Annotated in this window: 51 protein-coding genes, 1 pseudogene and 1 riboswitch (1 of these 53 cut by a window edge); of the genes and pseudogenes, 16 read left to right on the forward strand and 36 right to left on the reverse strand. The window is 63.5% G+C overall.

All coding sequences use genetic code 11. The features are described 5' to 3' along the window. The 4 genes from CGZ66_RS26395 to CGZ66_RS26410 form a co-directional block, all read left to right on the forward strand. Positions 1-2,467 carry the 3' portion of a helicase-related protein gene (locus CGZ66_RS26395; RefSeq protein ID WP_095089459.1) on the forward strand. The gene continues 929 nt to the left of window position 1, outside the view, so the window shows 2,467 of its 3,396 coding nt (coding positions 930-3,396); its start codon lies beyond the left edge, outside the window; the stop codon is at positions 2,465-2,467. Between the two features lie 17 nt (positions 2,468-2,484). Continuing rightward, positions 2,485-2,883, forward strand: a complete 399-nt coding sequence (locus tag CGZ66_RS26400) for an RNA-binding S4 domain-containing protein (protein ID WP_095089461.1) — start codon at positions 2,485-2,487, stop codon at positions 2,881-2,883. A gap of 235 nt (positions 2,884-3,118) precedes the next feature. Beyond that, entirely contained in the window at positions 3,119-3,457 is a 339-nt protein-coding gene (gene fdxA / locus CGZ66_RS26405) for a ferredoxin FdxA (RefSeq protein ID WP_095089463.1), read from the forward strand. Positions 3,458-3,827: 370 nt separating this feature from the next. Further along, a complete protein-coding gene (locus CGZ66_RS26410; RefSeq protein ID WP_006327799.1) occupies positions 3,828-4,409 on the forward strand; it encodes a CarD family transcriptional regulator in 582 nt (193 codons plus the stop codon). Positions 4,410-4,495: 86 nt separating this feature from the next. Here CGZ66_RS26410 and CGZ66_RS26415 read toward each other — a convergent pair whose 3' ends face one another. The 3 genes from CGZ66_RS26415 to CGZ66_RS26425 all read right to left on the reverse strand — a co-directional run bounded on the left by CGZ66_RS26415 (position 4,496) and on the right by CGZ66_RS26425 (position 6,856). Further along, entirely contained in the window at positions 4,496-5,269 is a 774-nt protein-coding gene (locus tag CGZ66_RS26415; RefSeq protein WP_095089465.1) for an amino acid ABC transporter ATP-binding protein, read from the reverse strand. Next, a complete protein-coding gene (locus CGZ66_RS26420) occupies positions 5,266-5,946 on the reverse strand; it encodes an amino acid ABC transporter permease (protein WP_095089467.1) in 681 nt (226 codons plus the stop codon). The genes CGZ66_RS26415 and CGZ66_RS26420 overlap by 4 nt, the downstream gene beginning before the upstream one ends. A 136-nt stretch (positions 5,947-6,082) precedes the next feature. Further along, positions 6,083-6,856 carry an amino acid ABC transporter substrate-binding protein gene (locus CGZ66_RS26425; RefSeq protein ID WP_095089469.1) on the reverse strand — a complete coding sequence of 258 codons (774 nt, stop codon included), beginning with the start codon at positions 6,854-6,856 and terminating at the stop codon, positions 6,083-6,085. Between the two features lie 329 nt (positions 6,857-7,185). On the opposite strand from CGZ66_RS26425, the gene CGZ66_RS26430 reads away from it, so the two are divergent. Further along, complete coding sequence (locus tag CGZ66_RS26430) at positions 7,186-8,049, forward strand: RNA polymerase factor sigma-32 (RefSeq protein ID WP_095089471.1); 864 nt, start codon at positions 7,186-7,188, stop codon at positions 8,047-8,049. A gap of 15 nt (positions 8,050-8,064) precedes the next feature. Here CGZ66_RS26430 and CGZ66_RS26435 read toward each other — a convergent pair whose 3' ends face one another. The 4 genes from CGZ66_RS26435 to thiB all read right to left on the reverse strand — a co-directional run bounded on the left by CGZ66_RS26435 (position 8,065) and on the right by thiB (position 13,451). Continuing rightward, a complete protein-coding gene (locus CGZ66_RS26435) occupies positions 8,065-9,534 on the reverse strand; it encodes a M48 family metalloprotease (protein ID WP_095089473.1) in 1,470 nt (489 codons plus the stop codon). A gap of 260 nt (positions 9,535-9,794) precedes the next feature. Further along, a complete protein-coding gene (gene thiQ / locus CGZ66_RS26440) occupies positions 9,795-10,577 on the reverse strand; it encodes a thiamine ABC transporter ATP-binding protein (RefSeq protein ID WP_095089475.1) in 783 nt (260 codons plus the stop codon). After that, positions 10,570-12,195 carry a thiamine/thiamine pyrophosphate ABC transporter permease gene (gene thiP, locus CGZ66_RS26445; protein WP_095089477.1) on the reverse strand — a complete coding sequence of 542 codons (1,626 nt, stop codon included), beginning with the start codon at positions 12,193-12,195 and terminating at the stop codon, positions 10,570-10,572. Before thiP ends, thiQ begins: the two co-directional genes overlap by 8 nt. 257 nt (positions 12,196-12,452) lie before the next feature. Further along, positions 12,453-13,451, reverse strand: coding sequence for a thiamine ABC transporter substrate binding subunit (gene thiB / locus CGZ66_RS26450; protein ID WP_095089479.1), 999 nt, complete (start codon positions 13,449-13,451; stop codon positions 12,453-12,455). Positions 13,452-13,494: 43 nt separating this feature from the next. Further along, a riboswitch (TPP riboswitch) is annotated at positions 13,495-13,609 on the reverse strand. An 88-nt stretch (positions 13,610-13,697) separates the two neighbouring features. Here thiB and CGZ66_RS26455 point away from each other — a divergent pair. From CGZ66_RS26455 to CGZ66_RS40920, 5 genes are all read left to right on the forward strand, one after another. After that, positions 13,698-14,342, forward strand: coding sequence for a thiamine diphosphokinase (locus CGZ66_RS26455; protein WP_095089481.1), 645 nt, complete (start codon positions 13,698-13,700; stop codon positions 14,340-14,342). A 1-nt stretch (position 14,343) separates the two neighbouring features. After that, a complete protein-coding gene (locus CGZ66_RS26460) occupies positions 14,344-16,164 on the forward strand; it encodes an ABC-F family ATP-binding cassette domain-containing protein (RefSeq protein ID WP_095089483.1) in 1,821 nt (606 codons plus the stop codon). A 94-nt stretch (positions 16,165-16,258) separates the two neighbouring features. Further along, positions 16,259-16,501: a type II toxin-antitoxin system CcdA family antitoxin gene (locus CGZ66_RS26465; protein ID WP_095089486.1), complete on the forward strand. Its 243-nt coding sequence runs from the start codon at positions 16,259-16,261 to the stop codon at positions 16,499-16,501. Continuing rightward, positions 16,501-16,695: a CcdB family protein gene (locus CGZ66_RS26470; protein ID WP_167392251.1), complete on the forward strand. Its 195-nt coding sequence runs from the start codon at positions 16,501-16,503 to the stop codon at positions 16,693-16,695. Before CGZ66_RS26465 ends, CGZ66_RS26470 begins: the two co-directional genes overlap by 1 nt. Before the next feature lie 8 nt (positions 16,696-16,703). Continuing rightward, positions 16,704-16,799, forward strand: coding sequence for a CcdB family protein (locus CGZ66_RS40920; RefSeq protein ID WP_245331222.1), 96 nt, complete (start codon positions 16,704-16,706; stop codon positions 16,797-16,799). 29 nt (positions 16,800-16,828) lie between these two features. Here CGZ66_RS40920 and CGZ66_RS26475 read toward each other — a convergent pair whose 3' ends face one another. Both CGZ66_RS26475 and CGZ66_RS26480 read right to left on the reverse strand, forming a co-directional pair. Further along, complete coding sequence (locus CGZ66_RS26475; RefSeq protein ID WP_095089488.1) at positions 16,829-18,544, reverse strand: hypothetical protein; 1,716 nt, start codon at positions 18,542-18,544, stop codon at positions 16,829-16,831. 74 nt (positions 18,545-18,618) lie between these two features. Then, positions 18,619-19,917: an adenylosuccinate synthase gene (locus CGZ66_RS26480; protein WP_095089490.1), complete on the reverse strand. Its 1,299-nt coding sequence runs from the start codon at positions 19,915-19,917 to the stop codon at positions 18,619-18,621. Between the two features lie 212 nt (positions 19,918-20,129). Between CGZ66_RS26480 and CGZ66_RS26485 the strand changes: the two genes are divergently transcribed. Beyond that, on the forward strand, positions 20,130-21,038 hold the full coding sequence (locus CGZ66_RS26485) for a DMT family transporter (protein WP_095089492.1): 909 nt from the start codon (positions 20,130-20,132) through the stop codon (positions 21,036-21,038). Positions 21,039-21,095: 57 nt separating this feature from the next. Here CGZ66_RS26485 and serA read toward each other — a convergent pair whose 3' ends face one another. The 5 genes from serA to glmM form a co-directional block, all read right to left on the reverse strand. Continuing rightward, positions 21,096-22,694, reverse strand: a complete 1,599-nt coding sequence (gene serA / locus CGZ66_RS26490) for a phosphoglycerate dehydrogenase (protein ID WP_095089638.1) — start codon at positions 22,692-22,694, stop codon at positions 21,096-21,098. Between the two features lie 143 nt (positions 22,695-22,837). Next, positions 22,838-24,013, reverse strand: coding sequence for a phosphoserine transaminase (locus tag CGZ66_RS26495; RefSeq protein ID WP_095089494.1), 1,176 nt, complete (start codon positions 24,011-24,013; stop codon positions 22,838-22,840). Positions 24,014-24,216: 203 nt separating this feature from the next. Further along, positions 24,217-24,987 (reverse strand): outer membrane protein, encoded by a 771-nt coding sequence (locus tag CGZ66_RS26500; RefSeq protein WP_095089496.1) that lies wholly within the window; start codon positions 24,985-24,987, stop codon positions 24,217-24,219. Between the two features lie 298 nt (positions 24,988-25,285). Further along, the gene (locus CGZ66_RS26505) at positions 25,286-26,113 is read right to left on the reverse strand and encodes an outer membrane protein (protein ID WP_095089640.1); all 828 of its coding nucleotides are present in this window, start codon (positions 26,111-26,113) and stop codon (positions 25,286-25,288) included. A 275-nt stretch (positions 26,114-26,388) separates the two neighbouring features. Beyond that, a complete protein-coding gene (glmM, locus tag CGZ66_RS26510; RefSeq protein ID WP_095089497.1) occupies positions 26,389-27,741 on the reverse strand; it encodes a phosphoglucosamine mutase in 1,353 nt (450 codons plus the stop codon). Positions 27,742-28,109: 368 nt separating this feature from the next. Between glmM and CGZ66_RS26515 the strand changes: the two genes are divergently transcribed. Continuing rightward, a complete protein-coding gene (locus CGZ66_RS26515; RefSeq protein ID WP_095089499.1) occupies positions 28,110-28,949 on the forward strand; it encodes a hypothetical protein in 840 nt (279 codons plus the stop codon). 76 nt (positions 28,950-29,025) lie between these two features. On the opposite strand, the gene CGZ66_RS26520 is transcribed toward CGZ66_RS26515, so the two are convergent. The 3 genes and pseudogenes from CGZ66_RS26520 to CGZ66_RS26525 form a co-directional block, all read right to left on the reverse strand. Beyond that, on the reverse strand, positions 29,026-29,601 hold the full coding sequence (locus CGZ66_RS26520; protein ID WP_245331223.1) for an imine reductase family protein: 576 nt from the start codon (positions 29,599-29,601) through the stop codon (positions 29,026-29,028). A 154-nt stretch (positions 29,602-29,755) separates the two neighbouring features. Next, positions 29,756-29,896, reverse strand: a pseudogene (locus CGZ66_RS40925) (NAD(P)-binding domain-containing protein); the annotation flags it as partial. Positions 29,897-29,928: 32 nt separating this feature from the next. Next, entirely contained in the window at positions 29,929-30,693 is a 765-nt protein-coding gene (locus CGZ66_RS26525) for an SDR family oxidoreductase (protein WP_095089501.1), read from the reverse strand. Between the two features lie 184 nt (positions 30,694-30,877). On the opposite strand from CGZ66_RS26525, the gene CGZ66_RS26530 reads away from it, so the two are divergent. Beyond that, on the forward strand, positions 30,878-31,246 hold the full coding sequence (locus CGZ66_RS26530; protein ID WP_095089503.1) for a winged helix-turn-helix transcriptional regulator: 369 nt from the start codon (positions 30,878-30,880) through the stop codon (positions 31,244-31,246). A gap of 70 nt (positions 31,247-31,316) precedes the next feature. Here the strand turns inward: CGZ66_RS26530 and ftsH are convergent, their stop codons facing one another. The 9 genes from ftsH to ybgC form a co-directional block, all read right to left on the reverse strand. Next, a complete protein-coding gene (gene ftsH / locus CGZ66_RS26535; RefSeq protein WP_095089505.1) occupies positions 31,317-33,245 on the reverse strand; it encodes an ATP-dependent zinc metalloprotease FtsH in 1,929 nt (642 codons plus the stop codon). 124 nt (positions 33,246-33,369) lie between these two features. Next, positions 33,370-34,743 carry a tRNA lysidine(34) synthetase TilS gene (gene tilS / locus CGZ66_RS26540; protein WP_095089507.1) on the reverse strand — a complete coding sequence of 458 codons (1,374 nt, stop codon included), beginning with the start codon at positions 34,741-34,743 and terminating at the stop codon, positions 33,370-33,372. Between the two features lie 58 nt (positions 34,744-34,801). Further along, positions 34,802-35,872, reverse strand: coding sequence for a tol-pal system protein YbgF (ybgF, locus tag CGZ66_RS26545; RefSeq protein ID WP_095089509.1), 1,071 nt, complete (start codon positions 35,870-35,872; stop codon positions 34,802-34,804). Positions 35,873-36,096: 224 nt separating this feature from the next. Further along, positions 36,097-36,603, reverse strand: coding sequence for a peptidoglycan-associated lipoprotein Pal (gene pal, locus CGZ66_RS26550; RefSeq protein WP_095089511.1), 507 nt, complete (start codon positions 36,601-36,603; stop codon positions 36,097-36,099). Positions 36,604-36,857: 254 nt separating this feature from the next. Continuing rightward, the gene (gene tolB, locus CGZ66_RS26555; protein ID WP_245331229.1) at positions 36,858-38,141 is read right to left on the reverse strand and encodes a Tol-Pal system beta propeller repeat protein TolB; all 1,284 of its coding nucleotides are present in this window, start codon (positions 38,139-38,141) and stop codon (positions 36,858-36,860) included. Between the two features lie 66 nt (positions 38,142-38,207). Further along, positions 38,208-39,365, reverse strand: coding sequence for a TonB family protein (locus CGZ66_RS26560; protein ID WP_095089515.1), 1,158 nt, complete (start codon positions 39,363-39,365; stop codon positions 38,208-38,210). Positions 39,366-39,372: 7 nt separating this feature from the next. Beyond that, positions 39,373-39,825, reverse strand: a complete 453-nt coding sequence (gene tolR / locus CGZ66_RS26565) for a protein TolR (protein ID WP_095089517.1) — start codon at positions 39,823-39,825, stop codon at positions 39,373-39,375. Between the two features lie 10 nt (positions 39,826-39,835). Continuing rightward, entirely contained in the window at positions 39,836-40,546 is a 711-nt protein-coding gene (gene tolQ, locus CGZ66_RS26570) for a protein TolQ (protein ID WP_095089519.1), read from the reverse strand. 388 nt (positions 40,547-40,934) lie between these two features. After that, positions 40,935-41,405: a tol-pal system-associated acyl-CoA thioesterase gene (ybgC, locus tag CGZ66_RS26575; protein WP_095089521.1), complete on the reverse strand. Its 471-nt coding sequence runs from the start codon at positions 41,403-41,405 to the stop codon at positions 40,935-40,937. A gap of 57 nt (positions 41,406-41,462) precedes the next feature. Here ybgC and CGZ66_RS26580 point away from each other — a divergent pair, with 57 nt between their 5' ends. Beyond that, the gene (locus CGZ66_RS26580; RefSeq protein ID WP_095089523.1) at positions 41,463-42,713 is read left to right on the forward strand and encodes a glycoside hydrolase family 5 protein; all 1,251 of its coding nucleotides are present in this window, start codon (positions 41,463-41,465) and stop codon (positions 42,711-42,713) included. Positions 42,714-42,717: 4 nt separating this feature from the next. On the opposite strand, the gene CGZ66_RS26585 is transcribed toward CGZ66_RS26580, so the two are convergent. The 8 genes from CGZ66_RS26585 to CGZ66_RS26620 all read right to left on the reverse strand — a co-directional run bounded on the left by CGZ66_RS26585 (position 42,718) and on the right by CGZ66_RS26620 (position 48,232). Beyond that, positions 42,718-43,614, reverse strand: a complete 897-nt coding sequence (locus tag CGZ66_RS26585; protein ID WP_095089525.1) for a metallophosphoesterase — start codon at positions 43,612-43,614, stop codon at positions 42,718-42,720. A gap of 149 nt (positions 43,615-43,763) precedes the next feature. Continuing rightward, positions 43,764-44,801, reverse strand: a complete 1,038-nt coding sequence (ruvB, locus tag CGZ66_RS26590; protein WP_095089527.1) for a Holliday junction branch migration DNA helicase RuvB — start codon at positions 44,799-44,801, stop codon at positions 43,764-43,766. A 43-nt stretch (positions 44,802-44,844) separates the two neighbouring features. Beyond that, positions 44,845-45,465, reverse strand: coding sequence for a Holliday junction branch migration protein RuvA (gene ruvA / locus CGZ66_RS26595; RefSeq protein WP_095089529.1), 621 nt, complete (start codon positions 45,463-45,465; stop codon positions 44,845-44,847). Between the two features lie 27 nt (positions 45,466-45,492). After that, on the reverse strand, positions 45,493-45,912 hold the full coding sequence (locus CGZ66_RS26600; protein ID WP_095089531.1) for a type II toxin-antitoxin system VapC family toxin: 420 nt from the start codon (positions 45,910-45,912) through the stop codon (positions 45,493-45,495). Next, a complete protein-coding gene (locus CGZ66_RS26605) occupies positions 45,890-46,159 on the reverse strand; it encodes an AbrB/MazE/SpoVT family DNA-binding domain-containing protein (protein ID WP_095089533.1) in 270 nt (89 codons plus the stop codon). Before CGZ66_RS26605 ends, CGZ66_RS26600 begins: the two co-directional genes overlap by 23 nt. A 56-nt stretch (positions 46,160-46,215) precedes the next feature. Continuing rightward, entirely contained in the window at positions 46,216-46,725 is a 510-nt protein-coding gene (gene ruvC / locus CGZ66_RS26610; protein ID WP_095089535.1) for a crossover junction endodeoxyribonuclease RuvC, read from the reverse strand. 74 nt (positions 46,726-46,799) lie between these two features. Next, on the reverse strand, positions 46,800-47,333 hold the full coding sequence (gene rcdA / locus CGZ66_RS26615) for a protease adaptor protein RcdA (protein ID WP_095089536.1): 534 nt from the start codon (positions 47,331-47,333) through the stop codon (positions 46,800-46,802). A gap of 518 nt (positions 47,334-47,851) precedes the next feature. Beyond that, a complete protein-coding gene (locus CGZ66_RS26620) occupies positions 47,852-48,232 on the reverse strand; it encodes a hypothetical protein (protein ID WP_095089538.1) in 381 nt (126 codons plus the stop codon). A 329-nt stretch (positions 48,233-48,561) separates the two neighbouring features. On the opposite strand from CGZ66_RS26620, the gene CGZ66_RS26625 reads away from it, so the two are divergent. Beyond that, positions 48,562-49,113 carry a DUF2269 family protein gene (locus CGZ66_RS26625; RefSeq protein WP_095089540.1) on the forward strand — a complete coding sequence of 184 codons (552 nt, stop codon included), beginning with the start codon at positions 48,562-48,564 and terminating at the stop codon, positions 49,111-49,113. 40 nt (positions 49,114-49,153) lie between these two features. On the opposite strand, the gene CGZ66_RS26630 is transcribed toward CGZ66_RS26625, so the two are convergent. Further along, positions 49,154-49,924 carry a sulfite exporter TauE/SafE family protein gene (locus CGZ66_RS26630; protein ID WP_095089541.1) on the reverse strand — a complete coding sequence of 257 codons (771 nt, stop codon included), beginning with the start codon at positions 49,922-49,924 and terminating at the stop codon, positions 49,154-49,156. Between the two features lie 112 nt (positions 49,925-50,036). Beyond that, positions 50,037-50,516: an Lrp/AsnC family transcriptional regulator gene (locus tag CGZ66_RS26635; RefSeq protein WP_095089543.1), complete on the reverse strand. Its 480-nt coding sequence runs from the start codon at positions 50,514-50,516 to the stop codon at positions 50,037-50,039. 132 nt (positions 50,517-50,648) lie between these two features. On the opposite strand from CGZ66_RS26635, the gene CGZ66_RS26640 reads away from it, so the two are divergent. Continuing rightward, the coding region (locus tag CGZ66_RS26640; protein ID WP_095089642.1) for a DMT family transporter at positions 50,649-51,280 on the forward strand (632 nt) is incomplete at its 3' end.

Consider the following 51,280-nt stretch of genomic DNA (forward strand, 5'->3'; position numbering starts at 1 on the left):
GCAGTGGCGCACCGCGCATTTCGACTTCGCCAGCCTCGACGCGCTGAAACGCTCGATCGAGACCAACGCCCCGGTCGAGGGGCTGACGCGGGCACTGCCTGCCGTCGATGCGCAGGCGCTCGAGCACCTGTCGCGCGACGAGGACATCCGCGCACTCGCCACCAATGCCAAACGCGTGGCGCTGCTGTGGGAAGCCTGCGCGCTGCCCGACTACCGCAAGATCGCGCCGGCCCAGCATGCCGACCTCATTGCTTCGATCTATACGGACCTTGCCCGGCATGGCCATGTCGATGAAAATTACATGGCCGAGCAGGTGCGCCGCGCCGACACCACAGAAGGCGACATCGACACGCTGTCGCATCGCATTGCCCAGATCCGCACCTGGACATTCGTGTCGAACCGGCCCGGCTGGCTGGCCGATCAGGCACACTGGCAGGAAAAGACGCGCGAAATCGAAGACAGATTGTCGGATGCGCTGCATGAGCGGTTGACGAAACGCTTCGTAGACCGCAGGACTTCCGTCCTCATGCGGCGCCTTAGAGAAAATACCATGCCTGAAGCCGAAATTAGTCCTACCGGAACCGTCCTTGTCGAAGGCCATCATGTCGGCGAGTTGCAAGGGTTCCGCTTCACCGCCGACCAGACCGCCGGCGGCGAAGACGCCAAGGCTGTGCGCACCGCCGCCCAGAAGGCGCTGGCCGCCGAATTCGAAGCGCGCGCCGAACGCTTCGGTGCTAGCGCCAATGGCGACATCGCACTTGGCTCGGATGGCACGCTGCGCTGGATCGGCGCGCCGATCGGCACGTTGGTTGCCGGCGAAGACACGCTCAAGCCGCGCCTCGTGCTGCTGGCCGACGAACAGTTGACCGGCCCGGCGCGCGACAAGGTCGCGGCGCGTGCCGAACGTTTCGTCAATTTCCAGATCGAGTTGCTGCTGAAGCCGCTGATCGACCTGAAGAACGCCGATCAGATTGCCGGCATCGGCCGCGGTATCGCCTTCCAGCTGGTCGAGAATTTCGGCCTCATCAACCGCCGCGACATTGCCGAAGAGATGAAGTCGCTCGACCAGGAGGGCCGTGCAGCCCTTCGACGGCTCGGCGTGCGCTTCGGCGCCTACCATGTCTTCGTGCCGGCGCTGATCAAGCCGGCGCCAGCCGGACTGGTGACGCTGCTGTGGGCGCTGAAGAACGACGGCAAGGACAAGCCGGGCTTTGGCGACGTGGTCCATGCACTCGCCTCCGGCCGCACCTCGGTGGTCATCGATCCCACTTTCGACAAGACCTTCTACAAGCTTGCCGGCTACCGCAATCTCGGCCGCCGCGCGGTGCGCATCGACATTCTGGAGCGGCTGGCGGATTTGATCCGCCCGGCGACCAACTGGAAGCCTGGTCTCGGCCAACGGCCGGACGGCGCCTATGACGGCCAGTCCTTCATGGTGACGCCGCCGATGATGTCGATCCTGGGCGCCACCGCCGACGACATGGAAGAGATCCTGAAAGGTCTCGGCTACCGTGCCGAGCCGAAGCCGGCCGTCGAGGTCAAGGCGCGGCTCGAGGCGCAGGACAATGCCGCGCGCGAAGCGGCGGCGGCGAAGGCCGCGGCTGAAGAGGCCGCACGGGCCGAGCAGGCCAAGGCAGCGGAAGCCGCGGCGGTCGACGCGGCTGCGGAGGCGCCGGTCGAAGGTTCGGAGCCGGCTGCCGCTGTCGAGGCCACGGCCGAAATTCCTGTCGAACCCATAGCGGAAGCGGCGGCCGAGCCGGTCGCGGAAGAACAACCCGAAGCGCCGGCCGAAGCCACGGAAGAAGCAGCAACGGAGGCCGTCGTCGAAGTGGTCGCCGAACCCGTGCTGGCTGCCGAGCCAGAGACGGAAGCCGAACCTGTCGCGACCGCATCGGCCGAGCCAGTTTCCGAAACTGCGCCCGCGGCGGAAGTGACGTCGGACGAGCCTGTCGTGGTGGCCGATGCAGCCGCCAGCGAGCCCGCTCCGGAAGCCGAGGCGCCAAAGCCGATCCTGTTGTGGCGTCAGGGCCGTTTCGAACAGCGCCCCCGCCATCCCGGCCGCAACAATCGCTCGCGCAACGGACAGGCGCGCGGCCGAAGCGATGCACCGGCCGATGCTGCCGGAGCACCGGCCCCAGCGACGCCTGGAGAACGTCCTGCTCACGAGGGGCGACGCGACGGCACCGGCAAGCCGCGCTTCGACCGCTCGAAGTTCAAGCCCAAGCCGCAGGGCGAGGGCGAGCAGCGTCGTGAAGGCCGCCCACAGGGCGAGCGCCCCGACCGCCGCGAAGGTCGGCCCGACTGGAAGGGCGGCAGGCCGGATGGCAAGGGTGGCGGCCCCGATCGAGGCAAGGGCGGCGGAAAGCCGACCTTTCAGCCGAAGCCGCGCGAGGAGCGCCCGGTGCGCTTCGATCCGGACTCGCCCTTCGCCAAGCTCGCCGCTTTGCGCGACCAGCTGAAGAAGTAGACTCAGGGCTCGCGTCGATGGTTGCCCCAACGGCTGCCCGAGACCGCCAGCGCATCGACAAATGGCTGTTCTTCTCGCGCGCCGTGAAATCGCGCTCGCTGGCGGCGAAACTTGTGGTCGCCGGCCGGGTTCGCATCAATCGCGACAAAGCAGCGCAGGCCTCCGATCTGGTCAAGCCCGGAGACGTCCTGACCATCACACTTGATCGTCGGATCTTCGTCTGGAAGGTGCTGACCGCCGGCGTGCGGCGTGGTCCGGCCGAGGAGGCACGCACGCTGTACGAGGATATCTCGCCGCCGCCCGCGCCGACGGGCGAAGCCCCTCCCGATGCAATTCCGGCGCTGCGCGAGGCCGGCAGCGGCCGCCCGACGAAGAAGGAACGCCGCCAGACCGACCGGTTGCTTGGCGATGACTGATGTGTCGGCCAAAAAAGTGCGCGACGATTTTGGGGCAACGAGACGCACAAAACGAAGCCTGAACCCGGCGAACGAGGCACTTCGCAGGACATGACCGATCCCTGCTGGGCCTGCTGTCTGGAATTCCATTTCGGAAACGCTGATGCCACAAGGCATGGCTGCCCTTGCAAGCGGCGGGCAAAGGCGTTACCTCACGGAAAAAGCCCAACAAAATGGGACGTCCCGGAGCCGACCGATGACCTATGTCGTGACCGACAATTGCATCAAATGCAAATATATGGACTGCATCGAGGTCTGTCCGGTCGATTGTTTCTACGAAGGCGAGAACATGCTCGTCATCCATCCCGACGAGTGCATCGACTGCGGCGTCTGCGAGCCGGAATGCCCGGCCGACGCGATCAAGCCCGACACTGAGTCAGGGCTCGACAAATGGTTGCAGATCAACACCGAATACGCCGAGAAATGGCCCAATATCACCGCCAAGAAGGAACCTCCGGCCGACGCCAAATCCTTCGACGGCGAGGCCGGTAAGTTCGAGAAATACTTCTCGGCCGAGCCCGGCGAAGGCGATTGACAACAGGTCCGCAAAGGCTGGTATTACGTTGGGTAAGAGACAGGTCACATAAAGCGCCTTGACAGGCGGCGCTTAACTGTGGCCTTCGCTTATGCAGCAAAACCTTGATTCTTCCGACTTTTTGTGTTACATCAGCCAAACATGCCGGTGACACAACGTCGATTTATGGCGCAGACGCCCCAAATCACTGAAAGGTGAAAATCTCATTCCGGACCAGAGCGATCTGGGCCAGGCGGTCGCACTATTGCGGTTTGCCGGTCCCGGCTTTTCCGGATGGGTTCATCTGTTGTGCGGCTAACGATCGGTTTCCCCGATCGCGCGAGTTCGGGCCGGCAGGACGCCGGTACCACAACAAGGAGTTCAGGGCGCAATGGCAACGATAACCCCGCAGAAGAAGTCCACCGCTGCGCGTCACGGTTTCAAGACCGGCGAGTACATTGTCTATCCGGCGCATGGCGTCGGCCAGATCGTCTCGATCGACGAGCAGGAAGTCGCTGGGCACAAGCTGGAACTGTTCGTCATCGACTTCCAGAAGGACAAGATGCGTCTGAAGGTGCCGGTCGCCAAGGCGACCTCCATCGGCATGCGCAAGCTGTCGGAAGAGGATTATGTCGAGCGCGCGCTGAAAGTCGTGCAGGGCCGCGCCCGCGTCAAGCGCACCATGTGGTCGCGCCGCGCCCAGGAGTATGATGCGAAGATCAATTCCGGCGACCTGATCTCGATCTCGGAAGTTGTGCGCGACCTCTACCGCGCCGACAACCAGCCCGAGCAGTCTTATTCCGAACGCCAGCTCTACGAGGCGGCACTCGACCGCATGGCCCGCGAGATCGCGGCCGTCAACCGGATGTCGGAAACCGAAGCCGTGCGCCTGATCGAGGTCAACCTCAACAAGGGCCCTAAGCGGGGCGCCAAGGCCGACAATGAGGAAGCCGAGCAGGAAGAAGCTGCCTGAACTTTTTTCACCTTTGAATCCATGAAAAACCCGGCCTCGCGCCGGGTTTTTTGTTTCTGGGACGATAGGCTGAAGCGTGTAGCCGCCTACCCCTCGCCGCCGCCTTCCCTCTCCGCCTCTTGCTTCAGCGTCGCAATGAAACGCCTCGTCCGCTGGTGTTCCGGATTGCCGAACAGCAGGGCCGCCGGACCTTTCTCGACGATGACGCCGGCATCGAGGAAGACCACCTCCTGGGCGATCTTGGAGGCGAGGCGCAGATCATGCGTCGCCATCACCATGGTCGTCCCTTCGCTGGCAAGCTTGCCGAGCACGTCGACCACCTCTTGCGCCAGTTCCGGGTCGAGCGCCGAGGTCGGCTCGTCGCACAGCAACACTTTCGGCGACGGGGCGAGCGCGCGGGCGATCGCCACGCGCTGCTGCTGGCCGCCCGACAGGGTTGCCGGCCAAGCGTCGGCCTTGTGTGCCATGCCGACCTTTTCCAGCAAAGCGAGCGCCCGCTCGCGCGCCCGCTCCGTTGGCCATTTCAGCACCGTCACCAGGCCCTCCATGACATTCTCGATCGCGGTGCGATGCGGAAACAGCTGGAAATTCTGGAACACCATGCCGGTTTGCAGGCGCAGGCGCTGGATATCCCTGGCCGGAACCTTGACGCCGGGGCGGAATTCGAGCGTCTCGTCACCGATCCGCACCGTGCCGGATGTCGGGATCTCCAGCAGGTTGATGCAGCGCAGCAGCGTGCTCTTGCCGCCGCCCGAAGGGCCGACCAGCGCCGTCACACTGCCTTCGGCGATGGTGACCGTCACGCCCTTCAGCACGAGATTGTCGCCGAAGCGCTTTTCGATGTTGGTGAGGCCGATCATGAGCGCGCCTCCAGGAAGCCGCCATAGCGGTTGAGTCGTTCTTCCAGCCGCGTCTGCAAGGCCGACAGCACCGAGCTCATCGCCAGATAGAGGATCGCCGCCTCGACATAGAGGATCAGCGGCTCATAGGTTGTGGCGACGATGCGCTGCGCGGCCTGGAACATCTCCGGAACGGTGATGGCGGCGGCCAGCGACGTATCCTTGACCAGCGAGATGAAGGTGTTGGAGAGCGGCGGCACCGCGACCCGTCCGGCCTGCGGCAGTATGGTGCGCCGCATCGCTTGGCTCCAAGTCATACCTATCGAATAGGCGGCTTCCCACTGGCCTTTCGGCACCGAGCCTATAGCGGCGCGGATGATTTCCGACGTGTAGGCGCCGATGTTGAGCGTGAAGCCGATCAACGCGGCGGTGAAGGCGTCAAGCAGGATGCCGACCGACGGCAGGCCGTAGAAGATCAGGAACAGCTGCACCAACAGCGGCGTGCCGCGGAAGATCCAGACATAGAAGCGCACAAGCGCGACCAGCGGCTTCGGGCCGAACAGCCGGGCAAGCGCTGCACCGAGGCCGACCGTCAAGCCGAGAACGAAGGACAGCAGTGTCAACGGCACGGTGAAGATCAGGGCCGCCCACAAGAGCGAAGGCAGCGACTCCAGCATCAGTTGCAGCCAGTGCGGCACGTAAGACCCTCCAGATGGTCGAGGCGGCTTGATCAGGCGCGAATGCGCTCGACATATCACGACAAAAGCGGCGGACCGTCAAAGACGGCTCGCCGCTTGATATCTCATAGGCCGGTGACCGGCCTCGCCGCGTAGACTACTTCGAAACGTCCTGGCCGAAATAGGTGTCGGCGATCTTCTTGTAGGTGCCGTCGGCCTTGATGTCGGCCAGCGCCTTGTTGATCGCCGCAACCAGTTCCGGATCGCCCTTGCGCACGATGACGCCGGAATAGTCGGCGTTTTCCTCTTGCGCGGCGATCTTCACATTGGCGTCGGGCTTGTGCTTCTTGAAGTCGAGGAACGACAGGCTGTCATTGATGGTGGCGTCGGCACGGCCGGTCAGAAGCAGCTGGATCGACTGGTCGAAGCCGTCGGTGCCGACGAGTTCGGCGCCGTTGGTCTCTGCGAGCTTGCCAAAATTCGAGGTAAGCGACTGCGCCGACTTCTTGCCCTTGAGATCGGCGAAGGTCTTGATGTCGGTGTTGTCGCCGCGCACGATCAGTACCGCCTTGGAGGCGATGTAGGGATCGGAGAAGTCATATTTGGCCTTGCGCGCGTCGGTGATGCCGACTTCGTTGATGACGGTATCATAGCGATTGGCGTCGAGACCGGCGATCAGCCCGTCCCACTTGCCTTCGAGGAACTCGGCCTTGACGCCGAGCTTGTCGGCGATGGCCTTGGCGATTTCGACGTCGAAGCCGACCAGCGCGCCCGAAGTGTCATGATAGGTGAACGGCGCATAGGTGCCTTCCGTACCGACCTTGATGACGCCCGCCTGCTTGATCTGGTCGAGATTGGCGCCGGCATGGCCCGACGTGACAGCCAGAGCCTGCAGCGTTCCGGCGACGATAAGCGACTTGAGCCATTTCATTTTTCTGTGATCCCGTCCTTGGCCGGCTGTCCGGCATGTTGTGAGGGTTGGAAACTGACAGATACAAGTCGAAAAAATAAGGAACAGGATTTCAAAAACAGCCAACTTCTGAAATCAGATTCTCGAAATAGTGCTTTTTGGCCGCAATCGACAGGGTCGCCGATCATCGCCGAGATCCCTCAGGCAACAAATCCAGCCGCCAACGGCTACGGAACCATTTTCCTGCATGGCACGTTCTGGATTTCTAGGGCACGACGCTGCGATTTCAACCCGGGCGCCCCTGCCAAGTTTGCAAAGTCATCCGCATCGCCAGAGCCAGGGAGCGCCTCATGATGGAAGACACTGCAGGACGGATCATGGTCCGCGCGGCAATGAGGGCTCCCTACCTCGAACGTGAAGAAGAGCACCGGCTCGCATTGCTCTGGAAACAAGACAACGACCAGAACGCGCTGCACAGCATCACGGTTGCGCATATGCGGCTGGTCATTTCCATGGCTTCCAAATTCCGCCACTACGGTCTGCCGCTCGGCGATCTGATCCAGGAAGGGCATGTCGGCCTGCTTGAAGCGGCCGCCCGCTTCGAGCCTGAACGCGAGGTGCGATTTTCGACTTACGCGACGTGGTGGATCCGCGCCTCGATGCAGGACTACATCCTGCGCAACTGGTCGATCGTGCGCGGCGGCACCAGCTCGGCGCAGAAGGCACTTTTCTTCAACCTGCGCCGCTTGCGCGCGCGGCTGGCCAACGGCACCGAACCGCTGTCCAACGCAACGCTCTATCGCGAGGTTTCGGAGGCGCTCGGCGTCTCCGAGGCCGACGTTGCGATGATGGATTCGCGGCTGTCGGCACCCGACTCCTCGCTCAACATGCCGGTTGCCGATGACGCGGGTTCGAACGAGCGCATGGATTTCCTCGTCTCGGACGATCCCCTGCCCGACGAGGTCGTCGGTGACACGATCGATGTCGAGCGCCGCTCCGTGTGGTTGAAAGCGGCGCTCGCCGCCCTCAACGCCCGCGAACTCCGGATCATCGAGGAGCGCCGGTTGAGCGACGAAGGTGCAACGCTGGAAGCGCTTGGCGAGACGCTTGGCATCTCCAAGGAACGCGTCCGCCAGATCGAGGCGCGCGCCATGGAAAAGCTCAAGGTGGCGCTGGTGAAGCAGAATCCGGAGTTTCTGGCGACTGCCGCCTGACCCGCGGCAGGCGTCTTACTTGTCGGTGACGATCTTGACCTTGTCGCCGGCCGAGACCGCGGCACCCGGCGACAGCGCGTTCAGCACGCGGAACAGGTCGAGCTTGCGGTCGACACCAACCATCTGGGCGGAAAGCGAGCCCATCGTCTGCCCGGGTTGAACGGTGACGACGCGGATATGCAGCGGCTTCAGCGCCGCCTTTTCCGCGGCACTGAGGATACGGAACGATCCGCTCACCGAACGCGCCACCGCATCCAGCGAGGTGCTGGCCGACGGCGCTGCGGTCAGCAGCCGGTAGACCTGGCCGCCGGCGCGGATCACGGCAATGTCGAACTGCCAGCCCTCGGCGCCGGCATGCGCGGTCGCCGCCTCGTTGCCGTTGATCGTTTCCTGCTTGACGGTGCTGTCGTCCAGCCCAGCCACCCAGCCGCTGCGGATATAGTCGGTGAGCGCCCGGTTCTTGTCGATCGAAACACCGTCGAAGCGGATCGCCATGTCACCAGGCCCGGTTGCCGTCACCGCCGCCGCCGAATTATCGATGATGAAGCCTTGCGGCACCGAGAAGGACACGCCGAGGCCCGGATGCAGGAAGGTTTCGCCGCGCACATAGCCTTCCTCGGGCGTGTCGCCATAGAGCAGGCCGTCTATGCCGGCGAGGAACGAATCGCGGTCGCGCGTGCCGAAGCCGGGCGCGCCGAACTGGCGGGCATGGCGCTGCGCCAGATCGATGCGCTGCGGCGTGTTGGGGTGGGTGGCCAGGAAGTCGAGGCTGGCGTCGGTGGCACCGCTGATCGAGCGGAAATCGGTATAGGCCGACATCGACTGCAGGAAGCGGCCGGCGGCGAAAGGATCGTAGCCGGCTTCGCCGACCGACTTGATGCCGATTGCGTCGGCCTCCAGTTCCTGGTTGCGCGAGAATTGCGCCAGTCTGAGCTTGCCGCGGATCAGCGCCGCCTTGGCGGTCGGGCTGTCGCCCAGCACATCGGAAACCACCTTGGTCGCCAGGCCTTCCTCGGCTTCTAGCTGCTGGCGCTGCAAGCCATGGTTGGCGGTGACGTGGCCCATCTCATGCGCGATGACCGCGGCGAGCTCGGCCGAATCATTGGCCAGCGCCAGCAGGCCGCGCGTGATGTAGAGATAGCCGCCCGGCAGCGCGAAGGCATTGACGTTGGGCGAATTCAAAATGGTGATGCGATAGGTCTGCGTCGGATTGGCCGACACGACGGTCAGATTGCCGACCACCTTGGCGACCATGCGCTCGAGCTTGGGATCGGAGTATTCGCCGCCATAGGTGGCCAGGATGCGAGGATGTTGCGCCTTGGCTAGTTCGGCGAGCTTGCTGTTGGCAGCGACATTGTCGACAGTGATCGGCCTGTCGGAAGGCTGGAAGCCGGATTCCTGAACCTCGGGAGGCGTGAACATCTGGCAGCTTGCCAGCGCCACGGCAAAGCCGGCCAGCGCTAGAAAGCGCGCCAGCGGATTCATTCGTAGTTTGTCAACGCCGATCGCCAGAACGGCTTCCTTTCGGGTCCCGGCGCATGACCACGAAAATCGGGGGCGATCTTCGGAAAATGTCATGCGCTATCTCAAACTGCTGCAGCATCCGTCGCGCGTCCCCTCGGGGGCGAGCGGCGGATGCTGCAGGCAAATCACGGCCTGTGCCGGACCAGTAGGGCGGACCTAGCCACACTCCTCCAGCCATGGCAAGCAAGCGCCGCATCGCCTGGAGCCGGTTTGACCGTAAATTATGTCCGCTTCCGGGCAACATCTCGTGATACGGCATCCCCGGCACCCGTGCCGATATAGCGCTGGAACACTTCCGGGCCAGCCCCGGTGAAGAATTCGTCCGCCTTGCCGGTTGCCGCGACAACGCCATTGTCCAGAAACACCACGTGCTCGCCGATTCGGCGGGCATCCTCCGGCTGGTGGGTGACGAACAGCACCGTCATGCCTCGTTCGGCATGCACCGCGGCGACCAGATCCAGCATGTCGTCGCGCAGCGCCGGGCCGAGCGAGGCGAAAGGTTCGTCGAGCAGGAGCACTGGCCGGTCGCGCACCAGGACTCGAGCCAGGGCGACGCGCTGGCGCTCACCGCCGGAGAGTTCGCGCGGCAGGCGCTTTTCCTTGCCGGCAAGGCCGGTGCGTTCGAGCGCCTCGGCGATCGCGGCGCGGTCCGCTTCGGTCAGCAGCAAGGATGGCGAGCGGCCGAGCCCGACATTCTGCTCCACTGAGAGATGCGCAAAGAGATTGTTTTCCTGGAACACCATCGACACGGGCCGCGCTGACGGTGGCTCAGCGCTTACATCGACCCCGCCGATCAGCACGCGGCCCGACTGCGGCGTCTCGAACCCCGCCACTACGTTGAGCAGCGTCGACTTGCCAGAACCGCTAGGCCCCATGATGGCGGTGATTTTCGCCGCGGCGAAATCGACATCGAAAACGAGCGGCGCCTCGCCATAGCTGAACGACACCTGGTCCAGCCGCACCGGGGCGCCCTTTTCAGTCCTGCTGGCCACCCCGTCAGGCATCCCGGTCCTTCTCCGTTCCCAGCCAGTGCGCCGCCATGATCAACGCGAGGCAGACCAGGCCGAGCAGCAGCGCCAGGCCGGCAGCGTCCTGCGTGCGGTAGCTGCCCATGCGCGCCAACAGAAGGTAAGGCAAGGTCTGCACGGAATCACTGCCGAACAGCGCGATGACGCCGAGATCGCCGAGCGACAGCGCCATGGCGAAAGCAAAGGCGGTGGCGAGCGGCCGCCGCAGCGACGGCCAGTCGACCAGCATCAACCGGTTCCAGCCCGTGATTCCGAGCTGAGCACAGAGCCTTTCGTGACGCTCGCTCGCCGCATCATAGGCGGGACGGACAGCGCGCAGCGCGAACGGCATTGCCATCACCGCATTGACGGTGACGACCATGACCGGGGCGATGGCAAAGACATCGCCGACATGGCGCAGCAACAGGAACCAGCCGGCGCCGACGACGATCGGCGGCACGACGAGGACAAAACCGGCGCCGGTATCGGCGGCGTGTTCGAGCATCGTCTTTGCGCCGGAGCGGCGGTTCAGCGCCAGCGCCCGGCGCGCCATGGTCAGCGCCAGCGACAGCGTCACGGAAAGCAGGGCCGACAGGAAGGCGAGCACCGCACTGGTCAGCGTCGCCTGCCGCACGACGGCCTCGCCGGCCAGCCGGCCGAGATCGGCGCCAAGCCCGGCCATTACCGTGGCCGCCATCGGTCCGACGACGAACAGCAACGCGAGCACGATGAGCACGACGTTCAGCAAGGTTTCTGTCCCATTGACGGAGAGGTAGCGGCGTGGCGCCACCGGCAGATTGGTGTCGCCGGCCACATTGGCGCCAAGCCGCGTCAGCGCCAGCACGACGACAAACGTCAAGGCAATCTGCAGCAAGGTCAGCGTGACGGCTCGAGCGGGATCGAAATCGAAGCGCAGCGTCTGGTAGATGCCGACCTCCAGCGTCGTCGCAGCCGGCCCGCCGCCGAGCGTCAGCACGATCGTGAAGGATGTGATGCAGAGCATGAACACAAGCCCGGCGACACCCGGCAACGCCGCACGCAGCGTTGGCCATTCGATCAGCCGGAACGCCGGCCGCGCGCCCATGCCGAGCTGGCTGGCCAACCGCCACTGATCGGCGGGAATGGTCTGCAATGCCTCGAGGAACAGCCGCACGCTGAGCGGCAGGTTGAAGAAGACATGCGCGACGAGGATGCCCGACAGGCCATAGATGCCCGGCCAGCTCCCACCGCCGATCACCGCGAACACGCCGGCGAAATAACCGGCACGGCCATAGAGAGCGAGAATGCCGAGTGCCGCGACGATCGCCGGCAGCGCCAACGGTACGGCGAACAGCTGCAGGATGAAGGTGCGGCCAGGGAAGCGCGGATGCCGCGACAGCGCGCGCGCCACCAACAGCGCCGGCCCGACCGAAAGCAGCGTCGAGAGTGCCGCTTGCCAGAGGGTGAAGCGAACGACGCGCAGCAGATAGGGATCGAAGGCCGCCCAGGCACCGGAGAAGTCGTGAGCGCCTTCGAAAAGCAGCCCGGCAAACGCGCCGCCGATCAGCAGCGCGATGGCGGCGAGCGCGATGATGCCGGCTGTGGTGCGGGGGTCAGCTGGATGGCGCGTGGGCATGTCGCGCTACCCAACGCTGTCATGGGTGTCAATTGATTGAAATGCCTGGCTAAGGTCTAGTTCCCGCCCACCCCCCTCTGTCCTACCGGACATCTCCCCCGCAAGGGGGGCGATTGCTCGTTTCGCCACCCAGGCCATTTTCCAAAATGGCAGGAATGAGCGACGTGACAGAGCTGCCGATCTCCCTCCTTGCGGGGGAGATGGCCGGCAGGCCAGAGGGGGGTGACTTGGCACAAACATATGGCGAAGCTTGAATCCTACTTGCTCATCGCCGCCAGCCATTCATCGACCCAGGCCTTGCGGTTGGCGGCGACCTCCTCGGGGCTGAACAGCAAGGTCTTGGTCGGCTTGACCAATTTGTCGAAGACCGGGTTGAGCGGCTTGTCGGTCTTACCGGCCGGGAACATCCAGTTGGTCTCGGGGATGGCATCCTGGAATTTCGGCCCAGTCATGAAAGCCAGGAACTTTTCCGCCAGCGGGTTTTTCGCCCCTGTCGTGGTGATGCCGGCAACCTCGATCTGCAGATATTCGCCCTCCTCGAACGACGCTGCCTGGTAGCGCTCGGTGTTCTCGGCGACCATGTGATAGGCCGGCGACGTCGTGTAGGACAGCACCATCGGCGCCTCGCCCTTGGTGAACAGGCCATAGGCCTCGCTCCAGCCGGGGGTCACGGTCAGCACTTTCGACTTGAGCTTGGCCCAAGCCTCCGGCGCCTTGTCGCCATAGACCGACTTCACCCACAACAGCAGGCCGAGACCCGGGGTCGAGGTGCGCGGATCCTGGATGACGATCTTGTCGTCGGCGCTGCCTTCGACCAGGTCCTTCAAGCTCTTCGGCGGGCTCTTCAGCTTTTCGGTGTCGTAGACGACGGCGAAATAGCCATAGTCGAAAGGAACGAAAGTATCGTCGCTCCAGCCGCCCGGCACATTGACGTCGGACACCGTGCCATGCGGCGCAAACAGGCCCGTGGCCTTGGCATCGGCGGTGAGATTGGTGTCGAGGCCAAGCACTATGTCGGCCTTGGTCGATGCCCCTTCCAGCCTGACGCGGTTGAGCAGCGCGACGCCGTCAGCGACGGAGACGAACTCGACGTCGCAGCCGCACTCGCCCTCGAATTCCTTCTTCACCACGGGACCTGGACCCCAGTCGGCGGTGAAACTCTCATAGGTGTAGACGGTGAGCTTGTCCTTGGCCAAGGCAGGTCCGGACAGGGCCACAACCATAGCTGAGGCAAGGGAGTAGAAAAGCGTGCGCATCGGCGCCTCCTTCGTTCGAATTGAAAGGAATTGAGGCGCCGGACTGTCCGAAACGTCTAATCCCTCCGCCGGTACAAACCGGATCAGGTTCAGCGGGTTGGCGAGATTGCCTCTCAGCCGGTCCGCGAAGATCGCGTCCGGCACCCCGTTAGAGCGTTTCGAGACATAGGCCGGGCCGATCCCTCACGCAAGTGGCAGTTTGCCGGCCTTCCGTTTCCCGTGCCGGGCTGGTAAGGGCCACACGATATGAGCACATTCACCATCCTGCTTGGCGGCGACCTCATCCGCACGCCGCGGCTCGACCAACAGGTCGAAGGCTCCCGCGTCATCGCCGCCGACGCCGGCATCGGCCATGCGCGTCTGCTGGGCCTTGTCCCGGAACTGTGGGTGGGTGATTTCGATTCCGTGCCGGCCAACCTGCCGGATGACCTCGCCGCCGTGCCCCGCCGGACCTTTCCGACGGAGAAGGACCAGACCGATGGCGAACTGGCGGTCGCCGCCGCATTGGAGCGCGGCGCGACCAGCCTGGTGCTCGCCGGCGCATTCGGCGGCAAGCGCGCCGACCACGCCTTCCTGCATCTGGCACTTGCCCTGCGGCTGGCCGAAGCCGGAACAGAGATAGTTTTGACCAGTGGCGCCCAGGAAGGCGTTCCACTGCTGCAAGGGAAAGCCAGCTTCGACTTTGCCGACCGCACGTTGTTTTCGGTGCTCGGCTTTTGCGATCTTTCCGGCCTGACCGTCACCGGCGCCAAATGGCCGCTCGACCGCGTCCAGGTGGCGTTCGGCTCGTCATTGACCATCTCCAACGAGGTCAAGGGCCGCCTCGAAATCACACTCGGCCAGGGCCGCGCGCTGTTGCTCGCCCACCCTTATCCACTACCTGAAAGCTGATATGGCCCCGCCCCTTCTCAATCTCGACGGGATAAAACTGACCTTCGGTGGCACGCCGCTGCTCGATGGCGCCGCCTTGACCGCCTCGGCCGGCGACAAGATCGCGCTGGTCGGCCGCAACGGATCGGGCAAGTCGACACTGCTGAAGATCGCCGCCGGCTTGATCGAGCCACAGGACGGCGAGGTATTCCGGCAGCCTTCGGCGACAATCCGCTATTTGCCGCAGATGCCCGACATGGAGGGTTTTGCGACGGTGCGCGCCTATGTCGAGGCCGGGCTCGGACCTGCCGACGATCCATACCGCGCCAGCTATCTCATGGAGCATCTCGGCCTGTCGGGCGAGGAGCGGCCGAACGATCTTTCCGGCGGTGAGGCCAGGCGCGCGGCACTCGCCCGCGTCATGGCGCCGGAGCCCGATATTCTGCTGCTTGATGAGCCGACCAACCATCTCGATCTCTCGGTGATCGAATGGTTGGAAGAAGAGCTCGTCCGCACCTCCTCGGCACTCGTCGTCATCTCGCACGACCGCCGTTTCCTCGAGCGCGTATCGCGCGCCACCGTCTGGCTCGACCGCGGCCAGACCCGCAGGCTGGACAAGGGCTTTGGCCATTTCGAGGAATGGCGCGACCTCGTGCTGGAGGAGGAAGAGCGCGAACAGCACAAGCTCGGCCGCCAGATCGTGCGCGAGGAGCACTGGCTGCGCTACGGCGTGACGGCGCGGCGCAAGCGCAACATGCGCCGCCTTGGCGAATTGCAGACCATGCGCCAGCGTTTTCGTGGCCATCGCGGCGCCGAAGGCTCGGCAACCATGGTGGCGAGCGACGCCGCCGAATCCGGCAAGCTGGTGATCGAGGCGAAAAACATCGAGAAGAGCTTCGGCGACCTCACCGTGGTTAGGGCATTCTCGACCCGCATCCAGCGCGGCGATCGCGTCGGCCTCGTCGGGCCGAACGGCGCCGGCAAGACGACGCTGCTGAAGATGCTGACCGGTGAGTTGAAGCCCGATGCCGGCTCGGTGCGGCTCGGCACCAATCTGGAGATCGCCACGCTCGACCAGAAGCGCGAAGCAGTCGATCCACAGGAGACGCTGGCGCAATATCTCACCGACGGACGCGGCGAGAACCTCGTCATCAATGGCGAGCAGCGCCATGTCGTCTCCTACATGAAGGATTTCCTGTTCAAGGCCGAGCAGGCACGCACGCCGGTGCGCGAGCTTTCCGGTGGCGAACGGGCGCGGCTCTTGCTGGCGCGCGTGCTGGCGCGGCCGGCAAACCTTCTGGTGCTCGATGAGCCGACCAACGATCTCGACATGGAGACGCTGGAATTGCTGCAGGAACTGGTTGCCGGCTTTGCCGGCACCGTCATCCTGGTCAGCCACGACCGCGATTTCCTCGACCGCACCGTAACCAGCATCATTGCGCCGGACGGCGGCGGCCGCTGGATCGAATATGCCGGCGGCTATTCGGACATGCTGGCGCAGCGCGGCGGCACCAGGCTAGACGATCGCAAGGCGCGGGTGAAAGCCGAAGCCGGCGAAGCCACGGCGGCAACCAAAAATGAAGCCGCCGCGCCAAAGGGGCCGGCGAAGAAGCTGTCGTTCAAGCAGAAATTCGCGCTGGAAACCCTGCCCAAGAAAATCGAAGCCGTGATGGCGTCGATCTCGAGGCTTGAGAACAACATCGCCGATCCGGCCTATTACGAGCGCGATCCGGCCTCGTTCCAGAAGACCATTGCCGCCCTCGACAAGGAGCGCGCGACGCTGGCCGCATTGGAGGAAGAGTGGCTGGAACTGGAGATGCTGCGCGAGGAGATGGAAGGGTGAGGAGCGTTCGGCCGCAGGCCGATCAATCGACAACGATTTGTCGATTGAAGTGACGAACGCCCGGAGCCATTACGCGCATACTGTGGAGGCTACTATGCGCAAGAATGCCTTGAATGCGATCCGAAAGCCAGCAAATCTGTCGATCGATTCGAACCTCATGAAGGAAGCCAAGGGCCTTGACGTGAATGTCTCGCGCGCCGCGGAGGCTGGCATCGCGGAAGCGGTGGCGGCCGAAAAAACACGGCTGTGGAAACTTGAGAATCGCGCCACCATGGATGCGTGGAACGACTATGTCGAAAAACACGGCATCCCGCTGGAAGACTCGCGGCAGTTCTGATGGCACGTTTCGATGTCTTCGCGGGGCGCATCGAAGACAGCTATTTGCTCGACGTTCAATCCGACTTGCTCGACAATTTCAAAACACGGGTGGTGGTTCCGCTTCTACCGGTCGCAACTGCGCCGCCGCCGATGCGAGAGCTCCATCCCACCTTCGAAATCAACGGGCGAAAACTGGTCATGCCACCCATCTGATCGCAACCGTGGCTGCCAGCGAATTGGGTGATAGTCGACTGAACCTGGCGAAGCAGCACGACGTCATCGTCGCCGCGCTCGACATGCTGTTCCAGGGCTTTTGAGACAGCGGCCGCCACGCCCGACGCCCTGCTCAGCCCGCCGTCTTCGCCTGCCAGGCCTTGATCGCCTCGTCGAACACCTTCTCGCCGGGAATGCCCTTTTCCATGGTCAGCAGCGCCCGCCGTCCGGTCTTGTAGACGACCGGCACATCGATCCAGTCCTGCCCGCGTAGCAAGGTCATGTTGGCGTCCTCATCGGCCTTGGTGTCGTTGAGCGCAACGAGGAAGAAACCGTCGGCGATCTTGGCCGGAATGCCGATCAACGGGCTGCCGGCATCTTGCTCCGAACTCTTCATCGCGACGCGCAAGATGTTGTCGACACCGCCGCCTTCGAAGCCGTCGGGCGTCAGGAAGATCATCTCGATGATATGGCTGGCCGGCAATGTCTGGTCGGTGTTGCGACGGATGGTCATGCGCAACTGGATGTCCTTGCCGGGAATGGTTGCCTCAGCACGGATCGCCGGTTCCGGCGGCAGGTCACCACCGGGCGATTCCTGCACCAGCGACCAGACGATGCTGCCGGGCTCCGCCGAACCCTGGGCGGTGCTGGTGCGCTCCTCATAGAAGATTGCCTTCTGGCCCACCGGCAACGCGGTTTCCGCAGGCGCGGCCGCCGGTGCGGCTGCCGGCGCCGCCGGCGCGGCGCCTGCCGGTGCTGGCGGCGGTGCTGCTGCCGGTGTTGGCGGCGTGGCGGCTGCCGGTGCTGGCGGCGTGGCGGCTGCAGCCGGCGCCGCAGGTGCGGCCTCCGCTGCAGGAGGCGTCGCCGGTGCCGTACCGGGTGGCGGCGTTGTGGCGGGTGCGGCCGCTGGCGGAGTGGCGGCAGCCGGTGCAGAAACCGCTGGCGCGTTCGTCGCCGAGGGCGGCGTGGTCAGTGCGGCGACCGATTCGCCTTCGCCGATGCCGCTCTGTCCGCCGGCCGGGCCGGGGTCGACTTCGCTGCCCTGCGGCGTCAGCCGCTGGGTGAATTTCGGGGCTTCGCTTTCGGTGCCGCCGGCCGCGGGTGCTGGCGGCGCTGCCGCGGCATCTGTTGCCGGCTTGGCCGGCGCCGGCTTCACCGGTTCCGTCTTCACGACCTTGGTGCTGCCGTCGAGCCCCAGCATCTTGCCGAAGGCGTCCTTGTTCAGCCAGATGCCATAGCCACCACCGGCAACGACCAGCAAGGCGACGACTATAGCGATCAAGCCGCCATAGCTGCGCCTGCGTTCGGCGGGCCTGAGGCGCTGGAAAGTGTCCGACACCGGCTCTTCGTTGCTTGAAAAGACATCGACCCCGTCGTCCTCGGCCTCCTCGCTGTCCATTCCCGGAAGGGGCGTTTCTGTGCGAGCAGAAGGCGCTGGCGTCGGCTTTTGCCAGCTTGGCTCGACCTTGGCTGCAGGTGGTGGCGCCGGTCGATAAGGTTCCGGCTTGGCCGCGGGCGGTGCCGGCCAGGTTGGTTCTTCCTTCGCCGGTTGCCGTGCATGGCTCGGCTGGTTCTTGTTGCGGTCGATCGAGGAAAAGATGTGTTCCAGTTCCGCAAGCGGATCAGTGTCTGGCGCGCTCTTGGCGTAGTCCCGCTCGACGCTGGCGACAGCGTCTTCCAGCGAGCGCTTCTGCTTGGCTATGACCTCGGCAGACAGCGGCGGCGAAAATTCCGCAAGCCTCTTTTCGAGTGCGGTACGCGCACCGTCATAGATCCGCTTGCGCGTATCGAGTCCCGGCTCGCCGTGCTTGTCGAGCTGCCTTTTCAGAACAGAAACGAAATCTGCCATGCTTCGGTCGACCTGTATTTTGCTCCCGGGCCGGCCCCCGCAAATCGGCCGCGATGCCCGGAAAGGCTGAGAAACTAGTCTTGAAACGGATCGGTCACAAGTATCGTGTCATCCCGTTCCGGGCTGGTGGACAGGAGCGCGACCGGGGCGCCGATCAGCTCCTCGATGTAGCGAACATATTTGACGGCCTGGGCCGGCAGATCGTTCCAGCTGCGCGCGCCGGCGGTGGTGCCCTTCCAGCCCTCCAACGTCTCGTAGACCGGTTCGACGCGTGCCTGCGCGCCTTGGCTGGCCGGCAGATAGTCGATCATCTCGCCGTCGAGACGGTAGCCGGTGCAGACCTTGATCTCGTCCAGGCCGTCGAGCACGTCGAGCTTGGTCAGCGCGATGCCCTTGATGCCGTTGACGGCGACGGCCTGGCGCACCAGCACCGCGTCGAACCAGCCGCAGCGGCGCTTGCGGCCGGTGACGACGCCGAATTCATGGCCGCGCGTGCCGAGGAACTCGCCGATCTCGTTCTTCTGCTCCGTCGGGAACGGGCCTTCGCCGACGCGCGTCGTATAGGCCTTGGTGATGCCGAGCACATAGCCGATGGCGCCCGGGCCGACGCCCGAGCCGGCGGCCGCCTGCCCGGCTACCGTGTTCGACGAGGTGACGAACGGATAGGTGCCGTGGTCGATATCGAGCAACGTGCCTTGCGCGCCCTCGAACAGGATGCGTTCGCCAGCGCGGCGCTTGTCGTCCAGGATTTTCCAGACCCGGTCCATATAGGGCAGGATCTCGGCCGCGACCGAGGTCAGCTCATGCATGATCGCATCATGCGTGACTTCGGCATGGCCAAGCCCGCGACGCAGCGCATTGTGGTGCGTGAGCAGCCTGTCGACCTTCAAGGGCAGCGTTTCCAAATCCGCCAAATCCATCACCCTGACCGCGCGCCGGCCGACCTTGTCTTCATAGGCCGGGCCAATGCCACGACGGGTCGTGCCAATCTTCGTTCCGGAATTGGAGGCGGCGTCCTCGCGGAATCCATCCAGCTCCCGATGCAGCGACAGGATAAGCGCTGTGTTTTCGGCTATTTTCAGGCGATCCGGCGCCACTTCGACGCCTTGCGCCTTGAGCTTCGCCACTTCGGCGACGAAAGCATGCGGGTCGAAAACGACGCCATTGCCGATGATGGACAGCTTTCCCTGGCGCACGACCCCGGACGGAAGCAACGACAATTTGTAGACCTTGCCGTCGACGACCAGCGTATGGCCGGCATTGTGGCCACCTTGAAAGCGCACCACGACATCGGCGCGCTCCGACAGCCAGTCGACGATCTTGCCCTTGCCCTCGTCGCCCCACTGCGAGCCGACGACCACCACATTGGCCATGTTTCTTTTCCCTTGAGACGCCGCCGAGCGGCTTGAATATGGTTCGAAACGACAGGCCTCTATAACGTCAAGACCTCGTGAGCGCGACCTTTCTTTGCCGCCAAAATTGCGCTGAGGCACAACAATTTTCGGCTTTGACATCATTTACTTGGGCAGACGGGGCAGTAGGCCGGCAAACACCGCAGCTCACCTCCGGCGGCCGGAATCCCGCCATGCATCGTCACGCCTACATATTCCTGCTGCTCACCACCTTGCTGTGGGGCGGCAACTCGGTGGCCGGCAAGCTGGCGGTCGATCACGTTTCGCCGATGACACTCGTCTTCCTGCGCTGGGTGCTGGCCGTGGCGATCTTGCTGCCGATCGGCCTTCAGACGATCCGCAAGGACTGGCCGGTGGTGCGCAAGCACTGGCTCGTGCTGGCGGCCCTTGGCGCCAGCGGCTTCACCTTGTTCAACACGATCTTCTACACCGCGCTCAACTACACGACGGCCATCAACGTCTCGATCGAACAGGCGGCGATGCCGATCCTGATCATCGTCGCCAATTTCGTCTTCTTCCGCTTGCGCGTGAACGGGGCGCAGATTGTCGGCGTCGTGCTGACCATCGCCGGCGTGGTCCTGACCGCCTGCCACGGCGACCCGCGCCGGCTGTTGACGCTGGAGCTTAATTTCGGCGACGCCATCATGCTGGTCGCGGTGTTTCTCTACAGCGGCTATTCGGTCGGGCTGCGGCTGAAGCCGGTAATGCACTGGCAGAGCCTGATGCTGGCCCTGTCGGTTGCCGCACTTGTCACCTCGCTGCCCTTCTTCCTGTGGGAGATCGCCGCCGGCAAGGTTATCGTGCCCGATGCGCGCGGCTGGTCGGTCATCGTCTATACCGCGGTCGGCGCCTCGGCCATCTCGCAGATCTTCTACATCAGGGGCAACGAACTGATCGGCGCCAACCGCGCCGGCCTGTTCATCAACCTGGTACCGATCTTCGGCACGCTGCTTTCGGTGCTGATCGTCGGCGAGACATTCCGGCTCTACCAGGCGCTGGCTCTGGTGCTTGTGGTGGGCGGCATCGGGCTTGCCGAATACAGCGGGCGCAAGGCAGCGCTGGGGTCGGCCAGGCCACGCTGAACAGACGAAAGGCGCGGACCAGCCGCGCCTTTCGATCTTTCGCAACAGGTCGCGGCGTCACATCGCGTTGACGTCGAAGTGCAGCCGCTTGGCCGAGTCGATCGACTTGTGCGCCTTGACCTGCTCCAGCACGTTTTCCGGGAACGGCGCATCGAGATAGAGCAGCGCGATGGCATCGCCGCCCGGCCGGTTGCGACCAAGCTGGAAGTTGGCGATGTTGACGCCGTTCTCGCCGCACACCGTGCCCAGCAGGCCGATGATGCCCGGCGCGTCGGCATTGGTCGTATAGAGCATGTGCTGGCCGACCTCGGCGTCGAGATTGATGCCCTTGATCTGGATGAAACGCGGCTTGCCGTCTGAGAAGCAGGTGCCGGCGATCGAGCGTGTCTTGTGCTCGGTCTTGACCGTCAGCTTGATGTAGCCGTCGAACACGCCGGACTTGTCGCGCTTAACCTCGGCAACGATGATGCCGCGCTCCTTCACCATGATCGGCGCCGACACCATGTTGACGTCGGAGACCTGCGGCCGGATCAGCCCGGCAAGGGTGGCGCTGATCAGCGCGCGCGTGTTCATCGTCGCGGTCGAGCCGTCGAACAGGATCTCGACCTCCGTGATCGGGTCTTCGGTGACCTGGCCGACAAAGGCGCCGAGCACTTCGGCGAGCTTGACGAAGGGCTTCAGCCTCGGCGCTTCCTCGGCGGTGATCGACGGCATGTTGATCGCGTTGGAGACGGCGCCCTTGATCAGGTAGTCGGCCATCTGTTCGGCGACCTGCAGCGCGACATTCTCCTGCGCTTCCGCCGTCGAGGCGCCGAGATGCGGCGTTGCCACCACATTCTCCATGCCGAACAACGCGTTCTGCTCGGCCGGCTCGACTTCGAAAACGTCGATGCCGACACCAGCCACCTTGCCGCTCTTCAGCGCCGCGATCAGGTCGGCTTCGACGACCAGCCCGCCACGCGCGCAGTTGATGATGCGCACGCCGTTCTTCATCTTGGCGATCGCAGCTGCGTCGATGATGTTTCGCGTCTTGTCGGTCAGCGGCGTGTGCAGCGTGATGAAGTCGGCGCGGGCGAAAAGCTCATCCAGCTCGACCTTGTCGACGCCAAGCTCTTCGGCCCGCTTGTCCGACAGGAACGGGTCGAAGGCAATGACATGCATCTTGAGGCCGACGCCGCGCGTGGCGACGATCGAGCCGATGTTGCCGCAGCCGATGATGCCCAGCGTCTTGCCGGTGATCTCGACGCCCATGAAGCGGTTCTTTTCCCATTTGCCGGCATGGGTCGAGGCGTTGGCTTCCGGGATCTGGCGCGCCAGCGCGAAGATCATCGCCACCGCATGTTCGGCGGTGGTGATCGAATTGCCGAAGGGCGTGTTCATCACGATGATGCCCTTGCGACTCGCCGCCGGGATATCGACATTGTCGACACCGATGCCGGCGCGGCCGATGACCTTGAGATTGGTGGCGGCATTGATCAGCTTTTCGGTGACCTTGGTCGCCGAGCGGATGGCGAGGCCGTCATACTGGCCGATCACTTCGGCGAGCTTTTCCTTGTCCTTGCCGAGGTCGGGCAGATAGTCGACCTCGACGCCGCGATCCTTGAAGATCTGCACGGCGGTGGGAGAAAGTTTGTCTGAGACGAGAACGCGAGGCATGGATTTGATCCTTTGCGATTGGCGTCCCTCCACCTTGAGGGGAGGGTCGGCGCGAAAGCGCCGGGATGGGGTCCTTGTGGCCGGATCTTCTGGATGTTGGATCGTTGAGCCGGGTGGAGGCGACCCCACCCAGCCCTTCGGAGTCAGGCCGCGGCCTTGAGCGAGGCCTTTTGCGCGGCAAAGGCCCAGTCGAGCCAGGACAGCAGCGCTTCGAGATCGGCGGTCTCCACCGTCGCGCCGCACCAGATGCGCAGGCCGGGCGGTGCGTCGCGATAGGCGCCGATGTCATAGGCGACACCTTCCTTGTCGAGCACTGAGACCAGCCCCTTGGCGAAAGCCGCCTGCCCGTCGGCGTCGAGCGCGGACACGTCCGGGTCAGTGAAGGACAGGCAGACCGAGGTGTTCGACCGCGTCGCCGGCTCGACGGCGAGATGACCGAGCCATGAGGACTTGCCGACAAACCGATCGATCACGGCGGCATTGGCATCGGCCCTGGCGATCAGCGCCTCGAGGCCGCCGATCGACTTTGCCCAGTGCAGCGCGTCGAGGTAATCCTCGACGCACAGCATCGACGGCGTGTTGATCGTCTCGCCCTTGAAGATGCCTTCGATCAGCTTGCCGCCCGAGGTCAGGCGGAAGATTTTCGGCAGCGGCCAGGCCGGCTTGTAGGTCTCCAGCCGCTCGACGGCGCGAGGCGACAGGATCAGCATGCCATGCGCGCCCTCGCCGCCCAGCACCTTCTGCCAGGAGAAGGTGACGACATCCAGCTTGTGGAAGTCGAGCCTTTGCGCAAAGGCGGCCGAAGTCGCGTCGCAGATGGTCAGGCCCTTGCGATCCGCGGGAATGAAATCGCCGTTCGGCACCCGCACGCCCGACGTGGTGCCGTTCCATGTGAAGACCACATCGCGATCGAAGTCGATCTTCGCCAGGTCGGGCAATTGGCCGTAGCCGGCCTCGATCTTGCGCACGTCGGCAAGCCTGAGTTGCTTGACCACATCGGTGACCCAGCCGGAGCCGAAGCTCTCCCAGGCGACCATGTCGACGCCGCGCTCGCCGAGAAGCGACCACAGCGCCATCTCGACTGCGCCGGTGTCCGACGCCGGCACGATGCCGATGCGGTAGTCCGCCGGAACCTGGAGAATTTCCCGCGTCAGCTCGATCGCCTGTTCAAGCTTGGCCTTGCCGATCTTGGCGCGGTGCGAACGGCCGAGTGCGGCAGCTTTCAGCGCCTCGACCGACCAGCCGGGGCGTTTTGCGCAGGGACCTGAGGAGAAATTGGGATTTGCCGGACGGAGTCCGGGCTTCGTATGTGTCGTCATCGTGGTCTATCCTTCCAGATAGTGGCCCCTCGTTGGGGAGGGGTGGCCCACGGACGGCGATATGCGTTCAGGCTTCAGGCGTCAAGAGGAAAGTTTTTGTCGTTGGCAGGATACCGGCGAACCGTGATCAGGATGTCGCGACCTCAAACGCAAACGGCGGATCCGAAGATCCGCCGCCGGTGTTCTTATGTGTACCGAGCCTGCTACCAGAGATCGTAGCGCAGCCCGAGCTTGAGCTGATGGTTGCTGATCCCTTTGTGGACCGGGAAGGAAGTCAGGCTTTCGGCAGTCACATATTCCGCATCGGGGGCGGAAAAATACTGATAGCCCAGATCGACGGAAACATTCTTGGACACCTGATAGGCAAGGCCCGCATTCAACGTGTAGGCCAGCGAGTACTTGGTCTTGTCGTCCTGCTGGATCAACTCGCTGGTCGGGTCATTGTTGTCGATGAAGCTAGCCGAAAGCTTGCGCGTGCTGCGGACGACACCGATGCCGGCGCCGAGGTAGGGCGTGATCCCGACATAGGTACCAAGGTCGACATAGCCGTTGAGCATGCCCGAGAAGGCGTAGTTCTTCAGCGATGCCGATGCCACGGTCGACTCTACCGGCGGCGTCACGATCGCTGAATTGTCATAGCCGACGCTGATCTTGTTGCCGGGCAGGTAGCCGAGATTGAGATCGGCACGCAGATAATCGTTGAAATGGTAGCCAAAGCCGATGCTGACAAAGATGGGATCTTCCTTGTCGTCGTAGCTCGCCGGCGTGAAGGTGAAATCCTCGTTCTCGAAGCTCTTCTGCACCAGATAGGAGACATCGCCGCGCAGATACCAGCCAGAGCCGACCTCGACGGGCACATAGTCCGGCGCCTGGTCGACGTAGATCGGCGGATCATAGTCGGCGGCAAGCGTGGGCGTCAGCGGCATGAGGGCAAGTGCGCCGAGCGCCAGCGCTATACGCGAAATAACTGTCATGGACCCGACTCCCGAATTTGGCGCCGCCAGCAATTGCAACGGCAGCCATCGTTTCAGGAAGCATTGTTAACCATAGTGGTTAAGTGCCGGTTAAGGCTAACAGAGCGTTAGCGAATTCATTTCCGGCGGAAGCTTTCATTGCAGGCGACCCACTAACAATTCCCGGAAAAGTGTCAAACGGATTGCGTCAAGACAAAGAGATATAGCGGTTCTGCGTTTCCATGAAACGCAGAACCGCTCAAACGAAAACCGCCCGGTCGATGCCGGGCGGTTCGCGAACTTGCTGGGAATGCTAGCGTTACTTGGTGTAGACCGGCTCGGGTTCGGGCTGATAGGCAACCACCGGCGCCGCGCAACCGTTGTTCCCGCCGAACTGATAGCGCAGGCCACCGCGCACCTCGTGGGTGTTGATGCCGCCGTCGAATCCAGGGCCGGCGCTGCTTGCGTCCCATTCGAACATGCGACCGCCCTGGATGTGGCTGTAGCGATAACCGGCATCAAGGATGATCTTGTCGGTCAGGCAGTAGGAAGCACCGGCCATCAGAGCGTAGGCGAAGCGCCAGTTGGACGAGCCGGGGTTGAACTCGGTGGTGTTCGGGTCCCTGAGATCATCCCATTTGACATGCGCGCCGCCGATGCCGGCGCCGACATAGGGCGTGATGCCATGGTATGTGCCGAGATCGGCATAGGCGTTTGCCAGCAGGAGAAAGGCGCTCATCTTTGACTCTTCGGTCGATGTCGAGACGGCATCCGAAGTGCCGCCGTCGAAGTTCGACTTGAACCAGTAGTCGGCAGTCAAGTCCGTGCGGAAGTAATCATTGACCTTGTAACCAACACCGCCGCCGAGCGAGAAACCGCCCTTGAGATTGGCGAAATCGAAGCTCTTGTTGCCGGGTGTGATCAGGCAATTACAGGGATCGATGGAGTAAGTCATGTAGTCGACGCCGCGCACATCCGACTTGTGATAGTCGATATCGCCGCGAATATACCAGCCGCCAATATCGGCCGGCTGCTCGTAGACCGGCGGCGGAGCCTCTTCGACCACCGGGAGGTCGGCTGCGAAAACCGGCCCGGTCAGCCCCGCGAACAGCGCAGCGAGCAGGGCCTTTCTTGCTGTATTGAACATGCTTGTCACCCCTAGGAAGTTCGGAACGGCGATCGTGTCCGAAATGCGATTGCTTTCAGTCGTGGATAATGAATTGCAAAGGTTAAAAGGCGTTTAACCCTGTTGCTTAACCACGAATCTCTACACTTCGAGGAATCGGAGCGCGACTTTCGAGACCGGAAGCGACTGCTGGCCAACAAAAAGCCCGCCAGAAGGGCGGGCCTTTTGGCAGGCGGATATGCCGAGGCGCGACGCCTGCGTGGGCTCTGGGCGACGCCCTTCGGGCGCGCTGGGGATCAGGCGGCGCTGCGTGTTTCCGAGATGACTTCGACGATGTCGTTGACGACCGCCTCGACCAGTTGCGGGTCGTCGCCCTCGGCCATGACGCGGATCAGCGGCTCGGTGCCGGATGGCCGGATGACCAACCGCCCGGCCTTGCCCAGGCGGTGACGGGCGTCCTCGATGGCTGCCTTGACGGGCGCTTCCTCAAGCGGCTTGCCGCCGGATATATGGACGTTCTTCAGAAGCTGCGGCACCGGTTCGAATTTCTTAGACAACTCGCTGACCGGCCGACCCTGCCGTTTGATGCAGGCCAGCACCTGCAGCGCCGAAACCAGGCCGTCGCCGGTGGTCGAGAAGTCCGACAGCACGATATGGCCCGACTGTTCGCCGCCGACATTGAGCCCATGCGCGCGCATATGCTCCACGACATAGCGGTCGCCGACCTTGGTGCGGTGCAATTGCAGCTTCATGTCGCCGAGGAAGCGCTCGAGGCCGAGATTGGACATCACCGTCGACACGACGCCGCCGCCGGCAAGCCGCCCGCTCTGGTGCCAGGATTCGGCGATCAGCGCCATGATCTGATCGCCGTCGACAATCGTCCCGTTCTCATCGACAATGACGACACGGTCGGCATCGCCGTCGAGCGCGATGCCGATGTCGGCGCGCACTTCGTGCACTTTCTTCTGCAGACCCGCAGGATGGGTCGAACCGCATTCCTTGTTGATGTTGAAGCCGTTGGGTTCGACATTGATGGCGACGACTTCGGCACCCAGTTCCCACAGTGCCTCGGGCGCCACCTTGTAGGCGGCGCCATTGGCGCAGTCGACGACGATCCTGAGGCCCGAAAGCGACATCGAGCGCGGCAAGGTGCGTTTGGCGAATTCGATGTAGCGGTCATGCACGCCGTCGACGCGCTTGGCGCGGCCAAGCCCGTCGGAGTCGGCGAGCGTCAATTCGATGTCCTTGTCGAGCATGCCCTCGATGCGCTCTTCGATCTCGTCGGAGAGCTTGTAGCCGTCAGGGCCGAACAGCTTGATGCCGTTGTCGTAATAGGGATTGTGCGAGGCCGAGATCATGACGCCGATATCGGCGCGCAGCGAACGCACCAGCATGGCGACGGCTGGCGTCGGGATCGGGCCGAGAAGGAACACGTCCATGCCGGCGGCGCACAGGCCGGACACCATCGCATTCTCGATCATGTAGCCCGAAAGCCTGGTATCCTTGCCTAGCACGACGCGATGACGATGACTGCCGCGCTGGAACGAGAGGCCGGCGGCCATACCGACCCGCATCGCGATTTCAGCGGTCATCGGAAATTTGTTGGCGCGCCCGCGAATGCCGTCCGTGCCGAAATAATTCCCTGCCATGCTTACCAGATTCCTCGACAGTTCTTTGCCGGCACGTCATGCCACAGTTGGCCAGGGCGCCATGATCACATTGTGTGATTGTATGTTACCAATCCTTAGAAAATCATTGTTGTGCACTGCACACAACATGACTGCAACCCAATTGCTGAGACTGCCACGCTGCAATATACCAGTCATGCGAGCATTTCAGCGCGGATGCACCTGGAAAAATCTTGCTCGCAATCCAGCAACAGGCAACAATTTCATCACCTTGTCGGGAGGAGCCAGCTTTGGGCGGTATATACGCCACTTAGCATCTGGCGCAACCGACCGTTGAGCGTTATTGATTTGCAGGGACGTATCATGGGCTGCTGCAACGGAGAAACGCTATGCTCATCCACCGACTTGCCACTTTGACCGGCCTCGCCGTCGCGACCTTGTTCCTGGCTTCGCCAACCAACGCGCTGACGATGGCCGAGTGCAGCACGAAGTATAACGCCGCCAAGGACGCGGGGACACTCGCCGGGGCGACCTGGAACCAGTTCCGCAAGGCGCAGTGCGGCACCGATGCCGCCGCGACCACCGATACCAAGCCAGCCGACACCAAGAAGGCAGCTGAAACGAAGCCAGCCAAGGCAGCCAAGACGACCACCGCCGCGGCAACAGACAGCACCGCCAAGGGTCTGACGGCCAAGGAATGCAGCGCCAAGTACCAGGCGGCGAAGGCTGCCGGCACCCTGAACGGCATGAAGTGGAACGACTTCCGCAAGGCCGAATGCGCCGCCGGCGCGTCTGCCGCCGCCGACACCAAGCCGGCAACCACCAAGGCTGCCGCGGCTCCCGCCGACAGGAAGGGTCTGACCATGGCCGAATGCAGCACCAAGTATCAGGCTGCCAAGACGGCCAACACGCTGAAAGGCATGAAGTGGAACGACTTCCGCAAGACCGAATGCGGTGCCGCCGCGTCGGATGACGACACGGTGCCGGCTCCGAGTGAGGCAAACTACACCAAAGAGCCGGCAAAGCCGACGACGGCTGCGCCGAAGGGCGTCACTTTCCCGTCGGCGATCTCGCCGAAATACGCCAGCGAGACCCCCGGAAAGGGCCGCATGCATACCTGTCTCGACCAGTACTATGCCCTCAAGGACGCAAACGCGCTTGGCGGCCTCAAGTGGATCCAGAAGGGCGGCGGCTTCTACAGCCTCTGCAACGCCAAGCTGAAGACCTGAGCGCCACATAGCCAGACAAACACAAAGGCCCGCGAGGCGTCAGCTTCGCGGGCCTTTTTGTTGCCTTCAAGCAGTCTCAATCGACCTGTTTCGCTGACCGCAGAAGCTCGACCAGGCTGGTGAGATCGGCGTTGGCCTTGCCGGCCGCCACGCCGCGCTTCATCAGGCCTTGCAGCGGCAGCATGAGTTCGGTGCTGATGCCTGCGGCCCTGCTGGCATCGATCAGATTGACATAGGCCTCGGCCTGCATGCCGAGATTGGAGGCGACATTGCTGGTGTGGTCGCCGGCGTCGATCTGCTCGGCCCATTTTGGCAACCCACTTTGCATCGCTTGCAGCCATGACATCAGCAGCGGCATGAATACACCGGCTGGAATTCCCGCCGATCCCGTCAGCGCCAGCGCTTGGATCACACCCCCGAACAGGCCATACATGCCCGCCAGCAGCGCGATATCGTGAAGCGGTGCCATACCGGCATCTTCGCCCAGATATTTGCTGGTGCCGAGCGCATCGAGTTGTCCCGAGTGCATGTCGAACCCCTGCCTGGAGCCGCTGTAGAGGATCAGGGCGTGGTACCCGCCGATCATCGGCGGCACCGCCATGATACCGCCATCGACATAATTGGCGCCGTGCGTGACGGCCCACTGCGACATCGCCCGCGCCTGCTCGGGCGTGCCGTTGGTGAGATTGACCAGTGTGCGGCCCGACAGCGCTTCCCGCGCCGGAGCAAGCGCCTCGTGGACCGTGTCGTAGAAGGCACACCACGATCAGCGGGCTCGACCTGACGGCGTCCTCGACGCTGGCAGCCACGACAGCGCCCTTGGCCGCCAAAGCGTGCGCCTTTGCGGGAGAACGGTTCCACACCGTCACCACATGGCCTTTGTCGAGAAAGGCCTCGGTGAGAGCCGTGCCCATGGCGCCAAGGCCGATTACAGTTATTTCGCTCATCTTGTGCCTCTCGCGGTTCGGGTTTTGAAGGTTCAAGCCAGCAAGGGGCTCAGGTCCTGGCCAAGGCCGCCATCGACGGTCAGCCGCGCGCCTGTGGTGAAGGTTGCGTCGAAAGCCAGGAACAGCACCGCACGCGCCACCTCATCGATGGTGCCGTGACGCCTCATCGGCGTGACCGCGTCGCCGATCGCCATGAAGGCCGCCCGCTCCTCGGCGGAAGCGCTCGCCACGCCCATTGTCGGCGTATCGATGAAGCCGGGGCTGACCACATTCACGCGGATCCGGCGCGGCAGGAGCTCGGCGGCGAGGACCTTGGCGAAAGCGCGAAGTGCTGCCTTCGACCCGGAATAGACGCTCATTCCGCCGTTGCCGGATTCATCGGCGATCGACGAGGTGAAGACGATCGCACCACCATCCTTGATGAGCGGCAGCAGGCGCTGTGCGGTGAAGAAGGCGCCTTTCGTGTTGACGCTGAAGATGCGGTCGTAGCTGTCCTCGGTGACCCGCTCCACCGGCTCGAGATTGGCAACCCCGGCATTGATGTGGAGGAAGTCGATCTGGCCGAGCTTCTGTCCCACTTCCGCCCCGAGCGTGACGATATCGGCCATGTCGCCCATGTCCGACTGGACGACATGGGCGCGCGAAAACAACTTCGCTCGGGCGGCTTCGATGTTGCGATGATCGCGGCCGGTGACCAGCACGTCGGCGCCGCCTTCGACCAGCGCCTCCGCCACGGCCAGCCCCATGCCGTGCGTTCCGCCGATCACCACGGCCTTCTTGTTTGCGTATCGTGTCATGATCCATCCTTTTCGCCAAAATTCGACCGCCGACGGCCTTTGCAGGCCGAAGCAAGGTACCGATATGTTGTTGTGCTGTTTGCCGGTGCCGGCGATCTGTTTTGAAGTTATGGACCGGCTTGGGTTTTCTCAAGTACCGACAAAAATGTAAGCCACCCACCGATTGCTCAGAATTGGATGAAACATGGGAAAGAAACAGCCAGATAGTTGCGGATTGGGACCGGCGCTGGAGGTGATCGGCGGCAAATGGAAAGCTTTGTTGCTCTGGCAGATCCACAAGGCGCCGGCGCGCTTCGGTGAACTGAAGCGGCTGGTGCCTGACATCAGTGAAAAGATGTTGATCCAGCAGCTGCGCGAAATGGAGGCCGACGGCATCGTCCACCGCGAGGTCTTCCCCGAAGTTCCGCCCCGGGTCGAATACTCGATCACCGAATTCGGTATCGAGCTGGACAATGCCCTGATCCCGCTCGCCAGATGGGGCAAGCAACATGCCGGCCGGTCCGACGGGCAAGGCCACGGCAAGGCAAGCGCGCTCGCGCCGCAGGGCCTATGACCAACGCCGAACAGCAAAACGCCGCGGGTTGAAGCCGCGGCGTTTGTTTTTCTGAAATCAGTGGCCCCTGTCAGCTTGACGGCTGCGGTTCCATGCCGCCTTCGGGCTCCGGCCCCTTCTTGCGCCGGCCGCCGGACTTCGGCACCGCCGAGCCACGGCTGGGCGGCGTGTCGTCGCCAAGGTCGCGCGAAGGCTTCTGCCCGGCGATCAACTGCTTGATCTCTTCACCCGACAGCGTCTCGTATTCGAGCAGCCCTTCCGCCAGCGCGATCCATTCCTTCTTCTTCTTGGTCAGGATGGATTTTGCCGTCGAATAGGCCTCGTCGATCAGGCGGCGCACTTCGGCGTCGATGATCTGCGCGGTCTCTTCAGAAACGTTCTGTGTGCGCGCCACCGAATGGCCGAGGAACACTTCCTCCTGATTGTCGCCATAGGCGACGTGGCCGAGCTTGTCGGAAAAGCCCCAGCGCGTGACCATGGCACGCGCCAGCTTGGTCGCCTGCTCGATATCCGAGGAAGCGCCCGAGGTGATGTTTTCCTTGCCGAACTTGAACTCCTCGGCGACACGGCCGCCCATCATGATGGCGAGGCGCGAGATCATGTATTTGTAGCTCATCGAGTAGCGGTCGCCTTCCGGCAACTGCATGACCATGCCGAGCGCCCGGCCACGCGGGATGATGGTGGCCTTGTGCAGCGGATCGGCCGACGGCACGTTGAGCGCCAGGATGGCGTGGCCGGCCTCGTGATAGGCGGTCAGCGCCTTTTCGGCCTGGGTCATCGCCGACGAACGACGCTCGGCGCCCATCATGATTTTGTCCTTGGCGTCCTCGAACTCGGCCATGGTCACCAGGCGCTTGTTGCGCCGAGCGGCCATCAGCGCCGATTCGTTGACGAGGTTCATCAGGTCGGCGCCGGAGAAGCCCGGCGTACCGCGAGCGACGACCTTGAGGTCGACATTGGGTGCCAGAGGCACGTTGCGCACATGCACCTTGAGGATCTTCTCGCGGCCGACGATGTCGGGGTTCGGCACCACCACCTGGCGGTCGAAGCGGCCCGGCCGCAGCAGCGCCGGGTCAAGCACGTCGGGCCGGTTGGTGGCGGCGATCAGGATGATGCTTTCGTTGGACTCGAAGCCGTCCATCTCGACCAGCAGCTGGTTCAGCGTCTGCTCGCGCTCGTCATTGCCGCCGCCGAGACCGGCGCCGCGATGGCGGCCGACGGCATCGATTTCGTCAATGAAGATGATGCAGGGCGCGTTCTTCTTGGCCTGGTCGAACATGTCGCGGACGCGGCTGGCGCCGACGCCGACGAACATCTCGACGAAGTCCGAGCCGGAGATGGTGAAGAACGGCACATTGGCTTCGCCGGCAACCGAGCGGGCGAGCAGCGTCTTGCCGGTTCCCGGAGGGCCGACAAGCAGCACGCCGCGCGGAATCTTGCCGCCGAGCCGCTGGAACTTCTGCGGATCGCGCAGGAACTCGACGATCTCTTCCAGGTCTTCCTTGGCTTCATCGACGCCGGCAACATCCTGGAAGGTGACGCGGCCATGCGCCTCGGTCAAAAGCTTGGCCTTCGACTTGCCGAACCCCATGGCCCGTCCGGAGCCGGACTGCATCTGGCGCATGAAGAATATCCAGACGCCGAGGATGAGGATCATCGGCAGCCACGAGATCAGATAGCCGAACAGCGAATTGGAACCGTCGCTCTCAGGCCTCGCATTGATGGTGACGTTCTTGTCCTGCAGCCGCGAGACCAGCGACGGATCGCCGGGCGAATACGTCTGGAAGCCGCTGGCATTGTCGGTGTAGGTGCCGGTGATGCGAGCGCCCGCAATGGTCACCGTCTTGACCCGGCCGGCCGCGACGTCCTGCAGGAACTGCGAATAAGGCACATCGCTGGAAGCCCCTCGCGTCTGCGGCGTCTGGAACAGATTGAACAGGGCGATGAGCAAGACCGCTATGATCGCCCAGAGCGCGAGGTTGCGATAGTTCGGATTCATCAATTGTCCCGTTGGCGTCCGCGCGTCGGACACACGTCATGAGAGGAAACTTGCGCCTAACATAGGGAGAGCGCCTCCCCTTGCCAAGCAGAACAGCAGGTCTGGGTTAAGCTTTCGCCCAACATCAACCGGCACTGTGGCCACTGAAAGGCAAGGCGGGAAGCGGGGCCGCGCCAATCAGCCCTGCGACGGCCCGCGCCGGCGCCAGGTCGAAGGACGGCAGGAAGCGGGCAAAGGGGGCAACGGCCGGCCGTGCCTCGACCACAGCAGGGGCCCGGATGCTCCCCGGCAAACCAAGGCATTCACCGGCTCGCCATAGCGCCGGCTCGGCGGCGAGCGCGGCGCGCATCAGGCTTGGCGGGGTTTGCCCCTCGCCGATCGGCGGCCGCTTGGCTGCTGCGCCGAACGGGGCGATCAACAATGCGCCGCTGCTGTCGTTCAATGTGATGCGCCGGCGGCCATCCCAGAGGGTGCCCTCGGTGACTGCGGCGGCGGGCGGCAGGCCGCGCGCCTCGCGGCGCAGGAAAATGCCGGCGCGCCGGGAATCGACCACCGTCCGCGACAATGTGGCGCAAAGAAATCCGGCCTTCAGCCGGCCAAACAGCGCCTCGCTGCGGGCCTGGTTCGGCAGAAAGGCAATCCCGCCGGTCGTGGCCAGCAGAAGGCGCAGTGCGTAGACGGCCGCATGCTCCTCCCCGGCGGTCAGCAAGCCAGGATCAAGACGAATGAGCCCCGCCGCCGGCTGCGTCGCGAAACGGCGGATCAGGTCCGCGGCAGCCAGGCCAAGCTGCCGGCGCGCGTTGCCCTCATGCGCGGCCAGCGCCAGCGCATCGTCGATGCGCTGCATGCCGTTCTCGTCGGCTAGCGTCGCGCGCAGGCGCGGTCGCTCGAACGCCTCGTCGACATTGGTCGGGTCGTCGGCCCAGTCGACATGTTGACGCCGCAGGACGTTGCGCAAGGCCGCGCGGCGCGTGCCGAGAAGCGGCCGCACGATCCAGCTGCGCCAGTCATACAAGGTGGCCGGCGCCATGCCGGCAAGCCCGCGACCTGCCGTGTCGGCATGGCCCCGGCCCTCATCACGGACCTGCCGCATCAACACCGTTTCCGCCTGGTCGTCGGCGGTATGGCCGGTCAGGATCAGGCCGATGCCTTGCGCCAGTGCCGCCTCGGCCAGCAGCCGGTAACGCGCTTCCCGGGCCGCGGCGGGCAGACCGGTCGATGGCTTGGGGCCGGACCATGTCAGGATGCGATGCGCAATGGCGTGCTTGGCGCACAGCCTCGCCATCCCCTGCGCTTCCGCTGCCGAACCGGGCCGCAAATCGTGGTCGATCGTCACTGCCAGCAGCTTCGTTGCCGGCGCAGTGCGGTCGAGATGGTGTTTGAGAAGGAGGAGCAGGGCGGTCGAGTCGCTGCCGCCGGACACGGCCGCAACGGCGCCGCTGGTAAAATCGATATGCGAAAAAAGGCTCTTCGAGAGGTCAGGCTCGATATCGAGCATCAATGCATGTCGCCCAAAGATGGTCCCGGTTTCGGGGCAACGACATGCACGGAAAGGATCAGCACGCCGCCAGCGCCTTTTCCTGCTTGACGCGTTCCTTGAGCGCACCGGAGATGTCGGGGTAGCGCTTGCCGATCTCGCTGAAGGTGGCGCAGGCCACGTCATGCTGCTTGAGGCCGACCAGCGACACGCCGAGCTTCAGCAACATGTCGGGAGCTTTCTTGGCCTTGGGATAGTCCTTGCTGGCAGAGAGGAAAGTCTCGGCCGCGTCGCGATATTTCTGCTGGCCGAGCAAAGACTCGCCAAGCCAGTAATGCGCATCCGCCGCCTTCGCATCCTTGGGGAAGCGGGAGATATGATCGCGAAAACCCTGCTCGGCGGTGCTGTAGTCGCCCGAGAGGATGAACTGATAGGAGTTGCGGTAGAGTTCCTCGGGGTCGTTGGTGGCGGGCAATGCCGCCACCACCGTGCCGTCGGACTTGCCGGCCTTGGCCGGAGCGCCGCTGGCTGGCGCGGTGTCCTGCACCGGCGCGGTCGCCTGGGTGCTGCCGCCGGCATCGATGACATTACCGTTCTTGTCGACGGTGATGGTGCCGAAAGTCTTTTCCGGCGCTCCCGTTCCTGGAATCACTTTGCCGGGGTCGCCATTGGGCGATTCGACGATGACCTCCTGGCCGGCGGCGGGCGCGGTGCCCGCATCGGCCGGCGCCTGCGTTGCCGGAGCCGCTGCCACATCGGTGTTGGTATCCGTCGTGGTGGCGTCCGATTTCTTCTGTGCCGGCGGCTGCCCGCCTTGCGTGCCGCCTTCAAGCTGCTGGAAGCGGAACTCGTTGTCTTCCTGCTGCTTGCGGATCTGCTCCTGCATCTGCAGGACCTGGAAATTGAGTTCCTCGATCTTGCCGTTCATCTGCCGCAGCTGCTCTTCCAGCCCGGTCACGGCGGTACCGTCGGACTGCACCAGCTGAACCTGATCCGATTTCTTCTTCTGGCCGAAAATGCCGGGCAATTCGATGCTGGGCAGATGGAAGGAAAAGCCGCTGTCGGTCGATTGCCCTGTGCCCGCCAGAGCCGTGACGCCTGATAGGAGCAACAGCGCAAGGGTGCCGCTTAGAACCGATCTCAAATGCATGTGCCTCTCGCCGTGATTTCGTTAGCTTGTTCGCGCCTTCCAATCAGAGTGGGACCAGCCAAGCGCCCTCGGCTCATAGCAGGAGCCGAGACTTCGGCCAAATTTTGTTTCGGGCATCCGGATATGAAAAAGGCGGCCCTGGGGCCGCCTTTCGCAAGGGTGTGTGGCATTTTTGCCGCTAGACCGTCGCGCCTCCTTGACGCTCCGGTCGGCAGCACGACGGCTCAGGAACCCGCGCCGCTGAGCGTGGTGACCGCACGGCGGTTCTGCGACCAGCAGGAGATGTCGTCGCACACCGCGACCGGACGCTCCTTGCCGTAGGAAATCGTCTTCAACCGGCTCGCCGAAACGCCCTTGGCGACGAGGAAGTCGCGGGTGGCGGCGGCGCGGCGGGCGCCGAGCGCCAGATTGTACTCGCGCGTGCCGCGTTCATCGGCATGGCCTTCGATGACGATGGCATACTGCTTGTACTGGTTCAGCCACTGCGCCTGGCGCGAAAGCGTCGTCTGCGCATCGGCGCGGATCGAGGTCGAGTCCGTATCGAAGAAGATGCGGTCGCCGATGTTGACGGTAAAGTCCTTTGCCGAGCCGGGCGTTGCCGCGCCGGCGCCGTTGAGGCCAAGGTCGGCGGCATTGTTCGGTGTTTTCTTCGAGGCGCAACCGGCGATGGCGAGCATCGCCACCAGCGCGATCATGACCGGGTTTCTGGTAAGTGCTGCGATACGGCCCATGCCGCCTCTCCTTCGCATTTCGAGTGATTTCGTTGATCACCCAGTAACCACGTTTGGGTTAACCGGCATTCAAGAAACACGGTTAAAATTTGGTTTAGACTGCCCGTCCGCAGCCGTTTGGCAAAGCCACATTTCGCGCGGACCGTAGGCGTAAATGCGGCCAAAACGCGACCGTGACGTGAAAAGAGGCCCTGTTGGGCCTCTTTCAGCAGTGCCGCGCGGGATGCTGGAGCAAGGCATGCTCAAGCCCAGCTTTATTCCAGCAACGGCGACCAAGCCGGGTCCGAAGCAAAATTCGTCGTCGGGATCGACTGTTCGTTGCGGCCGGTGAGGTCGACGGAGACCAGCTTCGGTCCGCCGGCGGAATCGCGGAAGAACATCAGCACGCGGCCGTTCGGCGCCCAGGTCGGCCCTTCCTGCTGGAAACCGGACGACAGGATCCGCTCGCCCGAGCCATCGGTCTTCATGACGCCGATCTGGAACTCGCCGCCTGTCTGTTTGGTGAAGGCGATGAGATCGCCGCGCGGCGACCACACCGGCGTCGAATAGACGCCGTCGCCGAAGGAGATGCGGTTCTGGCCCGAGCCATCGGCGCCCATCACATAGATCTGGGCGCGCCCGCCACGATCGGAGGTGAACACCACCTGGCTGCCGTCGGGCGAATAGGACGGCGACGTGTCGATGGCGGTCGAATTGGTCAACCGCGTCGTCGAACGGCTCCGCAAGTCCATGGCGAAGATGTTGGAATTGCCGTCGTCGCGCAGCAGGCTCATGATCACCTTCTGGCCGTCGGGTGAAAAGCGCGGCGCAAAGGTCATGCCCGGAAAATTGCCGACCAGTTCGCGCTGGCCGGTCTCGATCTGCAGCAGGTAGACCCGCGGCTGACCGCTTTCATAGGACATGTAGGTGATTTCCTGGCGGTTCGGCGAGAAGCGCGGCGTCAGCACGATCGACTTGCCATCGGAGAGATAGCGGACGTTGGCGCCGTCCTGATCCATGATGGCGAGGCGCTTCTTGCGCGCGTTCTTGGCGCCGGATTCGTCGATGAAGACGACGCGGGTGTCGAAGTAACCCTTCTCGCCGGTCAGCCTCTCGTAGATCGCGTCGGCGATGATGTGGGCGACGCGCCTCGTATTGGCGTCGTTGGCAAAGAACTGCTCGCCGGACATCTGCTGGCCGGCAAAGGTGTCCCACAGCCGGTACTGGGCGCGAATGCGGCCGTCAGCCTCCTTGCCGACGCTGCCGGTGACCAGCGCCTGCGCATTGATCACTTTCCAGTCGTCGAAGCGCGGTGCTGCATCCGGATTGGAGATCTTCTCGATGAAGGCACTCTTGTCGATCGGCGCGAACAGTCCCGAGCGCTTCAGATCGGCGGTGACGATTTCGGAGATCTGGGCGCCAAGCGCGTCGCCGCCCTGGAAATCGGTGATGGCGATCGGCAGCGGTTCGACATTGCCCTTGTTGACGTTGAGCTCGACGAGCGCCAGGGCCGGCAACGTGCCGGCCGCGGTCATGCCCATCGCCATAGCTGCTATCATCAGGAGCGGCTTGAGGATTGATTTCATGTCTTCTCGCTTCTCGTACTGATTTTCGGATACTCGGGCCTACAGGCCCAGCATCTCCCTTGGATCGAAGGTGACGCGGACGTCGGCCCAGATGTCCTGCTTGCCCGCGGGGACCTGCAGGCCGGTGACATCGCATTTTTGCACGGCGCGAACGGCACTTTCGTCGAACTGGCGGTTTCCGCTCGACTTTTCGACATTCGGGCGGCCATCCAGCTTGCCGGAGGCGTCCAGGTTGAAGCGGACGACGACGACGAAGTTTTCCGAACCTTCAAGGCCAACCGGAAGGGTCCAGCAGCCGCCGAGTTGGCTTTCCAGGGCGCCCATTTCCGATTTCGACAGCTTCTGGCCCTGATCCTTGTCGCCGCCGAGCGAGGCCTGCTGGGTCGAGCGCTTGGCACCGCCGCCGGACGGCTTCTGCTTGTCGAGGAGAGCCGAGATTTCGTCGGCGTTGAACTGCTTGTCTTCGGACTTCGGCTTCGACGAGGCTTCCTTGACCGGCTTGTCGGCATCCTTGCGTTCCGGCGCTTTGGCGCTTTCGGCCTGCGCCGGCTGCGGCTTCGGCCGCGCTTCCGGCGCGGGCGCCGAGTTCGGCAGCTGCGTCTCTTCGGTCGGCGGATCCTTGGCTATGGCTTCGGCGACAGCGTCAGGCTTGACCTCGGGCGTCGGATCGATGGCCGCGGTCTTGTCCTGCGGCGGCGGGGTCGGCGCCGGCTTGGCCGGCGTCGGCTTGGGGTCCGCCTGCTTGACCGGCTCGGGCTTCACCTCTTCCTTGGGTGTCGGCGCAGGCGCCACTTCCGTTGCTGGAATGGGCTTCGGCTTTTCCTGCGGCTTGGGCACGTCCTCGGGCTTCGGCTTTTCGATCGGGGTCGGCGCCGGCGGCGGAGCCGATGTCATGTCCACCGGCTTCGGCTTGGCTTCCGGCGTTACCGGCTTGTCGGTGTCGACGCTGTTCTCGCCGACCTTCTGCGATACCGGCACGATATCCGGGCGCTGGGTCGGCACAGGGGCCGGCTTTTCATGCATCACGGCCTTCTTGTCGCCCTGCAACGTCTGCGCAATGGCTTCCATCGGCACGATGTCGACCGCGACCGACTCGACATCGGCGGACGGGAGTGCGGCCGGCGCCGACAGCGTGAACAGGCCGAAGGCCAGCACCGCCGTATGCAAGATCACCGATGTGGTGAGGCCGGTCTTCATCTCGCGTCTATTGATCCTGTTCCTGCAGTGAAACTAGGCCGATATTCTTGTAGCCAGCGGCCGAAATGCGGGCCATCACCTTCATCGCCGTGCCATAGTCGGTGGACTTGTCGCCACGGATGAAGATGCGCTCTTCATAGCCGGTCTTCGAGATCGCCTGCAGCTTGGCCACCAGTTCCTCGATCGGGATCTCGGTTTCCTGCAGATAGATCTGGCCGGCGGCGTTGATCGAGACGGTGATCGGCTGCGTGTCGGCGTTCATCGCCTTGGCCTGCGTGTCCGGCAGGTCGATCGGCACGCCGACCGTCAGCATCGGTGCCGCGACCATGAAGATGATCAGCAGCACCAGCATCACGTCGACCATCGGCGTGACGTTGATCTCAGACATCAGTGCATGGTGACGGCCGCGCCGCCTGTGGCCGCGCCCACCGCGTCCTCCCATGCCAACGGACATACCCATCAGTTACTCCTCAGGCCTTGGGGGCCACTTTTTCATCGATTTGGCGCGAGAGTATGGCGGAGAACTCGTCGGAAAACCCTTCCATGCGCACCGCTATCTTGCTCGCGTCGGACGACAGTTTGTTGTAGGCGATGACGGCGGGGATGGCGGCGAGCAGGCCGATGGCCGTCGCCAGCAGCGCTTCGGCAATGCCGGGCGCGACCACCGCGAGACTGGTGTTCTTGGAGCCGGCGATCGCCTGGAACGAGGTCATGATGCCTATGACCGTGCCGAACAGGCCGATGAAGGGCGCCGCCGAGCCGGTGGTGGCGAGGAACCCGAGGCGCCCCTCCAGCTTTTCCATCTCGCGAGTCAGCGCCAGGTCCATCGCCTTGTCGATGCGGGTCTGCAGGCCGAGCGGCGACTTGGCGCCCTTCTCGAAGCTTTTCTTCCACTCGCGCATCGCCGCCACGAAAATGGCGCCCATGCCGGTGGTCTTGCGGTCGGCGAGCGTACGGTAAAGTTCCTCCAGCGACTGCCCGGACCAGAACACCTGCTCGAACCGGTTGAGTGACAGCCGCATGCGGGCATAGGCAACCAACTTGTCGACGATGATTGCCCAGGTCCAGACCGAAGCGCAGAGCAAACCGATCATGACCAGCTTGACCACCCAGCTGGCCTGCATGAACAGCGCCCAAATCGACAATTGCGCGCCCGGTTCGGCGAGTGCGATATTTTCCATCGTTACGTCCTTAAGATTTTCCGGGCGAAGCTGGCGGCTGGCCCCTGGCATCCCTTGTGGTCGGTTCGCACGCAGCTACCGGAACAACCCCAAACCGTGCCTTTGGTGGCCTTTTCGGGGCAAATATTGGTGAAAGGAAGGCGCTTGATAACGCCAATCTTCACCAATCTCTTCATGAACCGTTATGGTTAAGGATGGGTTAGTCCATAAGGCGCGGCGCATTGCCGCGTCCCGCCATCGCAATGCCGTCGATTCGATGCCTGGACCAGGGTGTGCTGAGATTCAGGTCAGACCGAGCCGAAAACGGTGGTTTCCGAGAACCGGAGTGGAGCGTACTTGAAGTACGTGAGCACCGGAAGCGCAGGAAGCCGCCGTTTGCACCTGAATATCAGCGCACCCGTGGCATGAACGCCGCCATCCATTCCCTCGGAAAGCGCCTTGGCCTGCCATTCTCGCCGATGATAGCCGCCTCGACCTTGGCCTCAACCAGCACCTCGTCGCCGCGTTTGAGCTGCTGCGCCATAAAGATGCGCGCGCCGGAAATGTCCTCGGTGCGGGTCTCGATCGTCAGGATGTCGTCGATGCGGGCGGGGCCGCGAAAATTGATCTCCATGCGACGCACCACCCAGACGATCTTCTCGCCATGCTTGCCGTCGGCGAGCTCGGTGTGGTGCACGCCGGTCAGCCTGAGATAGTCGGAGCGGCCGCGTTCGAAGAATTCGAGATAGCGCGCATGGTAGACGACGCCGGAGAAATCGGTGTCGGCGTAATAGACGCGCGCCATCAGCCGGTGGCCGAACTCCGTCAACGCGCCGGAAAGCCCAGCCAGCAACGCCGCCGATTCACCATGATCGTCCATTGCGCTTCCTTTTTCAGTCCCGACCGGGCACGTGTTTTCCGCGCGACATAGCATCGGATGGCACTGTTGACGGCGATGATCAAGACCTTGATGGCAGCGCTGTTCGTGCTGGTGGCTCTGTCGCTGCCCGGCCAGGCGGCCACCTTCTCGATGAAGCGCGGCCTCAATCTCGACCAGTGGACGACGTGGCCAGGCGAGGACCAGTGGGGCGATGCCAAGGCGATCCTGCCCTATCCGGAATGGCGCAAATTCCTTGGGGATGAGGACCTCAAGGCGCTTAAGGAGGCAGGCTTCGATTTCCTGCGCATGCCGGTCGATCCGTCGCCTTTCCTGTCCGGCCAGACCGCGGCCTTGCGCGACGACCTCTATGCCAGCGTGCTGGACTCTGTGCGCATGATCAACCGCGCCGGGCTGAAGGTGATCGTCGACATGCACCTGATCCCGGCCGGCGGCAGCCGCAAGATCGGCATGAGCCAAGTGATGGACGACCCGCGGACCTTCGACGCCTATGTCGACATGGTGCGCGAGATGGCCCGCACGCTGGCCGGCGAAGATCCCGAAAAAGTCGCCTTCGAGCCGATGAACGAGCCGATCGTCGACTGCGACAGTGACGGTACCAGCCTCTGGCCGGAGCGCCAGCGTAAGCTGTTCGCGGCGGCGCGCTCCTCGGCGACGAAACTGACCCTGGTGCTGACCGGCGCCTGTTATTCGGCCGCGACTTCACTCGAGAAGATCGATCCCAAGACGATCCCTGACGACAATGTCATCTGGACCTTCCACTCCTACGATCCGTTCCTGCTCACCCATCAGGGCGCGACCTGGGCCGGCGACTTCATCCCCTATGTGACCGGCCTGCCCTATCCGCTGACCGCGGTGCCACAGGCACAGTTTGTCGTGACGCTCGACACCATCCGCGCCAGGATCAAGGCCGAGGCCCCATGGGCACGGCAGGGCGGCCTGCTTGCCTATCTCGACGAACAGGTCGCCGGTATGGACAGCCCCGACAAGCTGCTGGGCCTCATGGATGCGCCATTCAGACAAGTCGAGGCGTGGGCGAAGGCCAACGGCATCAAGCCGCAGAACGTCACGCTGGGCGAATTCGGCATGATCCGCCAGGAATATGGCAACGCCTATGTGATGCCGGCCGCGTACCGCGCCGCCTATGTCAGGGACATGATCGCACGAGCCGAAGCGCACGGCTTCTCATGGTCGGTGTGGAGCTATGGCGGCGCCTTCGGCATCGTCGATGCCTTCAACGGCGACAGAGCCGAGCCCGAGGTGATGGATGTGATCCGCGCCCTGCATTGACCGCTCAGCCAAGGTCGATCGACAGGATTTCAGGGCGCATCCCGAAACGCACCGGCACAATGCTGAAGCCAAGCCCGCCCGAGACGATCAGATTGCGGTCGTTCTCGACGACATGGCCATAGGCATAGCGATTGCCGAACCGCGACGGCACGACCGGCGAGTAGCCGAACAGCCGTACCTGTCCGCCATGGGTGTGGCCCGACAGGGTCAGCGACACCCGCGACGGTACGGTGGGAAAAATATCGGGCTCATGCGCGAGCAGGATGACCGGCGCGGCATCGCTGACCTTGGCCAGCGTGCCGTCGAGATCGTCAAGCCCCTTGAAGCCGGCGCGAGCCCTAGTCGGCAGCAGGGCCAGCTGATCGGCGAGCCCGGCGATCCAGACGCCATGCCCGTCCTTCTCCAGGCGCACGACATCGTTCTCCAGGACCGGGATGCCGACTTTCTCCAAGGCTTTACGCGCTATGGTTGGGCCGGCACCGGCCCGCTGCGCGAAGCCATCGCTCCACCAGTCGTGGTTGCCAAGGATCGACAGCACGCCGAGCGGTGCCTTGAGGCCCGACAGCGCCGATGCCCATTGTGACGGCGTCACCGGCCCGGTCACCAAGGGCATCCCGGCGATGTAGTCGCCAAGCAGGACGATCACGTCCGCTTGCTGCGCATCCGCGTCTTCGACAAGCGAAGCGATTCGCTCCGGTGTCATCCACGGCCGGCAGGCATGGATGTCGGCGAGCGCGACGATGCGCAGTTTCAATCCCGCAGGCCAATGCGGCGGCGTCAGTGCGTAGCGCTTCACATGCGTCAGCAGCATCGGTTCGATGCCGACCGCATAGGCGCCGAGCGCGGCGACCGACAGAAACGACCCGCCGACGAAGCGCAGGAACCCGCGTCTGGTTATCATGCTCGGCTCCGGGACAAAATCGCGGCGACAGTCGCCAAGGCCGCGTTAAAGTCCACGATTGCGCCGGCAAACCGGCGAAGCTGAGGAGATTTTGCGCAAGGACGGTCACGGATCCTTGATCGCCGATCCCAGTCCAATCGCCCGAGCCGCTACTCTTCCTGGAACAGGTTGATCTGCTGCTGCGCCAGATCCTTCGGCGCATCGAGGCCGAGGTGCCGCCAGGCATTGGCCGTCAACATCCGGCCGCGCGGCGTGCGCTGGATGAAACCCTGCTGGATCAGATAGGGCTCGATGATGTCCTCGATGGCGTCGCGCGGCTCGGACAGGCCGGCTGCGATCGTCTCGATGCCGACCGGGCCACCGCCGAAATTGCGGGCGATCATCGACAGATACCGGCGGTCGAGGGCGTCGAGGCCGAGCGCGTCGACCTCCAGCCGGGTGAGCGCCTCATCGGCAATCTGGCGATCGACATGGCCATCGCCGGCGACCGAGGCGAAATCGCGCACCCGGCGCAACAGCCGTCCGGCGATGCGGGGCGTGCCGCGCGCGCGCCGCGCGATCTCCAGCGCGCCATCGTCGCCGAGCGGCATTTGCAGGATGCGCGCGCCGCGCCGCACGATTTGCTCCAGTTCCTCGACCGAATAAAAATTCAGTCGCACCGGAATGCCGAAACGGTCGCGCAGCGGGTTGGTCAGCAGGCCAAGCCGCGTGGTGGCGGCGACCAGCGTAAAGCGAGCAAGGTCGATCTTGACCGAGCGCGCCGCCGGTCCCTCGCCGATGATCAGGTCGAGCTGGAAATCCTCCATTGCCGGATAGAGGATTTCCTCCACCGCCGGGCTCAGCCGGTGGATCTCGTCGATGAACAGCACGTCGCCATCTTCGAGATTGGTGAGCAGGGCCGCGAGATCGCCGGCCTTGGCGATGACCGGGCCGGAGGTCGAGCGGAAATTGACGCCGAGCTCGCGCGCCATGATCTGCGCCAGCGTCGTCTTGCCGAGACCCGGCGGCCCGACGAACAGCACATGGTCGAGCGCTTCGTTGCGGCCGTTGGCAGCCTCGATGAACACTTTGAGATTGGCCCGCACCGCCGCCTGGCCGACGAAATCGTCAAGCGTCTGCGGCCGCAAGGTCTGCTCGGCATCCTCGCCGCGTTTTTCGGGCGTAATGAGACGGGGTGACAGGCTCATGGCACCTTCCTTGCACGCGGCAAGGACCTGAACAAGCGACGCCTCACCGCGCCAGTTCCTTCAGGCCGAAACGGATCAGCTTCGGTGCATCGGCATCCTCGCCCGCTGTCTTGAGCGCCGCCGCCACCGCATTGGCGGCTGTGTCGCGCGAATAGCCGAGATTGACCAGCGCTGAGACGGCGTCGGTGATCGGCGCCGGAGCAACGCCTTCGCCGAGTTCCTGCTTCAAGCCGATGGTGCCCGAGGCGGTGCCCGCATAGGCCGGCGCCTTGTTCTTCAACTCGGTGACGATGCGCTCGGCCACCTTCTTGCCGACGCCAGGCGCACGAGAGACCATGGCGATGTCGCGCAGCGCAATGGCGTTGGCGAGATCGGCCGGCGCCAATGTCGACAGGATGGCCAGCGCCACCTTGGCGCCGACGCCTGGCACATTGTTCATCAGCAGCCGGAACCATTCGCGCTCCAGTTGCGACTGGAAGCCGTAGAGCCGCAGCATGTCCTCGCGCACATAGGTCTCGATGAACAGCACCACCGCTTCGCCCGGCGCCGGCAGCGCGGCCAGTGTGCGCGCTGAGCAATAGGCGACATAGCCGACCCCATGGATATCGACGAGGCAATGATCCTCGTCGATCTCGTCGAGCGTGCCCTTGAGTTTGCCGATCATGCCAGATCTTTCATGGAAGATGGGCCCTCATGGGTGCGTTTCAGGAGAGATTATGTCGAGATCCGGGAAATAACTGCGGTAGCGAGCAGCGTCGCGGGTCAGCAGACGATGTCCGGCAACGGTCGCATGGGCTCCGATGAAAAAGTCTGGCAACGTCCGCTCGCGAACCCCACCAGCACGGCGATAGCGGGAATGCGTAACGCCTGCAAGGAATGCCGCGTCCCAAGGCAGAAACTCACGATCCATCTCGAGCATGTCGACTGCTTTTCGAAGCGCCGTCTCTGTCGCTATCAGCGGCGCGAGCTCGGACCAGATGATCGTATTGATCAGCAAGGCTCCATCGCGGCGACAGGAAACAATCGCCGATGCCGACCATTTTGTCAGCGGTCCGGCCGGTCCCCAGACGTCGATCAGGACATTTGTGTCAATCAACGTCGAGATCTTCACGCGGCCCCCTCAGCCAGTCCATGTACTCGTCCGTCGTCATGCCTCCCAGATCTAGGGTCCCCTCCATCCGGTCAAGCACATCACTGAACCTGCGGGATGCCTCTTCCTCGGACAGGTTTTCGTTGACGGCGACAAGACGAGCGCCCTCGTCGGTGGCCACGAACTCCACCTCGGAGCCCGGGCCGATTCCCAGATGGTCTCTTATCTGTTTGGGGATTGTGACTTGCCCCTTGGTGGTCACGCGCATGGTAATACCTCTGAAGTATTACTTATCGCAGGCACGGGAACAAGTCAAGAACATTGCTACCCGGCGAGCGCCATCCGATAGGCGACGCTTTGCCGGTGATGCGCATGGCAGATGGCGATGGCGAGAGCGTCGGCGGCATGTTCGGTATCGAAGGTGGCCTTTGGCAAAAGCACCTTCACCATCATGTGGATCTGTTTCTTGTCGCCATGGCCGACACCGATCACCGCCTTCTTGACGGCGTTGGGCGCATATTCGGCGACGACGAGACCGGCGCGCGCCGGCACCAGCATGGCGATGCCGCGCGCCTGGCCGAGCTTCAGCGTCGCCACCGCGTCCTTGTTGACGAAGGTCTGTTCGACCGCTGCCTCGTGCGGCATGGCGGTGTGCAGGATTTCGGCGAGCCCGTCATGCAATTGGCAGAGCCGCGTCGCCAGTGCCGCCTTGTCGTCGGAACGCACGGTGCCTGAGGCAACGAAGCGCAGCGAATTGCCGAGGCTCTCGACGATGCCCCAACCGGTGCGCCTGAGCCCCGGATCGATACCTATGATGCGAATCGCTTCCCCCATGCTGCCAGTCTACCTCCGACGGACAGCGATGCCAGCGAAATGTGAACAAACCGGAAACAAATGGCCGCCCAGGTTTAGCCGCGAGCGAAAGCCGTGTTCAGCAGGCTGATCTGGTCGGAAACCGGATTGGGGCGGCGGGCCGCCGGTTGCATGTCGACCACGGCGTCGGAGCCGTAGATCTCCTCGTCCATGCGGCGCACCAGCGCCTGCAGGCGCAGCGAGCGCGTGACGAGGTCGAGGAAATCCTCGGGCAGTTCGGCCCAGCCCGCGGCTTCGTCATGGGCGGAAGCGGTGTCAAGGCGCACCTTGGACTTCTCAGACGCAACCTGGTCGCGGGTCATCTCACCGGAATTCGCGGCGCGCTGCAAGAGCAGCCACGAGGCAACCTGCATCAGCCTTGTGGTCAGCCGCATCGATTCGGCCGCATAGAGCGTGGCCCCCAGCCTGGACAATTTCTTTGCCTCGGCCCGGCCCTTGCCGTCGAGATACTCCGCAGCCTGTTCGACAAGGCCCATACCTTCCTGGTAAAGCGGCTTGAAGGATTGCGTGAAAACCCGGCGCTCCGCCAGCTTGACGGTTTTCGCACTGCCCGTCGAAGGCTCGTTCATTGCTACGCCCCTGCACCTACAGCCGGCTGATTCGGCTCACTGCCGATACACCCGGCAGCCTATATGACTGAAGCTTCAAAATGCGCTTCGTCACCCGCGATGGCAAGCACATGTTTAACAGAAGGTTAACGGCGAGCCGACATCGGACGCCCCCGGAATCCAGACAAAAAAAGAGCCGCGGATAAGGCGGCTCTCAGGAGTTTAACAGGGAGGCGTCAAACAAAGTGGCTCCAACCACTCGGTAAGAATCCAGATCACTGGATGGACATAGTAAACACCTGTAAAGCTTAATGAAGCCTTAACGGCGCGCGTGTTTTTTGATCCAACGCCGCTGTCCTGTGCCGTAACAGCACAGCCCGAACCTCACCTCCAGAGTCCGTTTCGAAATTCGCTCTGGCGAGTCACAGGCGGTGGTTTCGAGAACCGGAGCGGAGCGGACATTTGGTCCGTGAGCACCGGAGGCGCAGAAAACCCCATCAGATGGCCGCCAGAGTAGAGTTTCCGGACAGGCTCTCGGCTCAGGCTTTCTTCCAGACAGCCGGCAAGGCGATGAAGGCAAACAGCAGCATGGCCGCGTAGAAGCCTATCGAAGAAATCCCGACCAGCGGTTCGATCGCGGCATTGCCGGCAAGCAGGAAATAGAGACCGATTAACAGGCCGATGCCGCTGATTGCCGTCAGCCAGAAATGGATGGTGGCGAGCATCTTTTGTCCGACTGCCGGAAACAGATGGTAGAAGAAGGCGAAGACCGCCGACATCAGCCATCCGGCCACCATCGTGTGGGCGTGGGTCGGCATCTGGCTATGGTCCTGGCTGATCGCCATGTGCAGGCCGAGCGCCATTCCGCACAGCGAATAGATGATCGCCAGCGTGAAGAAATTCCGTGCTACCCCTTGCATAATGTCCCCTCGAATGCCTCTTCCCGTGTGCGGGAATGGGTTGATTGTCAGGCGAATCTTGTCGCCACCGGGCTCCCGGCATTGGCGCACTAGCATCGGCACTGTTTCCAGACGATGTCGCGCCAACCCCTCCCGACACTTTTCCCAATAGCAGAAACCCAGGAAGCGCATTCGCCATCTCAGTGGCTTCGTGTGCTGGCTGCAAACTGAAACAGAACCGGCTTTTCGCGACATCGTTCCGAAACGGGCGCGGCGCTAAACGCTCGCTCCTCTGACGGCCGGCGCAAATCGCCCCTGCCGCATCCCTCCAGAACACTCCAGGAGCAACCATGGACTGGTACTCGATCGTAAAATTCCTCCATGTCGTCACGGCCATTCTATGGGTCGGAGGCGGCTTCGTGTTGTTCCTCCTCGGCGTGCTTGCCGAGCGCGCCGGCAACATTGAGGACAAGTTGCAGGCGATGCGCGCCAGCGGGCAGTTGGGTAGCCGCTTCTTCGCGCCGATGTCGATGCTGACCCTGATCTTCGGCCTCATCATGTGCAGTTTCTGGGTTGGCTTCTCGGATCTATGGATCATCATCGGTCTGGTCGGCTACGCGACGACCTTTTCGATCGGCATGTTCATCTTCAAGCCAACGGGCGAGCGCATGGGAGCGATGATCGCCAAGGATGGTATCACGCCTGCTGTTCTGGCCATTGGCCAGCGCATGATGAGCGCCGCACGCTTCGACTACGCAGTGATGTTGGTAGTCATCGCCGACATGGTGCTCAAGCCGACTGTGCATGACATCGGCATTCTTGCTGGCATGGTGCTGGTCGTCGTGGTCGGCGCCACACTGGCCCTTGGCGTCGACCGTCGCCTCGTGCCGAGCGCCGCCTGACACCGCCGTGATCATGCGGGCGGCTGCACGGCCGCCCCCTCTACATGAGGCCGGCGACGCCGTCCCACAACAGCTTCAGCGCCACCACCGCCACGGTTGCGTAGGTGAAGGGATAGAAGGTTTCCGGGCGCATCCGCCGCACCAGCCAGGCGCCGGCGACGGTCGAGAGCGGCGCCAGCGGCATCAGCACCGCCGACGCCGTCAGATTGGCGGTGTCGAACTGGCCGAGCGCGAAATAGGGAATGAGCTTCAGCGCATTGGTTGCGGCAAAAAAGATCGCCGCTGTGCCCGACAGAATTTTGGGATCGAGCCGGATCGGCAAGGCATAGACCTGGAACGGCGGCCCGCCGACATGGGCGACGAAGCTGGTGAAGCCGGCGACCGTTCCCCAGATGGCGGCAGCCACGCGGTTGGGCGCGGCCGCGTGGTCGGCGCCATGACGAAACTGCAGATAGAGCCAGCGCAGGACGAAGATGATGGCGACGGCGCCGACGATCAGCCGTACCGCCTCCTCGGTGACCAGTGCTGCCGTCAGCCAGCCGAGTCCGATGCCGACGACCGCGCCCGGCATCATGTCGACCAGCATCTTGCGGTCGTAGACACCCCACCATGTCCACACCGACACGATGTCCATCAGGCACAGGATCGGCAGGAGGATCGCCGCCGCCTGCACCGGCGGCATGGTGAGCGCCATCAAGGGCACGCCGACGAAACCAACGGCGCCGCCGAAGCCGCCCTTGGACAGGCCGACCAGAATGACCGCCGGAATGGCGGCCGCGTAGAACCACGGTTCGAGAAGCAGGCCTGACATGGGGAGGGGCTGGGCTGGAGGGAAAGCGTATCGACGCCTGAATAGCCCAGATTCCCCAGCGGAGCGACAGCAAATATACCCCACCGGCCGCCGGCGTTTCACCCGGCGTCGATCAGGAAGCCTGCAAGATCTTTGCCTTGTCACGCGGGGCGGTTGCGTCGAGAGGTGGCGGCCGCCGCCGGATCGGCTGCGCCTTGATGATGGCGGTGCTCGTCTCAGCCTTGTCGGCGATGCGGTCGAGAATGCCGTCGAGATCGCCGATCGAGCGCACGAACAGCCGGGCGACGAAGCAGTCATCGCCCGTCACTTTGTCGCATTCGCCAAATTCGGGGATCTCCTCGATCAGCTTCTGGACGATGTGCAGCTTGCCCGGCAAAGGCCGGATGCGCACGATGGCCTGCAACGTATAGCCTAGCGCCAGCGGATCGATCTCGACGGTGAACGCCCGGATGACGCCGCGTTCCTCGAGCCGTCGAAGCCTTTCCGAGACGCTCGGCGATGACAGCCCAACTTGGGCAGCCAATTCCTTCAGCGAGGTGCGCGCGTCCTTGACCAGGATTTCGAGGAGGCGTCGGTCGAGATCGTCAAGCATTTTACATTTCCCGCAAATTTGGAGGCGAGGCCTAATATAATTAGGTCAATCGTCTATACTACCTTCCTCATCGGATGGAAAGCTTCGTTGCCGCATGAGATTATACCGGCTCAACGGGTTCGGAGGTTTGTCGTGAACGATACAGTGCGCGGTACGGTCGAAATGTCCGCCGCAATGGCGATCCTGGGGACGATCGGATGGTTCGTCGTCATGTCCGGCCAGCCGATCATGGACGTGGTGTTCTGGCGTTGCGCGTTCGGCGCGCTGACGCTGCTTGTCATCTGCGCCGGGCCGGGGTTGCTGCGCAACAGCTTGTCGCTGCGCATCATCGGCTTCGCCGCGCTCGGCGGCGTCGCCATCGTCGTCAACTGGCTGCTGCTCTTTAGTGCTTTCTCCCGCGCGTCGATCTCGATCGCCACCGCGGTCTACAACACGCAGCCCTTCATGCTGGTCGGCTTCGGCGCGCTGTTCTTCGCCGAGCGGCTAACCCTGACCAAGCTGACCTGGCTGGCCATCGCCTTCGCCGGCATGGTACTGATCGTGCAGGCCGCCCCCGATGCCGGCGATGTCGGCACCGATTACTTTACCGGCATCGTCATGGCGTTGGGCGCGGCTTTCTTCTGGGCCGTCGCCGCCATCGTCACCAAGAAGCTCAAGGGCACGCCGCCGCACCTGATCGCGCTGATCCAGGTCTGCGTCGGCGTCGTCATGTTGGCGCCCTTCGCAAATCTTTCCCAGCTTCCCGCCGATGCGTGGAGCTGGGC

The sequence above is a fragment of the Mesorhizobium sophorae genome, assembly GCF_002270415.1.
Classification (GTDB): Bacteria; Pseudomonadota; Alphaproteobacteria; order Rhizobiales; family Rhizobiaceae; genus Mesorhizobium; species Mesorhizobium sophorae.

Excerpts from the sequence above, each read along its gene's own strand:
- CGZ66_RS26400 (WP_095089461.1), top strand. The coding sequence starts at position 2,485 with ATGGTTGCCCCAACGGCTGCCCGAGACCGCCAGCGCATCGACAAATGG.
- fdxA (WP_095089463.1), top strand. The coding sequence starts at position 3,119 with ATGACCTATGTCGTGACCGACAATTGCATCAAATGCAAATATATGGAC.
- CGZ66_RS26410 (WP_006327799.1), top strand. The coding sequence starts at position 3,828 with ATGGCAACGATAACCCCGCAGAAGAAGTCCACCGCTGCGCGTCACGGT.
- CGZ66_RS26415 (WP_095089465.1), bottom strand. The coding sequence starts at position 5,269 with ATGATCGGCCTCACCAACATCGAAAAGCGCTTCGGCGACAATCTCGTG.
- CGZ66_RS26425 (WP_095089469.1), bottom strand. The coding sequence starts at position 6,856 with ATGAAATGGCTCAAGTCGCTTATCGTCGCCGGAACGCTGCAGGCTCTG.
- CGZ66_RS26430 (WP_095089471.1), top strand. The coding sequence starts at position 7,186 with ATGATGGAAGACACTGCAGGACGGATCATGGTCCGCGCGGCAATGAGG.
- CGZ66_RS26435 (WP_095089473.1), bottom strand. The coding sequence starts at position 9,534 with ATGAATCCGCTGGCGCGCTTTCTAGCGCTGGCCGGCTTTGCCGTGGCG.
- thiQ (WP_095089475.1), bottom strand. The coding sequence starts at position 10,577 with ATGCCTGACGGGGTGGCCAGCAGGACTGAAAAGGGCGCCCCGGTGCGG.
- thiP (WP_095089477.1), bottom strand. The coding sequence starts at position 12,195 with ATGCCCACGCGCCATCCAGCTGACCCCCGCACCACAGCCGGCATCATC.
- thiB (WP_095089479.1), bottom strand. The coding sequence starts at position 13,451 with ATGCGCACGCTTTTCTACTCCCTTGCCTCAGCTATGGTTGTGGCCCTG.
- CGZ66_RS26455 (WP_095089481.1), top strand. The coding sequence starts at position 13,698 with ATGAGCACATTCACCATCCTGCTTGGCGGCGACCTCATCCGCACGCCG.
- CGZ66_RS26460 (WP_095089483.1), top strand. The coding sequence starts at position 14,344 with ATGGCCCCGCCCCTTCTCAATCTCGACGGGATAAAACTGACCTTCGGT.
- CGZ66_RS26465 (WP_095089486.1), top strand. The coding sequence starts at position 16,259 with ATGCGCAAGAATGCCTTGAATGCGATCCGAAAGCCAGCAAATCTGTCG.
- CGZ66_RS26470 (WP_167392251.1), top strand. The coding sequence starts at position 16,501 with ATGGCACGTTTCGATGTCTTCGCGGGGCGCATCGAAGACAGCTATTTG.
- CGZ66_RS26475 (WP_095089488.1), bottom strand. The coding sequence starts at position 18,544 with ATGGCAGATTTCGTTTCTGTTCTGAAAAGGCAGCTCGACAAGCACGGC.
- CGZ66_RS26480 (WP_095089490.1), bottom strand. The coding sequence starts at position 19,917 with ATGGCCAATGTGGTGGTCGTCGGCTCGCAGTGGGGCGACGAGGGCAAG.
- CGZ66_RS26485 (WP_095089492.1), top strand. The coding sequence starts at position 20,130 with ATGCATCGTCACGCCTACATATTCCTGCTGCTCACCACCTTGCTGTGG.
- serA (WP_095089638.1), bottom strand. The coding sequence starts at position 22,694 with ATGCCTCGCGTTCTCGTCTCAGACAAACTTTCTCCCACCGCCGTGCAG.
- CGZ66_RS26495 (WP_095089494.1), bottom strand. The coding sequence starts at position 24,013 with ATGACGACACATACGAAGCCCGGACTCCGTCCGGCAAATCCCAATTTC.
- CGZ66_RS26500 (WP_095089496.1), bottom strand. The coding sequence starts at position 24,987 with ATGACAGTTATTTCGCGTATAGCGCTGGCGCTCGGCGCACTTGCCCTC.
- CGZ66_RS26505 (WP_095089640.1), bottom strand. The coding sequence starts at position 26,113 with ATGTTCAATACAGCAAGAAAGGCCCTGCTCGCTGCGCTGTTCGCGGGG.
- glmM (WP_095089497.1), bottom strand. The coding sequence starts at position 27,741 with ATGGCAGGGAATTATTTCGGCACGGACGGCATTCGCGGGCGCGCCAAC.
- CGZ66_RS26515 (WP_095089499.1), top strand. The coding sequence starts at position 28,110 with ATGCTCATCCACCGACTTGCCACTTTGACCGGCCTCGCCGTCGCGACC.
- CGZ66_RS26520 (WP_245331223.1), bottom strand. The coding sequence starts at position 29,601 with ATGTCGCAGTGGGCCGTCACGCACGGCGCCAATTATGTCGATGGCGGT.
- CGZ66_RS26525 (WP_095089501.1), bottom strand. The coding sequence starts at position 30,693 with ATGACACGATACGCAAACAAGAAGGCCGTGGTGATCGGCGGAACGCAC.
- CGZ66_RS26530 (WP_095089503.1), top strand. The coding sequence starts at position 30,878 with ATGGGAAAGAAACAGCCAGATAGTTGCGGATTGGGACCGGCGCTGGAG.
- ftsH (WP_095089505.1), bottom strand. The coding sequence starts at position 33,245 with ATGAATCCGAACTATCGCAACCTCGCGCTCTGGGCGATCATAGCGGTC.
- tilS (WP_095089507.1), bottom strand. The coding sequence starts at position 34,743 with ATGCTCGATATCGAGCCTGACCTCTCGAAGAGCCTTTTTTCGCATATC.
- ybgF (WP_095089509.1), bottom strand. The coding sequence starts at position 35,872 with ATGCATTTGAGATCGGTTCTAAGCGGCACCCTTGCGCTGTTGCTCCTA.
- pal (WP_095089511.1), bottom strand. The coding sequence starts at position 36,603 with ATGGGCCGTATCGCAGCACTTACCAGAAACCCGGTCATGATCGCGCTG.
- tolB (WP_245331229.1), bottom strand. The coding sequence starts at position 38,141 with ATGATAGCAGCTATGGCGATGGGCATGACCGCGGCCGGCACGTTGCCG.
- CGZ66_RS26560 (WP_095089515.1), bottom strand. The coding sequence starts at position 39,365 with ATGAAGACCGGCCTCACCACATCGGTGATCTTGCATACGGCGGTGCTG.
- tolR (WP_095089517.1), bottom strand. The coding sequence starts at position 39,825 with ATGGGTATGTCCGTTGGCATGGGAGGACGCGGTGGGCGCGGCCACAGG.
- tolQ (WP_095089519.1), bottom strand. The coding sequence starts at position 40,546 with ATGGAAAATATCGCACTCGCCGAACCGGGCGCGCAATTGTCGATTTGG.
- ybgC (WP_095089521.1), bottom strand. The coding sequence starts at position 41,405 with ATGGACGATCATGGTGAATCGGCGGCGTTGCTGGCTGGGCTTTCCGGC.
- CGZ66_RS26580 (WP_095089523.1), top strand. The coding sequence starts at position 41,463 with ATGGCACTGTTGACGGCGATGATCAAGACCTTGATGGCAGCGCTGTTC.
- CGZ66_RS26585 (WP_095089525.1), bottom strand. The coding sequence starts at position 43,614 with ATGATAACCAGACGCGGGTTCCTGCGCTTCGTCGGCGGGTCGTTTCTG.
- ruvB (WP_095089527.1), bottom strand. The coding sequence starts at position 44,801 with ATGAGCCTGTCACCCCGTCTCATTACGCCCGAAAAACGCGGCGAGGAT.
- ruvA (WP_095089529.1), bottom strand. The coding sequence starts at position 45,465 with ATGATCGGCAAACTCAAGGGCACGCTCGACGAGATCGACGAGGATCAT.
- CGZ66_RS26605 (WP_095089533.1), bottom strand. The coding sequence starts at position 46,159 with ATGCGCGTGACCACCAAGGGGCAAGTCACAATCCCCAAACAGATAAGA.
- ruvC (WP_095089535.1), bottom strand. The coding sequence starts at position 46,725 with ATGGGGGAAGCGATTCGCATCATAGGTATCGATCCGGGGCTCAGGCGC.
- rcdA (WP_095089536.1), bottom strand. The coding sequence starts at position 47,333 with ATGAACGAGCCTTCGACGGGCAGTGCGAAAACCGTCAAGCTGGCGGAG.
- CGZ66_RS26620 (WP_095089538.1), bottom strand. The coding sequence starts at position 48,232 with ATGCAAGGGGTAGCACGGAATTTCTTCACGCTGGCGATCATCTATTCG.
- CGZ66_RS26625 (WP_095089540.1), top strand. The coding sequence starts at position 48,562 with ATGGACTGGTACTCGATCGTAAAATTCCTCCATGTCGTCACGGCCATT.
- CGZ66_RS26630 (WP_095089541.1), bottom strand. The coding sequence starts at position 49,924 with ATGTCAGGCCTGCTTCTCGAACCGTGGTTCTACGCGGCCGCCATTCCG.
- CGZ66_RS26635 (WP_095089543.1), bottom strand. The coding sequence starts at position 50,516 with ATGCTTGACGATCTCGACCGACGCCTCCTCGAAATCCTGGTCAAGGAC.